This window comes from Flavobacterium palustre, from assembly GCF_014639535.1.
GTDB classification, from domain to species: domain Bacteria; phylum Bacteroidota; class Bacteroidia; order Flavobacteriales; family Flavobacteriaceae; genus Flavobacterium; species Flavobacterium palustre.
In genome coordinates this window covers 1,153,433-1,207,184 of sequence record NZ_BMGA01000001.1, presented here as the reverse complement: position 1 = coordinate 1,207,184, position 53,752 = coordinate 1,153,433, and the positions used below count along the sequence as shown (strand labels likewise).

40 protein-coding genes are annotated in these 53,752 nt (G+C 35.3%); 16 read left to right on the top strand and 24 right to left on the bottom strand.

Annotated elements, in window-relative coordinates; translation table 11 throughout:
* The 7 genes from IEV84_RS04780 to IEV84_RS04750 form a co-directional block, all read right to left on the bottom strand.
* A partial coding sequence (locus IEV84_RS04780) for a rhamnogalacturonan lyase family protein (protein ID WP_188492922.1) occupies positions 1 to 4,108 on the bottom strand: 4,108 nt, incomplete at its 3' end.
* Positions 4,109 to 4,396: 288 nt separating this feature from the next.
* On the bottom strand, positions 4,397 to 5,857 hold the full coding sequence (locus IEV84_RS04775) for a sialate O-acetylesterase (RefSeq protein ID WP_188492920.1): 1,461 nt from the start codon (positions 5,855 to 5,857) through the stop codon (positions 4,397 to 4,399).
* 77 nt (positions 5,858 to 5,934) lie between these two features.
* Positions 5,935 to 6,237, bottom strand: a complete 303-nt coding sequence (locus IEV84_RS04770) for a hypothetical protein (protein ID WP_188492918.1) — start codon at positions 6,235 to 6,237, stop codon at positions 5,935 to 5,937.
* A gap of 192 nt (positions 6,238 to 6,429) precedes the next feature.
* Positions 6,430 to 9,321, bottom strand: a complete 2,892-nt coding sequence (locus IEV84_RS04765) for a glycosyl hydrolase 115 family protein (protein ID WP_188492916.1) — start codon at positions 9,319 to 9,321, stop codon at positions 6,430 to 6,432.
* A gap of 2 nt (positions 9,322 to 9,323) precedes the next feature.
* On the bottom strand, positions 9,324 to 11,816 hold the full coding sequence (locus IEV84_RS04760) for a glycoside hydrolase family 2 TIM barrel-domain containing protein (protein ID WP_188492914.1): 2,493 nt from the start codon (positions 11,814 to 11,816) through the stop codon (positions 9,324 to 9,326).
* Positions 11,817 to 12,104: 288 nt separating this feature from the next.
* Positions 12,105 to 13,313: a mannonate dehydratase gene (gene uxuA, locus IEV84_RS04755; RefSeq protein WP_188492912.1), complete on the bottom strand. Its 1,209-nt coding sequence runs from the start codon at positions 13,311 to 13,313 to the stop codon at positions 12,105 to 12,107.
* A gap of 12 nt (positions 13,314 to 13,325) precedes the next feature.
* The gene (locus IEV84_RS04750) at positions 13,326 to 14,141 is read right to left on the bottom strand and encodes an SDR family oxidoreductase (protein ID WP_188492910.1); all 816 of its coding nucleotides are present in this window, start codon (positions 14,139 to 14,141) and stop codon (positions 13,326 to 13,328) included.
* Between the two features lie 114 nt (positions 14,142 to 14,255).
* Here IEV84_RS04750 and IEV84_RS04745 point away from each other — a divergent pair, with 114 nt between their 5' ends.
* Complete coding sequence (locus IEV84_RS04745) at positions 14,256 to 15,125, top strand: AraC family transcriptional regulator (RefSeq protein ID WP_188492908.1); 870 nt, start codon at positions 14,256 to 14,258, stop codon at positions 15,123 to 15,125.
* Between the two features lie 105 nt (positions 15,126 to 15,230).
* On the opposite strand, the gene IEV84_RS04740 is transcribed toward IEV84_RS04745, so the two are convergent.
* The 9 genes from IEV84_RS04740 to tyrS form a co-directional block, all read right to left on the bottom strand.
* Entirely contained in the window at positions 15,231 to 16,538 is a 1,308-nt protein-coding gene (locus IEV84_RS04740) for a rhamnogalacturonan acetylesterase (protein WP_188492906.1), read from the bottom strand.
* A 229-nt stretch (positions 16,539 to 16,767) separates the two neighbouring features.
* Positions 16,768 to 18,213 carry a sialate O-acetylesterase gene (locus IEV84_RS04735; RefSeq protein ID WP_188492904.1) on the bottom strand — a complete coding sequence of 482 codons (1,446 nt, stop codon included), beginning with the start codon at positions 18,211 to 18,213 and terminating at the stop codon, positions 16,768 to 16,770.
* Between the two features lie 232 nt (positions 18,214 to 18,445).
* Positions 18,446 to 21,430, bottom strand: coding sequence for a glycoside hydrolase family 2 protein (locus tag IEV84_RS04730; RefSeq protein ID WP_188492902.1), 2,985 nt, complete (start codon positions 21,428 to 21,430; stop codon positions 18,446 to 18,448).
* Between the two features lie 279 nt (positions 21,431 to 21,709).
* Positions 21,710 to 22,009 (bottom strand): helix-turn-helix domain-containing protein, encoded by a 300-nt coding sequence (locus tag IEV84_RS04725; RefSeq protein ID WP_188492900.1) that lies wholly within the window; start codon positions 22,007 to 22,009, stop codon positions 21,710 to 21,712.
* 66 nt (positions 22,010 to 22,075) lie between these two features.
* Positions 22,076 to 22,423: a HepT-like ribonuclease domain-containing protein gene (locus tag IEV84_RS04720; protein WP_188492898.1), complete on the bottom strand. Its 348-nt coding sequence runs from the start codon at positions 22,421 to 22,423 to the stop codon at positions 22,076 to 22,078.
* On the bottom strand, positions 22,416 to 22,715 hold the full coding sequence (locus tag IEV84_RS04715; RefSeq protein WP_188492896.1) for a nucleotidyltransferase family protein: 300 nt from the start codon (positions 22,713 to 22,715) through the stop codon (positions 22,416 to 22,418). Before IEV84_RS04715 ends, IEV84_RS04720 begins: the two co-directional genes overlap by 8 nt.
* A gap of 191 nt (positions 22,716 to 22,906) precedes the next feature.
* Positions 22,907 to 24,436, bottom strand: a complete 1,530-nt coding sequence (locus tag IEV84_RS04710; protein ID WP_188492894.1) for an LA2681 family HEPN domain-containing protein — start codon at positions 24,434 to 24,436, stop codon at positions 22,907 to 22,909.
* Positions 24,437 to 24,533: 97 nt separating this feature from the next.
* Positions 24,534 to 28,199 (bottom strand): hybrid sensor histidine kinase/response regulator transcription factor, encoded by a 3,666-nt coding sequence (locus tag IEV84_RS04705; RefSeq protein WP_188492892.1) that lies wholly within the window; start codon positions 28,197 to 28,199, stop codon positions 24,534 to 24,536.
* Positions 28,200 to 28,341: 142 nt separating this feature from the next.
* Entirely contained in the window at positions 28,342 to 29,634 is a 1,293-nt protein-coding gene (gene tyrS / locus IEV84_RS04700; protein ID WP_188492890.1) for a tyrosine--tRNA ligase, read from the bottom strand.
* A gap of 180 nt (positions 29,635 to 29,814) precedes the next feature.
* Between tyrS and IEV84_RS04695 the strand changes: the two genes are divergently transcribed.
* Positions 29,815 to 30,807, top strand: coding sequence for an NAD-dependent epimerase/dehydratase family protein (locus tag IEV84_RS04695; RefSeq protein WP_188492889.1), 993 nt, complete (start codon positions 29,815 to 29,817; stop codon positions 30,805 to 30,807).
* Here IEV84_RS04695 and IEV84_RS04690 read toward each other — a convergent pair.
* From IEV84_RS04690 to IEV84_RS04680, 3 genes are read right to left on the bottom strand one after another with little or no spacing between them, the layout of a single operon-like run.
* Positions 30,804 to 31,319: a DUF4296 domain-containing protein gene (locus tag IEV84_RS04690; protein WP_229732601.1), complete on the bottom strand. Its 516-nt coding sequence runs from the start codon at positions 31,317 to 31,319 to the stop codon at positions 30,804 to 30,806. The two genes, IEV84_RS04695 and IEV84_RS04690, sit on opposite strands and share 4 nt — an antisense overlap.
* A gap of 37 nt (positions 31,320 to 31,356) precedes the next feature.
* Positions 31,357 to 32,697 carry a dihydroorotase gene (locus IEV84_RS04685; RefSeq protein ID WP_188492885.1) on the bottom strand — a complete coding sequence of 447 codons (1,341 nt, stop codon included), beginning with the start codon at positions 32,695 to 32,697 and terminating at the stop codon, positions 31,357 to 31,359.
* A gap of 10 nt (positions 32,698 to 32,707) precedes the next feature.
* A complete protein-coding gene (locus tag IEV84_RS04680) occupies positions 32,708 to 33,433 on the bottom strand; it encodes a polyprenol monophosphomannose synthase (RefSeq protein ID WP_188492883.1) in 726 nt (241 codons plus the stop codon).
* Positions 33,434 to 33,537: 104 nt separating this feature from the next.
* Between IEV84_RS04680 and IEV84_RS04675 the strand changes: the two genes are divergently transcribed.
* The 3 genes from IEV84_RS04675 to IEV84_RS04665 all read left to right on the top strand — a co-directional run bounded on the left by IEV84_RS04675 (position 33,538) and on the right by IEV84_RS04665 (position 35,469).
* Positions 33,538 to 34,209 carry a DUF4271 domain-containing protein gene (locus IEV84_RS04675; RefSeq protein ID WP_188492881.1) on the top strand — a complete coding sequence of 224 codons (672 nt, stop codon included), beginning with the start codon at positions 33,538 to 33,540 and terminating at the stop codon, positions 34,207 to 34,209.
* 13 nt (positions 34,210 to 34,222) lie between these two features.
* On the top strand, positions 34,223 to 34,972 hold the full coding sequence (locus IEV84_RS04670) for a uroporphyrinogen-III synthase (RefSeq protein ID WP_071184621.1): 750 nt from the start codon (positions 34,223 to 34,225) through the stop codon (positions 34,970 to 34,972).
* Between the two features lie 140 nt (positions 34,973 to 35,112).
* Entirely contained in the window at positions 35,113 to 35,469 is a 357-nt protein-coding gene (locus tag IEV84_RS04665; RefSeq protein WP_188492879.1) for a hypothetical protein, read from the top strand.
* Positions 35,470 to 35,601: 132 nt separating this feature from the next.
* Here IEV84_RS04665 and IEV84_RS04660 read toward each other — a convergent pair whose 3' ends face one another.
* Positions 35,602 to 36,291: a zinc metallopeptidase gene (locus tag IEV84_RS04660; protein WP_188492877.1), complete on the bottom strand. Its 690-nt coding sequence runs from the start codon at positions 36,289 to 36,291 to the stop codon at positions 35,602 to 35,604.
* 247 nt (positions 36,292 to 36,538) lie between these two features.
* Complete coding sequence (gene leuS / locus IEV84_RS04655; protein WP_188492875.1) at positions 36,539 to 39,400, bottom strand: leucine--tRNA ligase; 2,862 nt, start codon at positions 39,398 to 39,400, stop codon at positions 36,539 to 36,541.
* A 239-nt stretch (positions 39,401 to 39,639) separates the two neighbouring features.
* Between leuS and IEV84_RS04650 the strand changes: the two genes are divergently transcribed.
* The 7 genes from IEV84_RS04650 (at position 39,640) to IEV84_RS04620 (ending at position 45,341) form a co-directional block, all read left to right on the top strand.
* A complete protein-coding gene (locus IEV84_RS04650; RefSeq protein WP_188492873.1) occupies positions 39,640 to 41,025 on the top strand; it encodes an alginate export family protein in 1,386 nt (461 codons plus the stop codon).
* A 5-nt stretch (positions 41,026 to 41,030) separates the two neighbouring features.
* The gene (locus IEV84_RS04645; RefSeq protein ID WP_188492871.1) at positions 41,031 to 41,768 is read left to right on the top strand and encodes a sulfite exporter TauE/SafE family protein; all 738 of its coding nucleotides are present in this window, start codon (positions 41,031 to 41,033) and stop codon (positions 41,766 to 41,768) included.
* A 126-nt stretch (positions 41,769 to 41,894) separates the two neighbouring features.
* Positions 41,895 to 42,770 (top strand): cell division protein FtsX, encoded by an 876-nt coding sequence (locus IEV84_RS04640; protein WP_188492869.1) that lies wholly within the window; start codon positions 41,895 to 41,897, stop codon positions 42,768 to 42,770.
* Between the two features lie 106 nt (positions 42,771 to 42,876).
* Entirely contained in the window at positions 42,877 to 43,116 is a 240-nt protein-coding gene (locus IEV84_RS04635) for a DUF3098 domain-containing protein (protein ID WP_188492867.1), read from the top strand.
* 84 nt (positions 43,117 to 43,200) lie between these two features.
* On the top strand, positions 43,201 to 43,986 hold the full coding sequence (locus tag IEV84_RS04630; protein WP_188492865.1) for an undecaprenyl-diphosphate phosphatase: 786 nt from the start codon (positions 43,201 to 43,203) through the stop codon (positions 43,984 to 43,986).
* Entirely contained in the window at positions 43,986 to 44,684 is a 699-nt protein-coding gene (truB, locus tag IEV84_RS04625; protein ID WP_188492863.1) for a tRNA pseudouridine(55) synthase TruB, read from the top strand. Before IEV84_RS04630 ends, truB begins: the two co-directional genes overlap by 1 nt.
* Before the next feature lie 81 nt (positions 44,685 to 44,765).
* Positions 44,766 to 45,341, top strand: a complete 576-nt coding sequence (locus tag IEV84_RS04620) for a hypothetical protein (RefSeq protein WP_188492862.1) — start codon at positions 44,766 to 44,768, stop codon at positions 45,339 to 45,341.
* Between the two features lie 25 nt (positions 45,342 to 45,366).
* On the opposite strand, the gene IEV84_RS16585 is transcribed toward IEV84_RS04620, so the two are convergent.
* A complete protein-coding gene (locus IEV84_RS16585) occupies positions 45,367 to 45,576 on the bottom strand; it encodes a hypothetical protein (protein ID WP_306451671.1) in 210 nt (69 codons plus the stop codon).
* On the bottom strand, positions 45,555 to 46,016 hold the full coding sequence (locus IEV84_RS04615) for a thioredoxin family protein (protein ID WP_306451669.1): 462 nt from the start codon (positions 46,014 to 46,016) through the stop codon (positions 45,555 to 45,557). The genes IEV84_RS16585 and IEV84_RS04615 overlap by 22 nt, the downstream gene beginning before the upstream one ends.
* Positions 46,017 to 46,120: 104 nt before the next feature.
* Between IEV84_RS04615 and IEV84_RS04610 the strand changes: the two genes are divergently transcribed.
* From IEV84_RS04610 to IEV84_RS04595, 4 genes are all read left to right on the top strand, one after another.
* Entirely contained in the window at positions 46,121 to 46,906 is a 786-nt protein-coding gene (locus tag IEV84_RS04610) for a patatin-like phospholipase family protein (protein WP_188492860.1), read from the top strand.
* Positions 46,907 to 46,967: 61 nt separating this feature from the next.
* Positions 46,968 to 47,675 carry a UMP kinase gene (gene pyrH, locus IEV84_RS04605; protein ID WP_071184609.1) on the top strand — a complete coding sequence of 236 codons (708 nt, stop codon included), beginning with the start codon at positions 46,968 to 46,970 and terminating at the stop codon, positions 47,673 to 47,675.
* A gap of 109 nt (positions 47,676 to 47,784) precedes the next feature.
* Entirely contained in the window at positions 47,785 to 48,348 is a 564-nt protein-coding gene (gene frr / locus IEV84_RS04600) for a ribosome recycling factor (RefSeq protein WP_188492858.1), read from the top strand.
* Between the two features lie 116 nt (positions 48,349 to 48,464).
* Positions 48,465 to 50,960, top strand: a complete 2,496-nt coding sequence (locus IEV84_RS04595) for a DUF5686 family protein (protein ID WP_188492856.1) — start codon at positions 48,465 to 48,467, stop codon at positions 50,958 to 50,960.
* Between the two features lie 92 nt (positions 50,961 to 51,052).
* On the opposite strand, the gene IEV84_RS04590 is transcribed toward IEV84_RS04595, so the two are convergent.
* Positions 51,053 to 53,323, bottom strand: a complete 2,271-nt coding sequence (locus IEV84_RS04590; RefSeq protein WP_188492854.1) for a cation:proton antiporter — start codon at positions 53,321 to 53,323, stop codon at positions 51,053 to 51,055.
* Positions 53,324 to 53,752: the final 429 nt, after the last annotated feature.

Sequence of the window (53,752 nt, the reverse complement as noted above, 5' to 3'; positions counted from 1 at the left end):
CTTGAGCTATTGCATTCAAAGAAAGAGATGTTGGTCCATAACCATGATATAGTGTATTAACCAAGTCAATACTTGGGTTCATTGCATATACATCAGGGATATTTAATGCTAAAGGAGCATTGACCGTAACGGTAGTGGTGTTGATGGTTTGGTTATTATGAATATCAGTTGCGATCCATGTTATAGTAGAAACACCAACATTGAAGTTTCCACTGGCATCATTATTATTACCACTTCTGGAAGTTGCACCGGTTATAACATAACTTATAGAATCAATACCACAATTATCTGTTGCAGTTAATGTAGGAATCGAATAAAAATCATTATCCTCATAACATACTGTAATAGTTGGTATTTCAGAAACCAAAGGTTTTTGAGTATCCTGAACGATTACTTTTTGAGTTGTTGTACTACTGTTTCCTACGCCATCTTTTACTGTCCAGCTTACTATTGTAGTTCCTACCGGGAATGTATTTGGGGCATCATTAACAGGAGTTGCTACATTGTTAACATCACTGGTTTCAGGATTGCCTAAAACAACATTTGTTGCTTCACAACTTCCATTGTCAGAGCCAACCGTAATATCGGCCGGAGCAATGATAGTTGGACTGGTGAAATCAAAAGTATAGATTTCGCCAGAAGTAAATCCGCTTTGCAGATTGTTATTAGATTCGTCAAGAATAGAAGTTGCACTATCGTTTACATCCAGACGTAATGTTCCGTCTCCGCTAATATCGCTCACAGTTACTTTATAAGAAGTCGGACTCTCCGAAACAACAGAACTTATTGTTCCTGCTGTATTCCCTGTTGCAGTAAGCGTAAAAACATTACTATCTACTCCTGTTACATTTTTAGAAAATGCTACATCATAAGTAACAGTGGTTGCATTTGTGATTGCGTTAGCTGTTGTTGGTCTGTTTACAGCCAAGACTACAGGAGGCGTATTATCTATAACTCTAATGTCCGGTTTAGGAGAACCATTTGGCAAATAATAACTTAAATTGGCCGGCTGATTGTAGCCTATATTTTGGGTAGCTACCTGCATTCTGTAAGCTGGATCATGCATTAAAGTATATACTTTATGATCTGTAGGAATCCAAGATGAAAAAAGAACAAAGGCACTATTATCAGATTTTACAAAAACTAATTCTTCTCTCCAGTCTCCTAAAATATCAGCTACTAAATTAGCGTCCTGTTTAGTGGAGTGAATTGTACTTGCACCATAATACCAAGCTGTTAAAAGTCTGCCTCCATTATTAACATCATCAATTCCTGTATTGTTTCTTAATTCGCGTTGAATATCACCATCAAAATAAACCGGCTGGTAATAAGAATTATAATTATAAGTTAAAGGATTTCCTTTTACATCAAATACGGAACTTTGATCGTCTTTGCCATTATCAATATAATCACCCACGACAGATATTTCAAAACCCGGATTATCGGCTGTAATGTCTGCTGCCCATGCTCTACCTACATCTGCAGGACTTAAAATTTCCCAAATAATTTCTCCAGTTGCCGCATCACGAAATGATACTCCGTAAGTAGCATTTTCATGAGGTTGAAAATATTCCATACCGGGTCTGCTCGGGTCTAAATCGCCTAGAGCATGTGCATCACCATGACCTCTTCCGGTAGCATACAAACCTTTACCATCATTATCAATTGCGCAAGCACCATACATCAATTCATCCGATCCGTCACCATCAACATCTGCAACAGTAACACCATGATTTCCTTCTCCTCTATATAAAGTTCTCTCAGGTTCAGCTAATTTATCACTATCGAACTCCCATTCTTGTTTTAAATTATTGCCATCCCAAGTATAGGCTCCCATAGCAATTCTGGAATATATTCCGCGACAGAACACCACTAACGGACCTTTATCTTTATCGTATAAAACTGCTGACTTTATAGATTGTGCTCTTTTACCGTAATTATCTTCCCAAGTCGCTTCGTGGTCTTCTCTTGGTCCTATAGGAATAGGATAATTGACTGTTGCCATTTCGGCTCCTGTTTGACCATTAAAAACAGTCACATATGAAGGATCTTCCATTAAATGTCCTGAAATTCTAGGTATAATCATAGCATCATCATCAGTTGCTGCTGGACCTGTACTTAAGTAATTACCTAAACCATCTTTTGTTCCCGGTGCGGTAACACAAGTTACTTCAGATTTTCCATCGCCATCTAAATCATAAACCATAAAAGCAATACCATTATAAGTAGTATTAGAGCCACAACTTATTCTCCATAAACTATTCCCTTTTAAATCAATAGCTTCTAAATAAGCATTCTCAGGATTTCCAGTAGGTTCCCATTCAAAAATCAACTCATACTGACCATCGCCATCTAAATCTCCAACAGACATATCTCCAGCAAAATAATCCGGGCCCGGAGCTGCGGGTATAGGAATTTCTAATCTTGCTAAATTTGGTCTTCCGGGGTCAATAGAAGGTGCATAAGGCCATACCGTAACTTCGGGAGAAGTTTGATTTCCTGATGACGAAATTGCCTCTACTTTATACACATCAGAAGCTAATCCTGCATTATCAACATAATTGGTTGAAGTTGATATTGGTGTGGAATTAAGTTTATTTCCATTTTTGTATAAGTTAAAACTAACATCCGGATTATCGGTACCCAACATTCTCCAGGAAAGAAAAACGCCATTCTTAATTCCCAAAGCCACTAAACCTCTATCCAGAAATTCCATTGGTCGTGGCATTGAACCTCCCGGATAATCATTTACAGCAATAGTTATTTTAGCAGTAGAACTGCCTGCTATATTAGTGGCAGTAATTGTATATTCATTTTCAGCCGAAACACTTCTTGGAGTTCCGCTAATAATTCCTGTTTTAGTATTCAAACTTATACCTGCTGGTAAATTTGGACTAACGCTGTAGGAAGCAACTGCTCCTCCGCTTACTGTCGGATTCAATGCTTTAAATATACCTTTTGTAAAAGTATTAGGCGTAGTGTAACTTAACCCATTTGGAATTGGAATATGAGATATAATAATATTTACATTTACTACATTACTATCAGATGTTTCATCATTGGCTTTGTAAGAAAAAACATCTGTTACTGTATTCGAACCATTATGAGTATAACTAAAAGTTCCATTCGAATTTAAAATTAATGTTCCATTGACTGGGCTACTAACTAAAACAGCATTTAAAATTTCTTTCTCTACATCAGTATCATTAGCTAACACAGATGTTTTTCCTCCGTCTAAAACAGTTGCTGTTCCATTAAGTGCTACTATAAACGAATCAGCAACCGCTACAGGAGCATTGTTTACAAATTGACCTGCAATAACTGTTGTTTTATTAGACTCAAAATCATACTTACTTGAAATAGGTTTTCCTGCTGCTAATGCCGTCCCCGATGCTTTTATCTTATTGGCATCAACAAACGCCTGAACCGCTATAGTTTGATCGCCCGGAATTACTATACTCCCTGCATCAATAGTAATAGAACCGGTACTATTGATAGATAATGATGAAAAAGAAGTATAATTGACATTTAATATTCCTGAATTTACATTTATAGTACCTGAGCTGCTACTACTATATCCCAAACTTAAACTTCCTGCTGTACCTAAAGTCAAGGTACCTCCGTTGATATTAATTGTCCCTGCAGAAGCAAGGCCTAATCTCCATACATTATTTCCAATTAAGTTAGCACCTGCATTAACATTTATAATTCCAGGAGCAGCTGAGCCATTTCCCACATACAATTTTGCACTATTAACTGTAGCATCATTAATATTTAATGTACCATTAACAGAAGTCGTAGCAGCACTCGGAGTTGTGATGTTTTTGCTTGCATTAAAAGTCACTCCTTTTCCTAAAGTAATCTGCCTGCAATTAATAGCAGCTGAATTAGTTACCTGATTGCCATTATTAGCTGTAGCAGTAATAGTAAACACATCAGAAGTAGTAAAAGCTGATGGTACAGGATTCCAATTCTGAAAAGTTGAAAAATCAGAAGAAGTTGCACCCACCCAAGAATAATTCTGAGCTATCGCATCATTAAAAGTCCCTAAAAAGAAGACGATAACAAACCCCCATAGAAGCTTGTTTTTGAGTAATTTTCTATTCATAAATAATTTTGGTTGGTTAATAATGAAACAAACTTAGATATTACAAGGGCTTATCAACATATCAATAATTGCCAATAGTTATCAAAACCTGCCAAAATTATTTTTCATGCCTGTTTTTTAATGTAATCAATTTAAAATCATCAATTGTCCAAATTAAATTGAATTCAAATATCCATTCTAACTAAAAAAGGATTTCAATAATTAAGTTCAATCCTTTTAAAAACAAAAAACACTTGCAAAATCTTTTCACAAGTGTTTTTGTTTTCTACTCAATTTTCTAAATTTTAACTACATATCTTTCATAGCGACTACTTTATATTTTTTATCTTTTATTAACTGTAAAATCTCTTTTAAATTTTCAATCGTAGTCGAATAATCAGGATGAATTAAATCAGGGACACCATGAAAAGTCAAAACAATCGTTTCTCCGGGCAATAAGTCCGTCAATGCTTTTTTGACACGTTCGTAATATTTATCAGAAGATATTACGGTATAACTTGGAATCGCTAATACGGGATCAGTAACTGAATTGTATAATTTACTTCCGCCTGTTCTGGCGTATTTATAACCTCTTTTTTTTAAAATTCCTTGCGAAATAGAATCATACCGATTTCCGGGATAAGCGAAAGAAATAGGCTTTGGAATATTAAATTCGGCACACTTTTCTTCGACATAAGCAACTTCTTTATCAATATCTTCCGGACTTAATTTGGTTACATTTTTATGATGTCCGGTATGATTTCCTATTTCAAAACCTTTTTTATGAAGCTCCTGTATTTGACCCCAGGTCATGTATTCGTTTTTTTGATTGGGATTTTTAAGCGGAAATTCGCAAACAAAAAAAGTAGCATCAAAACCATACTTTTTTAATAAAGGAGCTACATTATTGTAATGCGAAATTTCAGCATCATCAAAAGTTAACACTACAGTAGGTTGATTTGATTTTGCAGAAGATACTTTTTTCGGTTTATCTGTTTTAGACTTATTTTCTCCTGTAATTTTTGCCTGCAACTTTTTCATTGCTTCAGCATATCGTTTTCCCAATTCTCTGGCAGATGGACTATCAAAATGAAGCTGATCTCCTTTATCGACCAAACCCTCCGAAGAAACTACTGCCGTATTCTCTACTTCGTCCGGAAGCGTATTCACTATTTTATTAATATAATCTGCTTTATTAAAACATCCAATTTCCCCAGCTACAAAAGGCAAATCTGGCATATTCAAATCTCTTCTTAAATTAGCTACTAAAGTTTTTAGTTTCGACAAATAAACCGCTGATTTTTTAGAATCATTATCCGATTCTCCCTGATGCCATAAAATCCCTTTCAAGACTCCGCTTTGCATAGCAATCTTAGCTCTTGCAATAGCTTCATCATAAGGAAAATTTTCAAAATACTTCGCTCCCGGTGACCATACTTTTATTGGAGAACCTCCCCAAGCACAAGGTATCAGACCAATTTGGGTATTTTTCTTTCCTTCAAGCATGCTTTTAGCAAAACTGATAGCGGGTCCAACACCTGCTGAAGCCCTGTCAAAATGAACCGGATCTTTGGCTGTTACCCAATTATTATTTTTATCAAGCATCAAAATGGCTTCTGATGTTTCCTGACTTTGTGCATCAACAGCTCCCCTACCCGCCATATTCGACTGACCTATGAGTAAATACAAATCCAATTCCTTCACTGTTTTTTGTGCATAAGCATTAAATCCGATACTTAAAAACAGACAACTTATTAACTTAAAAACCATCTTCACATTTATATTCATTATCATAATAATATAAAATTCCCGCTAGTCAATAACGGGAATTAAACTATCAAATCATTTTATTTATTAGCTTTCAACTCTTTTTGACGGGCTAATTGCTCAGGAGTTAAAATTGCATTAATTTGTTTTACAATCTCTCTGATTTTTGCTCTGTTATCATCCTTCGTATCTGGATTAGCCTTGATATCATCATATATTTTTTTTTGTTCTTCAAATAAAGGCAACATTAATTTTTGTTGCTCGGCGGTTAAAGACAATTCCGTTGTCATTTTCTCTACTTTTTTTGTTGACCAAGCTGATACTTCCTGAGCAAACCCGTTCAATCCTAAAGCCAATATGGCTACAATAAATAATTTTTTCATTTTTTGGTTAATTTATGTTATTCAAAATTATATTGATGTCAAAATTAATTTTACTATAAAATCTTGTATTATCACTTACTGCCAATGCTTATCAAAATAAGACATCGATAAAAAAAACGAAAGAGCCTCCTTATGGAAAGCTCCTTCGTTTTATTTTATACCTAATTATTTATTTTCACCGCGGGTTTATATCTATTCATTTCCTATTCTGGTTTCTGTTCCTAAATGATAAGGCAAAGATCCTTTATTTGTATTTAAAACAAAATAATCCAACAACACTCCGGGATCTAGCATATAGATTTTTAATTTTTGCTTGCCTCGGTTTTTAACGGCAACTTTTATTTTGTTTATTGCTTTATTCGTAAACACATTTTCTTTCCAAGTTTTACTTCTCCCTTCAGTTTTAAAATCCAAAATTTTAACGGGCTCATCATTCCACTGTACACCAATTCTAACCTTTCCATCTACATCCAGAGGATGTGTGGGAATTGCTACCAAATTTAATTCGGCTTCGTTAGTAACTGTCTCAGTAAATAATTCATATTCTAATACAGCCGTCTTTTCATAGTCTGTATTAGGTAAACTATTTAAAGGCAAAGCTTGCATCGTTGCTTTCGAATGTCCCAATCCTTTTAAAGTTTCCCATTTTAAATCCCCATTGGCTTTAATATTTACATAACTATTAGCATAAAATACCGCCATACCGTTTTTTTCTACTATTGCATTTTTAGGAACATTAGTATAACTATCGGAAACATTTACTAAAATCTTTTTCTCAAAACCGTCGCTCTGAATTACTAAATAATCCGAAGTAGGTTTTCCTTCTTTTTCCCATTTGCTCCAATCAACTGAAAGTGATATTCTTTCTTCCAACAGCACAGAATCATCAGGAAAAAAATGACCTGACGTGGAGCTTACTTGAATCCAATTGGGCAATGTCTTAAACTTCCACTTCAACGAGGCATTTTGAGTTTCCGGAAAGTAAACATCTATAAAATGTGATTCTGAATCATTAACATAAAACGTTGGTAATTTATCAATTCCATTAACTTTTAAAGTATCTTCCACCGAAATTCCAAGTGTCTCTTTAGAAGAAACCACAGTTAAATTGATTTCAGGATTGTCAAATACAGGAAGTTTTCGAGGCTTCATATTCATAAAACCTTTCCATTTTCCATTAGATAACTGATTATAATTTTCTGTCAGACTTACGATATTATTATAGGCCTCATTAGCCATTTCTTTATATTTAAAAGCACTTTTTCTCCCTTGAGCTGCATAAACCAACGCTTTGTCTCTGTAAAGAAACTTTTTATTCATATTTGCCGAAGCCTTAACCGGATAACTTATCAATTGGGTATAAGCACTTTTTAAATTTTCCGGCAATTGTGTTTCTATGGCTTCTACTTGTTTTACCATACTTTCATACGCATCAAGTCGTTTCTTAATCTCATCTCCCTGTCCCAAAGCATTATAGGCTGTATTAAAAATTCCCGTTGTAGGTTCGGTCTGACTCCAACCCATGAATTCAGGTTTACGCTCAAATGCTAATTGGTAATAATCTGTCTGAATATTGGCAATGCTTTCTGCGTATTGGTTACCAAAAATTTCCCCATAAAATTGCTGTTGGTGAGCTATTATCGATTCTGATTGCTGAAATAGAGTGGCATCATAAGCCATATCTAAAAATAATTGTGTATTATATTCGGCCGGTTTAATATCACCTACATTCAAAATCCAAATTCTATTATTTTTTAAATTGTACGCTTTCATCATTTCTTCTCTAAGTAAAAAAGGATTGGTCGTATCCAGCCATAAATAATCATGCGGTCTTCCCCAATAAGAAACATGATAATACACTCCTGAACCTCCGAAACGTTTTTGCTCTTCGGCATTGCTCAAAGATCTGATGTATCCGTAATTATCATCAGTCCAAACCAACGTAATATCTTCCGGCACTACCAATCCGTTTTTGTACAAATCCAATACTTCTTTGTAAACGGTAAATACCTGCGGAATTTTCGTCACATCAGGATTTATATTAGTTTGCAGCAAATTTCTTTGGTCTTTAATGACTTTGTTTAACAATTCAACTGCTTCGTCGTTGTTCTTTACGCCTTCCATTCCGCTATCATGCACGCCACGCATCCCAATAGTATAAATTCCGTCTATTTTTTTGGCTTCTTTTACACGATTTTCCCAATATTTGAAAACCTTATCACTATTTGTTTTGTAATTGAATCTGCCGAATTCTTTCTCATTCCATTCGTCAACGTTATTGCGCAACATCGGTTCAGCATGCGAAGTGCCTAAAACAATATTGTACAAAGTTGCCATCTTGGCATTGCCTGGATAATGAAAAAAAGCTTTGGTACTTTCATGCATCGCCGGCCAAATGGTATTGGCTTTTAAGCGCAATAACAATTCGAAAATTTTAGCATAGGTTTTAGGACCAATATCCTTTGTTTCCGGTTCAAATGTTTTAGCCGCCCAAGGCTGTAATCCCCAATCTTCGTCGTTTAAAAAGATTCCTCGATACTTAACCGAAGGTTCTTTAGACTGGAAATCATTTTGCTTCAGTACCAACTCATTTTGCTCTTTAACAGCTACATCGGCCCACCAATACCAGGGAGACACCCCAATTTTTTTGGATAATTCAAAAACCCCATAAGCTGTTCCTCGCGGATTTGTACCAGCAATAACAAAGGCTTTATTAATCTTTTTGTTAGGATTAAGAATCGTTTTATAAAGGTAACTTTCCCATTGATTTGAAAAATTTCCTTTTATCAACTTTTTATCAATAAATGGATTCATCAGCTTAGAAATGATACTTCCTATAACAATAACATTCCCTTCAGCATTCTTACTATTGGTAATCACTTTAGGTTTATAATGGGTTACTTTGTAAATATCCTCTGCTAATAAATGGGCAGTAATAGAATCAAGTGGAGAGCCATCTTTATCATATAAAATTACAGCTTGATGTTTCTTGGAATATATTTCAAAAGTTGGAAGTGATTCCGTTTTTGAAAAAACAGTTTGACTAAAAAATAACAAACCTAAAATTGAAACTAAATATTTCATAATCATTTTGAATTTATTGTGATTGAAGCCGATTGCATTCCGTCTGACAAAACGGTTAATTCTGTTTTACCAGACACTTTTCCAGCTCTGACAATCACCATCGCCCTACCTTTGAAAAGAGACGGTTCAAGCGAACCAAAACTGGCCATATCGGTTGGCGCCCCATTTCCTGAACCAATAACTTTTCCCGAACCTTCACAACTGATTTTTATTTTCTGATTTGAATCAAGAACTACATTTCCGTTTTTATCAATCAGTTCAATCAAAACATAGGAAAGATCCTGACCGTCGGCTTTTAGAGTTTTGTAATCAGCTGTTAATTTTATTGCTACAGGATTACCAATTGTTTGCAAAATGGCACTGGCTCCTTCTTTATTTTTATCAACTTCTACAGCCTTAAGAATACCTGCTTTATATGGCACTTTAAAACTGGATTTATATTGGCTATTCGTTTCCTTTTCTGCAATCAATTGATTGTTTAGATACAACCTTACTTTTTCGGCGCGAGAATAAACGTTAACATTCAACTCTTTGTTTTCCATATTTGGAAAAGTCCAGGACAAGGATTCTTCAGGCCAACCCCAAAAACTTACCTTTTTTATCTTACCTTCTGCAACCGGCAATTCTACTGCCATACTAATGTTTTTTTCTCTCCAAAGTATATCCCTGTAATACGATTGTGGTTTCTTTACTCCAATTAAATCAATATCGCCACACCAGCCATTGTACCAAGGCCATCCCATAAACTGATGCACATTTTCCTGCGGATCCACTTCAAATGAATTTCCCAAACCTGATTCTCCCAAATAATCCATAGCAGTCCAAACAAAATCGCCAATTACATAAGGCAATTTTTCTACTTTATCCCAATTTTCAGAAGCTTCGGTAGCGACACTTTCGCTGCTGTACATCACTCTTCCAGGATTTTTAACGTGTTCTTCTTCGAAAAAACGCCACATATAATTATAACCCGACACATCTAAGTGCTTCAATGCATTCTCTAACGAAAGCATATTTTTTCGTTCCTTATCCCAATATTTATTGACCCCTGCCGTGATAGGACGTGTGGTATCGTATTTCAGAATTTCATTTTTCAAATACAATGCGGTTTCACTTCCTTTATCCGTAATTCTTTCTGGAATCTCATTTCCAAGACTCCACATAATAACAGAAGGATGATTTCTGTCTCTGATTATAAAATTGCGAATATCTTTGGCACTCCATTCTTTAAAATAAAGGTGATAATCATCTGGGTTTTTCTTTCCGTTCCACTGATCAAATGCCTCATTGATGACCAACATCCCTAATCGGTCGCAGGCATTTAAAAAACTTTCAGACATTGGATTGTGGGAGGTTCTTATCGCATTAAATCCATTCTTTTTCAACAATTCCACTTTGCGTTCTTCTGCTCTGTCAAAAGACGCCGAACCTAAAAGTCCGTTATCATGATGCACGCAGCCTCCTTTTAATAAAGTTTTCACACCGTTAAGTTTAAATCCTTCCGTAACAGAAAAATCCAACGTTCGGATTCCAAATGGCACCTTCAATTCATCCACTTTTGTTTTTCCTTTCCAAAGGGAAATTTGAACATTATATAAATTAGGATTATTGGTTGACCACAAAGAAGGGTTCTTCACATTTATAGTAAAAGGAACTACTTTATTTTCAGTACCATTTATACTGACTTTTTGAGATGCTTTTACAACACTTTTCCCCTTGGGAGAAATCCACTCAGTTACTAGGGTCAAATCTTCATTTTTTCCATTTCCTACTACTACTGTAGCTGACAAATCAATTTCAGCTTGCCCATTTTCAACCTTTTTCGTGGTTATAAAAGTTCCCCAATCATCCAGATAGTTTTTTGCAGTATGTAACATCCAGACGTGACGATAAATTCCGGAACCCGAATACCAACGGGAATTTTTACCTTCGTTAAGAACTTTGACCGCAATTACATTTTCCTGCCCCACGGGATTACAATATTGACTAATATCAAATCGGAAAGAAGAATACCCATAGACATTGTAATAGGCTTTACGGCCATTTACCCAAACCTCAGCCTGATTGTACACGCCTTCAAAATACAATTCGTGTCGCTCTGCTTTGTTTTCAGCTGAAATGGTGAATGTTTTACGGTACCATCCTTCGCCTCCAACGGTTTGTCCTGTGGCAAATCCGCCCACACTTGCCCTGCTGAAAGGACCTACAACCGAGTCTTTCTTTTGATTTGGCAAAGGTTCAATACTCCAGTCATGCGGTAAATCCAAAACTCTCCATGCGCTGTCATCATACAATGGATCTTGTGCATTTTTTACACTTCCTTTATAAAAATGCCAGTCGTTATCAAACAATACTTTTCTTGAATTATCCTCCAACTTTTTTTGAGAATAACTACTACTTGAATACAGTAATAATACAATACTCAAAATAGTAAACACTGTGTATTTTAACTGCACATTCTTCCAAAGCGGATTAGTTGTGATTTTTAATTTCATTTTTAATTAGAAAAAGTTCAATAAATTAGATTTTGATTTTAAAAAAATAAACGAAAGAAGTAGTCCCAAGTCTATATTTTTTTCAAAATTAACTTAAGCCTTAATTTGGGTATTATCATATATTGCCAATGCTTATCAAAATAAGACAGTATATAAAATACATTTATAATCAATGTTTTGCACCTTAAAATTTTGATGCAAAACATGGTTAAGTAGCGTAAATTTTTATTTTTAGTTGATTCAATAAAGACACTTAGAACAACTGCTCTCGTTGTTATTTTTCATTCTTTAATTCTGAATTGAATAACGAATTCCCATTTCAAGTCCTGCCAATTCAGCCAAACCTTTTAATCTTCCAATTAATGGATAACCTGGATTTCCTGCTCTGTTAAAATCGTCTAACATTTTATGTCCGTGATCCGGACGGATAGGTAAATTATAATCGGTTCTTCCTTCAGACTTTCTTCTAATTTGCTCTTTGACAATAGCTTTCATTACTCCCGGTAAATCCACCGTTGGATCTAAATGCTCTGTTTCATAAAAATCGCCATTGTCTAATATTTTAGTACTTCTTAAATGCAGAAAATGCACACGCTCAGCATATTTTTTGAAAATTTCATACAGATTATTGTCTTTTCTCGCTCCTAATGAACCGGTACAAAAAGTAATTCCGTTATGTAAGGACGGACAAACAGTTGACAACCATTCGAAATCATCGGCTGTACTCATAATACGTGGTAATCCTAATAGAGGAAAAGGAGGATCGTCAGGATGTACGGCTAAACTAACCCCGGATTCTTCAGCAACAGGAATGACTTCGTTTAAGAAAAAAGCAAAATTTTCTCTTAATTTATCTTTATCAATTCCATCATATTCAGCCAATAATTTTAAAAATATTTTGATAGGCTCTTTTTCATCTTCCCCCACTGCTCCGTCAATAAAAGACTGGGTAGCAACAATAATATTATAAGCAAGAGCTCTGGCATCTTCTTTGGTTAAAGTCTGATATAGAGCTTCCGCTTTTTTGATTTGGTCTTCGGTATAATCGTTAGAAGCATTAGGTCTTTCTAAAATGAACATATCAAATGCAGCAAACAAATCGGCTCCAAAATACATCGCCACCGTACCGTTTTCAAGGGTATAATTCAAATTGGTCCTTGCCCAATCCAATACCGGCATGAAATTATAGCAGATGGTTGTAACTCCACATTTCCCTAAGTTTTTGACGCTTTCTTTATAATTAGCAATAATCCTTTCGCGGCTGGCTTTTCCTTTTTTAATATCTTCATGAACCGGCAAACTCTCTACCACATCCCATGTCAAACCATAAGATTCGATATTATTTTTGGTCTTTAAAATCTCTTCTACTGACCAAATTTCGCCATTAGGAATATGATGTAAAGCCGTAACAATACCCGTTGCTCCCGTTTGTTTAATTTGTTCCAGACTAATTGGATCCTTTGCTCCAAACCATCTTAATGTCTTTTTTAATTCCATTTTATTATTTTTTTAAACTCCGCTAAAAGAACTAAAACCTCCATCAATAGGGATAATAGTTCCTGTTATAAAACTTGCTGCATCCGAACATAAAAACTGAACAATTCCGTTCAATTCATTAATATCACCAAAACGTTTCATTGGCGTTCTTGCCAATACTTTTTTACTTCTTTCGGTATAAGAACCATCTTCATTAATCAAGACTTTTCTGTTTTGATCTCCAACAAAAAATCCCGGAGAAATTGCATTTACTCTTACTTTTTCTCCAAATTTAGTTCCCAATTCCATTGCCAGCCATTTTGTAAAAATATCAATTCCGCTTTTAGCTACCGAATAACCAGGAACTCTTGTTATAGCTGACAAAGTTGCCATCGAAGATACATTAATTATACTCCCGCTCCCCTGATTTGCCATAACTTCACCGAAAACAATACAAGGATACACACTTCCGTTCAAATTCAAATCGGTTACTTTTTCAAAGTCACTAATTTTCATATCAAAAACAGTTTGTTCCTCAGTTAATGTTGCACCGGGCATATTTCCTCCCGCTGCATTAATCAGGATATCAATTGTTCCCCAGTTAGCCACTATTTTTGCTCTGGTTTCTTTCATTTCTTCAACATCCAAAACATTCGAAACAAAACCAATAGCTTCTCCTCCTAATTCTTTTAATTCGGCTACACGATCATTTACATTTTCTTCTCTGATATCCAGTACAACAACTTTACATCCTGCACTAATTAAGTGTTTTGCAATACTTCCTCCAAGTACTCCGCCACCGCCTGTAACAATTGCCACTTTTCCTTTAATACTAAATGTATCATTCATATCTTATTTATTTTTAGATTAATAGAGATACAAATTTAAAGAGAAGCAAAGCCAATTTTATTTCCTAAATTTGCATACAATGATGCTATTTTTGCAAATTAAAGAATGTCGCCTATGAAAACTATTATGAACGAACGGCTTCCTATTTCAGAGTCTTCTCCTTTAAAAGCACGTTTTTTTGATTATGCCCATTTTTCTTATCCCTTACATTTTCATTCCGAATACGAGATAATTTACATACAGCAAGGTACAGGAACCCGGTTTCTGGGTAACAACATTGCTCAATTTGATGCCGGCGATATATTACTTATTGGCTCTAATTTACCTCATTTTATGAAAAGTGATGATGCTTACCATTCCGGAAATACCAATTTAAGAGTGAAGGGTACCATCATTCAATTTGAAAAAGATTTTATGTATTATGCAATCAATCATTATCCGCATTTTATCAAAATCAAAAAATTATTGCAGGATTCTGTCAGAGGGATTTACTTTTCTTCAGCCCAGTCGCCAAAATTGCAGGATTTATTAGCAAAACTGCCTTTGGAAAACGGTTTGAACCAACTGCTGCTTTTTTTGGAATTGCTGAAAGAAATGTCGGAAACCGACAACAGGCAAATTATTTCCACTTCGGATTTTATCAATGAAACCATTTACGATACGGCAAGAATTGATAAAATAATATCTTATTTGAATAAAAACTACACCCGTCATATCAGTCTTGAAGAAATCGCCTCTTTTGCAGCGATGAATGCAGCTGCTTTTTGTCGCTATTTTAAAAGCAAAACAGGCAAGTCTTTTAAAAACTATATATTGGATATGCGAATTGGTTATGCCTGCAAACTATTGATTATGGAAGACATCAGCATTTCCGATATTAGTAGTCAGTGTGGCTTTGAGTCCATTTCTCATTTCAATAAAACATTCAAAAAAAGCCTGGGATATGTTCCGTCTCAATACCGAAAAACGATGTTAAAGAGTTGATTATCTCAGATACTTTAACCTTAAATAAAACAATTCTAAAAACAAAAAGAGCCCTCCCAAGGAAAGCTCTTTCTTTTAATATTGGAAAAAAATTATATCCCAATTTTAATTCCCATCCGGCTTAGTTGTTTCAATTCTTACACTAGCCGGCACAGTCCATTCACTTGGCTGAGATGGTTTCTTAGGATCGTAATTTGCTACCGTAATTTTTATATTTTTAGCAATATCAAAATTCAAATCCCTGATTCCCTGCACCACACATTTCGCTACTTCATTAGCACCAAAACTACAAAAATGGGTATTATCAGCTAAGGCTTTTTCCTGATTCGGAAACGTATTGGCTGGATAAAATACGAAAGCTTTTTTCGAAAGTTCGTCACCCCAACTTTCATACATGGCTGTTGTCATATTAGTAACATCTATCAAAGGTACTTTCATTTCGGCAGCGACTTTACGCATTGCATCAGGAAATTCACCATGAGTAGGTTCTAAAGTTCCGTCAGCATTAAAGCGGCGTCTTTGCGTAGGGGTTATCAATACCGGAATCCCTCCTTTTTCTCTTGTTCTGCTTACAAATTCTTTTAACAAAGCAGTATATTGTCCCCAAGCACCTTTTCCTTCGCCTTTGGCTTTTTCGTCATTATGACCAAATTCAATAAAAAGATAATCGCCCGGTTGCATTAAATGTAAAATTTTATCCAAACGTTTTCCGGATTTAAAAGAACTCAAAGCCAAACCGGAACAGGCATAATTAGCAACTGACACATCAGTAGTTAAATAATTTGGAAAAAACTGCCCCCATGATCCCCAAGGCTCCGAACCCTGATCGGTAACAGTTGAATCTCCTGCTATAAAAAGTGTTTTAATTTTTGAAACCGGAGTAATTTTAATACTTTGAACATTAGGTGTTCCTAAAAACTCCAGAGTCAATTTATTATCCCAGTTCAAACCGCTGATTTCGGTAGGTTTTAAACCTATTTTTTTGTTTCCATCAAATTCTCCCGTTCTCACATTTACAATAAAACGCTCTGTTTTTGATTCTTTTTCGACTGTTTTTATTTCACGCAGCATCAATCGTCTGGATTCTGCATTTACTGTAGTTACTGCCTTGGAATCACCTCCTAAAACAACTTCAACACTGTAATTTCCTTCAGGCAATTTTACCGAAAAATAAAATGGACTCTGAGCCGAAATAGATTTCTTATCAAATGTTAGATTTTTATCTGATTGAAAATCGAATCCATAACCTAAAGCATCGCTGTATTCAACTGCTTTATTGATTGCTGTTCCTGAATTGCTTTTAACTTTCTCTCCGAAATTAAATTCTAATGCTGTTTGCTTTTTTTGAGCATTGGCATTGAAAAATAAGCTGATAGCCAGCAATGATAAAAAACTTTTTTTTAAATGTTTCATGGTAAAATTTATAATTATATTTTTTGATTAACCCGTTGGGTGAAATTAGTTTTTGATGATAATTTTTCGTCAGTTCGAGTGATCCCGTTTTCAACGGGATTGTATCGAGAACAAGAAAAATTTCATTAAAAACGGTTCTCGATACATTTTTTGTTCCGTTTCACTACACAAAAAACACTCGAACTGACGTTTTTAATAATTTCACCCAACAGTTTTGATTATAGATTCTTTATTTTTTGGTTCTAAAAGGCAAAGCAGGCAAACCTTCGTTATTAAAAAGATTAGGCATCGCAGCTTCATCCCAGGCAAATCGTACTTCGACCGGTTTTTTTATTTTTTTACTTGTAACTATTACCTTGTTATCGACAATCACTGCTTTGGCATTTTCAAAAGAACCATCTCCTGAACCTATTTGAAACCAGGTCAACAAACCGTCATTAGCAGTTGTTTTCAATCCCGAACCAACAGAATCAAACTCCAAAATAGCTTTATCTCCATCAATACGCATCTTTTTAAAAACAGGACCGCTGTACACTACATTTTTCTTGCCATATTGCTTAGCCAATGCCCAAAGTGCCAATCGTTCTCCGACAATCCATTTATAAGAAGGATGAATATCGGCGAGATTATCCACTAAGTCGGTCGTCACTACCATAGCTGTATTGGCAACACGTTCCATGACCTGAGTTTGTGCTTCCCAAAATTCCGGCAAAGTTTCCGAAGTATGTTTTATCGGGTCTTTTTCTCGGTGAGAATAATTATATGGAGCCAACTGCACAAAGTAAAACGGTAGTTTGTTATCCTGCCAGGCTGCTCTCCAACTGTCTATCAATGCTTTTTGTTTATCAGTATAAACAGCTATATCTCCATTAATAAGATTAGTTTCACCCTGATACCAAAGAAAACCGCCTAGTGTATAAGGAGCCATCGGACGAATCATCGCTTCAAAACGCATCCCTATTTGCTGATTATCTAGTTTCCCGTTACTAATTTTATTGGCAAATAATGAATTAGAAGCATAAGCCTGCATTGGAGTCCAATTTTCGATAGGAGTCCCTCCCCAGGCCGAAGTGATAATTCCCACAGGAACATTCAATTCCTTCATTAATCTTTTAGCAAAAAAATAAGCCGCTGCCGATGTTGGAACCAATCCGGTGCTGTCAGCAATATGCCAGCCATCCGAAGGCAGGGTTTTGGATTTCAAATCTTTATTAACATACAATAATCTCAAACGCGGATCCTGTTTAGCGCGAAATGCGTCCTTCAAATAGTTTGGGTTTCCTTTTTGAGGTTTGGCATATTTGGGATGATTGTTCATCGAATACTCCATATTGGACTGACCCGATGCCAGCCAAACTTCTCCTACCAATATATTTTGAAGCGTAATTTTATCTTTAGCTCCCATAATTTCCATAACAGCCGGAGTCGAAGACGCTTCCATAGAATCCAAAGAAAGCGACCATTTGCCTTCGGCATTAGCCTTTGTTTTTTTATTTTGTTTTTTAAAACTTACTGAAATGCTTTCATTAGGCTCGGCGTTACCCCAGATAACAACTTTCTTACCGCGTTGCAATACCATATTGTCACTAATCACTTTCGGCAGTTCAATCGCGTGTAAATTGCAAATACTTCCTAATAACAATAAGCTAAAGATGAATTTAAGTTTGGTTTTCATTTTATATTTATTTGGTTGTTGTTAATTTTATTTTTTTTAATTATGTGATTTATATTTTTTTAACAAATGTTAAATTTTACATTTTTAAACTGAACACGGAGGACTTCAATATCGACATTTAAAAAAGCCTATCTCCATTTAAAAAAAATTTCGATAGACTTTTCAAAAAATTGACTAAACCATTTATAAAAAAATATAAACTTCTCTTTTGTTCGTTTAAAGTGAAAACAAATTAACGAATAGGCTCGTAAAATTCCACTTCAACAATAGGCAATTGTGACGTTTTCGAATTAGATTGTTTTAAACCGGCATCATCCACTTTTCCGGTAATTTCAACCAGATTGATATCTTTACTGTTTTTTGAAGTTCCCATCAATTCTATTTGAACATTCCTTCCTTTAACCGGAGTAACATCAAGGGTTACATAACCCAAACTGGTAGGAGTAACTCCTTCGAAAACTTTTTTCCCATCTACAAAAATTCGAATAGGATATTTTTTACTTCTCCATCCGGCTAATTTTAGTACTACCTGATTAATAGTAGCTTCACGCTCTAAAACATATTCAATTTTCGGGCTTCCATCATCATTTGTCCATTGGCTCAATTCGTTATCGTCGAAACTTTTTGCTGCATCAGCAGGATTAGCATCGGTTTTTGCTTCTGAAATCTTAACACTATTTCTAGTTTTTTTGAATGAAGGCGTACTTGGTGTAGGTCCTTTTTCAACATACGATGGCAGCTTATCCGCTGGCATAGCCAATGATAACTTTTGAAGATCTGTTTTATTCGTTTTGATACTTAATTCAGCCGTTTTCAGTGACTCAGAAGTTGCTTTTACCTTAATTATCCCGGCTAAATCACTAGCTTTTACAAAAATTCTATTCACTCCACATTCTACCGGAAGATTTTTAGAACCAATATAATTATCAGGTCCTTGCGCAATTCCTCCTATGAAAGTCCCCTGTCCCTGAACATCAAAATTAATCATGTTCATCGCAGTAGGACAACGATTCCCTTTGTTATCCACAACTTCAACCTCTACAATTGCCAAATCATTAGCATTGGCTAACATTCCGCCCGGTCTTTGAATTGCATTTAATTTTAGCGCAAAAGGCTTTCCAGCTGTTTTAATTTCGTCCACGCAAACTTCTTTTCCAGATTGATTATAACCAACAGCTTTAATAGCTCCCGACTGATATTGCACGTTTTTAAATGTAAACACAAACTTTTTATCCTGTTTTCCTTTTCCAAGACTTTTTCCATTAACAAATAATTCTACTGCATCGGCAGTTGAAATTACAGTAATATCCTTAGTTACTCCTTTTTCGTAATTCCAATGACCAATAATATGAGCTGCCGGTTTATCAGTATCAACCCAGCCGTCCCAAATTACCTGATGCGTATAGAATCCGTCTTTAGGAATACGCATTGGGTCAACTTCACCACTTCGGCGGTAATTTTCCTGTCCGCGATAATGGGTATTCGAATCGCTAAAAATGATGTTTACTCCTCCTGAACTCACACGGTCTCCTGTTCCCGGACGCGCTTCCCAATAGTCATACCAACGTACCGCATTTTCTATAGCATGCGCATCCTGATTGTGATTGTAAGCACTGGCATCAACTACTTTTGTTCCGTTTACATTTTCATGTGTAGTTCCTCCGGTTCCTTCTTTATGATAAGGCGGTGTAAATTCGTCCCAATATTTACGCAAACCTTCGTCACGGCTGTACTCAGTAGCCCAAAAAGGATGTTTTGCACTCTTATTAATGTATAGCATTTCTCCTCCATATTCAGCTACCTTACTATCAAGCATTTCTCTACTTCCAATCGCTCTTCCTCCAAAAGGATCATATTGATCTCTTATAGCTTTCATTTCCTGCATATGTTCTTCTGAAATACTTTCGTTTCCTGATTCGTAGAACAAAATACTAGGATTATTACGGTTGTAAATTATCGCATCACGCATCAATTCGGTGCGTTGTTCCCATCTGCGTCCTGTAACATCTTTCTCCGAATCTCCAGCCGGCATCGCTTGAATTAAACCCACACGGTCACAGGATTCTACATCCTGTTTCCAAGGCGTAATGTGCATCCATCGTACCAGATTACCATTACTTTTTACCATCAGACTATTCGAATAATCACTCAACCATGCCGGAACCGACATTCCTACCGAAGGCCATTCGTTACTGGTGCGCTGTGCATATCCGTGCATCATTAGCACACGATCGTTCAGGTAAACCATTCCCTTTTCAAACTTTGTTTTACGAAAACCTGTTCGAACAGCTACCGCATCAACCGGTTTATTATCAATAAGTAATTCACTGGTAACAGTATATAAATATCCATAACCCCAGCTCCAGAAATTGAGATTATTTAACGCTTTGGATGCTTTAAGATCTTTCATTTCGTTTGCTCCTATCGAAAAAGAATCCCCTAAAAATGAAGCCACTTCTTTTCCATCCATATCCACTACACTCACTTTTAACTGAGCGTTTACTGCTGATGGAGTCTCATTCTTAACCTGTGATGAAACATTAACAACCGCTTTTTTATTGGCAATATCAAAATCGGAAGCATACACATAAGTTCCGGTTGTTTTTAAAGTAGAATACAACGGCAAGGTTTGGTACACTTTTGATTTGATATGCAAAAAAACATTCTTAGGAATCCCTCCGTAGTTAGCATTAAAATTTTTGTCATTCCATTGAAAAGTAGAACCTGTTGCTTTTTCATGGTAGCGCCAATCATTATCCGTTTTTACGGCAATCACATTTTCCTGAGGATACGGTTTCAAATACGAAGTCACATCCAAACCAAAAGCCATAGCTCCGTTTTCGTGCAAGCCTACCAAAGTACCATTCACATACACTTCGCCCATTTGTCGCACTCCTTCGAACTCAATAAAAACTTTCTTGTCGGCAGCTTCTTTAGGCAATTGAAACGTTTTGCGGTACCAGGCAATTCCGGTGGATAAATGCGAGATATCCACTTTAAACGCTTCGGCCTGATTCCAGGCATAAGGAAGATTAACATTAGTCCATTTGTTATCATCAAAATTGAGCTGCTTAGCTTCTTCTGCCTCGCCCACATTTAACTTCCAACCGTAATTGAAATTATACTTAACTTTTTCCGATTCCTTTATTTGAGCAAAAATGCCGTTTGTCGATAAGGATAACAAACACACTCCTGCTACTAATCCTTTTAAGTTCATATTACTTTTTTATTAATTATTCATTCGAAATTATAACACTTATACTTCGCCATAAGCTTTTACAAATGTAGATTTCCCTCTATATTTTGAATTATCAATAGTTGCCATTTTCTGTCATATCCTGACATTTGACCGTATTTGACAAGAAATGGCACAATCTGACAACTGAAAATGGATATAACCTAAATTAAAAAAAATCTGCCGAATCTGCGTGAGATTATTTTCACGCAGATTCGGCAGATTACTAAAGTAATTATACTTATTAACTAACGCTTCTGTTTACAGAAAAGTCAAACCGATTCTTCTGTTTAAGCCAATTTCAAAAATTCGAATCAGCGTTGAAAGCTGAATATTACCTTTTGCATTCTCAATCTTTGAAATATAACTTTTCTTTGTCCCTGCTTTTTCTGCTAATTGTTCCTGAGTAAGATTAGCTTCTTTTCGGGCTTCTTTTAGCATTTCGCTAATAATAAATAGCTGTGAGTTTTCCTCATACTTATTTCTGGTCTCTGTACCTATTTTTCCGTGCTCCAGATCAATTAGCTCATCAAAAGTTTTGATATTATTGTATTTACTCATAATTATTTTTTTGTAGAAAAATATTCCAAGGTTGTGCAATAAACCGCTGCTTAAAAGTAACTTTTTTTAGTTCTCCTGAATTAATCTGTCCACTTCAAATTTTAATTTTGGAAGATGATTGATAAGGATTGACCAAATGTTCTCGTCAGAAATGTTATCATAAGCATGAATAACTTGATTTCTCAATCCAATGATTGCTTTTGCATTGCTAATTTTTTCAGTAAATGAATTATCGCGAGTTATAATTCTGTTTACCGCTTCACCAATGATCTCAAGATTTCTTTCAACTGCTCTTTTAAGCATCAGGTTATTTCTGTATTTGAAAAAATCTTTTTCTTCTTCTTTGAAAAAGCTGTCAATTTCATCAATACATATTTTAATATCGAAAAGCCATTTAAGAATTCTTTCATCCATAAATAAGCTCTTTAGATTTATTGATTGAATTGATTAAGATTGGGTTTCTTAGAGTTTGCTCCTCAACTAAGTCAACTTCACGTTCAAATAATTCCTCTAATTTTTCTTTAAAATCCATATAATTATCAAAATACTTTGACAACTCGATAGATTTGAATTTTACTAGAAAGTCAATATCGCTTTCCTTATTAAAGTTAGCATTCAAAGCCGAACCAAATAGATACATTTTTTCCACATTGTACATTGTACAAAGTTTTATCAAATCTTCTCTATTTTTATCAACTATTCCCATAAGTACAAATTTAAACAAAAAAATGTTCTTTGACAGGAGTGACTTAATAATTACTGTTAACGTCCTACTAAAGAAATCTTTGGATTAAATTAAGCCTTATTTCGAATTTGACTAAACTTCCCAAATACAAGACTATTTTCAAATTAAGCTAAATACCCAAATCTCTTGTAGCAAGTGTTACCACCAGGCTATTAACGTTTGAATTCATCTCTCAATTCAATAAAATCAATTGGTAAAGCTGGCTGGAATATTATTTTCTTTTTCTCTTCCAGATTAATTCCAAGTGATAGATAAATCACACTTGCTCTAATTAAAGTAACTAATTTCAAAGTTTTTTTCTCAAATTCTTCTCGTGTAATTACATATGTTAATTCATTGTCGGATAAACCTGTTTCTCCAAATTCTACAATTTTAAAAGATTTATGCTCAATAAAATTCCTAATTTGTGCTAACTTTTTTGCTTCAGGTTCAATTGAAAGCGAAAACTCTTCGTTTTTTTCGTAGAGATCTTTACTTAACCAATATAAACCTCTAAAAGCCCAATTTTGGGTTTCTATTATTTTATTATTTATTTTTGTTTTTTTTGTTTTCTTATCTGACAAAGTCCAAATACTTCTAAATGAAACTTCGTGAGGCTTATAATCTAAGTTTAGATAATCGTTAATTAAATATCCAATCTTGTCTAGAATAGAATAACATATTCTAAAAGTAGTTTTGATTTTTTCACTACTGTGAGAGTAAACAGCATAATCCAATGTGTCTAGTTGGATATTGTCTTTATCGGAATAATGTGTTGTTTTATGAGTAAGACCTTCAAATAAGAGATGTCTAGCAAAAACAAACTCTTGCTTAATTTGATTAAATATTGTTTGATAAATTGGTGGTTTGTCAAATTTTAAAGTAATAGTAGGAAGAAATAAACAATCGTGTCCAGCAATATTGTCTATTATAATGTCATTAAGAGGATTTAAAAAAAGCTTTTTTTTCAAACACCAAGTTCTGTATTCTTGTTCTTCTTGAGTATTTCCAATAGAAAAATTTTCTAAATTTTGAATATCTTTTAGTTCTTCTATTTTAACAATTGATTCTAAAAATGTACTTGTATTTTTAAAGGCTATTTTTGCTTCTTCATAAATATCAGAGTCAATAGCTTTATTTAAATATTTATATGCAAATTTTAAAAATAAGAGCTGATGTCCATTATCATACAATATTTTGGAATAGTGGACTAAATTATATCCGATATTTCCAATTGCCATTGAAAAAGATGAGTCAATTTTAATTGCTTGTTGCCAGTAAGATTGAGCTTCTGAAAATCTACCTAAATGGTTAAAAATAATTCCTAAATTGGTTAAAATTTCACATTTTTTGTAATTGTTTACGCTTTTTCCTGAAAATGAAAGTGCTAATCTTAAATGGATCACTTGCTTTTCAGATTCTTCTAAGTTAAAATCCCAAAATTCATCAGATCTAATATTTTCATTTAATTGTTGTAAATATGACCAACCATTTGCAACATTAAAATGAAAAATCATTTTATTCTCATCAGAGAAATTTTCCAAGTTTTGTTTTTCCGAAAGATTTAGACCAAAAATGATATCCTTTTTACTCTTATTTTCTCGTCCGGTTTCGAAAATTATTGCTAATAAATTAGTAACATCATCAGCTTTAAAATCATTAAGGTTTTTGAGGTTTAATATTTCTTTATAGCTTATGCTCACGTTTTTTTTAGCTTGGTGGTAACTTGTATATTATGTCTGACAAACTCAAACTTATTTATCCCTCAAATATATTTAAATATTCTTACAAACAGAAAAACTATTTCCCATACTGTGAAGGACTACAGCCAAAATGCTTAGAGAAAGTTCTGGAGAAGTTAGACGGTTCCGAAAAACCTAACTTATAGGCAATCTGAGAAATGTTCAAATTAGAATTAAGGAGTAATTCTTCGGCCTGATTCATCTTTACTTTCGTAATAAATTCATGCACAGTATTACCGGATATTCCCTTTAATTTTCGATACAATTGTCTTGAACTGATATGGAGCAGTTTAGCCAATTCTTCCGAATTGAATTCGACATCTTCCATATTCAGCTGAATCAAATGAATTACTTTTTCCAAAAACTCATTATCCTGATCAGGCATTTCTTCCTGCAACTGCTCAATGGTTGCAATGCCTGCCAATTTTTTCTGCAGGATGATTCTGTTTTCTAAAACACTTTTAATTTGGGCCCTTAACACATCCACATTAAAAGGTTTCATCACATAAGCTTCGGCGCCTAAATTATAGGCTTCAATTTTGCTTTCGTCGGCTCCTTTAGCCGTTAATAAAATAACCGGTATATGACAGGTATTTTCATCACTTTTTAATGCTTTACAAAGTTCGGTTCCCTCCATTTCGGGCATCATAATATCCGAAACGATGATATCCGGAATTTGTTTAACAGCTGTTTCTAATCCTTTTTTACCATCATACTCCTGAAACACTATATAATCTTTACTCAATTCTTTATTCAAATAGGTTTGAATATCAGGATTGTCTTCCACTATCAAAAGGGTTGGCTTATTGCCTTCAAAAGGCTGCTCATCCATCGGCTGAACCGGATAGTTATCTTCAAAAGACGTTTTTTCATGAGCTGTCTCCACTACATCCTCTGATGCAGCAGCAACAAATGGTAAGCTGATGAATACTTTTGTACCTTTTTTCAAAACACTTTCAATGCTTATTGTTCCATTTAAAAAGTGCACCAGATTTCTGGTTAGCGACAAACCAATACCGGATGAATAACCATAATACGGACTTGGTCCCACATTATTAAAAGGTTCGAAAATTTTCTCTAATTCCGATTCCTCGATTCCAATACCATTGTCTTCAATTACAATATCAATAGACGATGTGGCAGTATTATGCGTTACCGAAATACTCACTTTCCCACCATCAGGCGTGTATTTAAAAGCATTGGAGACAATATTGGTAATAATTTGTTCTGTTTTTTCAAAATCCAGATAACAAGGCAATGTTTTTTCGGAAGTATGCAATTGCAGGCCAATATTTCGTTTTATCGAAATAAATTTAAACGTATTGTAACAGCTTTCTATAAACACATTAAAATCCTGAACTGTAGGATTGCTTTTTAATTTTCCGGTTTCTGATTTTCTGAAATCCAAAATCTGAGCTATCAGCTTACTCAAATAACTAATATTCCTATTGACAATTGAAAAATAGACTTCCTTATCTTCGGGAACCAATGTTTCGTCCTGAAGGCGTTTTAAAGGATCTACAATTAACGTTAAAGGTGTCTTTAAATCATGGGAAATCTTGGTAAAAAACTCAATTTTTTCTTTGTTTAACTCTTCTTGTTTTTCAGCATTTAGACGCTCTAATTTGATTTCGTTTTGCAAACGATCCCGATACAGTATCGATTTGAAAACCCAATAAACAATCCCCGCTAATAAAGTTAAAAACAAAATCCTAGCCAGCCAGGTTCCATACCAGGGCGCATCAACATGTACTTCTAAAGCGGTTATTGGTGATTTTGTATTATTAAGCGACACAATACGGGCTTTAAAAACGTAGCTTCCCGGAGGCACTTTATTATAGGTTATTTTACTTCCCGTTGTCTTAATCCATTTGTCCTCATAACCTTCCAGCATGTACTCATAAACTTCCTTATTGGTTTTATTATAATTTAAAGAAGCTAATTCTATCGCAAAATTTCGATTATCATAATCCAGTTGAATCGATTGGGTTTGCGACAAATCCTTAGTCAAAACGTCCCTTCCTTTTACAGTATCCATCGGAATCACTTTCTCATTCGATAAATACAGGCTTTTAAAAATCAGTTTATTATTGGTCACTACTGTTTTTATCTCAGCCGGATTAAAAACCAAATAACCATTTTTATCCCCAAAATATATTTTCTGACTCAGCGGGTCTTTATAAAAAGCCCTGTCCGAAAAAGTCCAGGAACCAAACTGATCTTCTTTTCGATAATTGGAAATCTTATTAGTAACAATATTAATCATCGAGATTCCCTGTTTGTGGGCAATCCAGAGATTTCCTTTAGCATCATCCGTTATCGATGAAATATAAATATTAGGTGTTTCCGATAATAATTGGACTTTCTCAATTTTCATCGGATTCGTATGGAGATTAATTTTATTCAGACCTTCACTGGTTCCTACCCAAATATTTCCGCGTTTGTCTTTATGCAAAGCATAAATAATATTTCCTGAAATTTTATTCGCTGAATCAGCCCCGAAAGTATTCAACAATAATTCGTCATAAATAACTCCTTTATTGTTTATTTTTAATCGAATAACCCCATTTCCTTCTGTTGCCAACCAAAGTTCATGATCATTTACCGATAAAATATCCATAACGCTTCGGTCTTTAACCTTATCTGCTAAATTAAAAAAGCGAATGCTGTCGTTGCTTAAATCGATACGTGCCATACCATTATAAAGTCCTACCCATAAATAATTATTCCCTGATGCTTCCATTGCATAAACAGACCAGGTTTCTAATTTGGGACATAAAACCCTACTGATTATCGATTTACATTGATTTGTTTTAGGATTGTAACATTCCAGGCCGCTAATGCCCCCAATCCAAATTCTGCCTTTACTATCCCTGAAAAAACTACGCACATATTTAATCTGACTATTCGATCGATAAAAAGGATTATTGTAATCCAAACCATCTTTGTTGTAAATAAGTGTGCCTTCATCGGTAGCCAGCCAAATTTTATCCGCTACTTTTAATATCCCTTTGACTGTAGCCAATTTGGTATTCTCACTGCCTTTTCTAAAACTGTAATGCAGTTCAAAAGGATTCCGGTTTGGATTTGCCTTATAAACATCCCCTCCACGGGTTCCCAGCCAGATTATATTTTGATCATCTATAAAAAAATCGGTGATATAATCATCCAATAATTGTCCCGGATGATTAATATTGGCCGTATAACTATATTCCTCTCCTGATTTTATATCCTGAGAGGTAAACAGATGATCCTTTAAAAGATACCTTTTCCCGTTTACAATACGGTTTTTATTTAACAAATTGGAATTACTGCTTAGTTTTTCAACTATACTTTTTGGAACTTCAGCATTGGCAACAATTTTAAAGGAATTTAGCTGATAATTAAAGCGAACATATTTTTTATCAAAGGTTAAAAACCAAAGTCCCAATTTCTTATCCGAAATGATATTACGGATTCGGTTATTGGGCAACGATGTTTTATCATTAGGATTATGATAATAGAAGTCAAATGTTTTTCCGTCATATCGGTAAGCGCCATTCCAGCTCCCAATCCAGATATAACCCACAGAATCCTTAGCAATCCCATGTATTTGAGTAACGGGATTTACTTCCCGGCCGCTAATTTTTTCAAAAAAGAGATTCTGAGCCTTTAATCCTGTCAAACAACAGAAATAAACAGCGAATAAAGGAACTACATAAGACCAAATTTGTTTATTTTTCATACAATCCCTAATAAATAACTTCACTGTTGTTACTAATCTAAAGCTCAAAAATAGAGAACATCTATTAAAACACAAAAGCCTGATAACATTATGTCATCAGGCTTTTGAATTTAAGTATAATTTTAGCTAATCTGTTTACTGATTAAACTACTCTTACCACAAAATAGTTTTTCTTACCACTTTGTAATAATACAAATTGATCATTGATTAAATCTTTTGTCGAAAGTGCAAAATCTTCTTTCACTTTTTCTCTGTTTACCGAAATAGAATTAGCAGTCAAAGCGCGTCTGGCTTCACCATTCGATTTTAAAAATCCTGTTTTTTCGTTAAGAACGTCAACAATATTGATTCCGTTTTCTATATCATTTTTTGCAATTTCTGCCTGCGGAACACCATCAAAAACTTCTAAGAAAGTAGCCGAGTCCAATTTTTTTAAATCATCAGCATTCGAATTTCCAAAAAGAATTCCTGATGCTTTGATTGCATTTTCTAAATCGGCTGCTGAATGCACCATAATGGTAATTTCTTCGGCTAATTTTTTCTGCAACAAACGCAAATGTGGTGCTTCTCTGTGTTTCTCTGTTAAATCTTCGATTTCTTCTTTCGATAAAAACGTAAAAATTTTAATGTATTTTTCGGCATCAATATCAGATGTATTCAACCAATATTGGTAAAATTTATAAGGCGAAGTTCTTGCTGCATCCAACCAGATATTTCCTCCTTCGGATTTTCCAAATTTAGTTCCGTCAGCTTTAGTAATCAACGGACAAGTCAAAGCATAGGCTTTTCCGCTGGCAATTCGGCGTACTAATTCGGTTCCGGTAGTGATATTTCCCCATTGATCACTTCCTCCCATTTGTAGCGTACAGCTTTTATCTCTGTACAAATGCAGGAAATCATAACCCTGAACTAATTGATAAGTAAACTCGGTGAAAGACATTCCCTCGGCAGATTCTGACGATAAACGTTTCTTAACCGAATCTTTTGCCATCATGTAGTTTACAGTAATATGTTTCCCCACATCACGGATGAAATCCAAGAATGAAAAATTCTTCATCCAATCGTAATTATTTACTAACTCAGCAGCATTAGCAGCATCGGAAGTAAAATCTAAGAAACGGGACAATTGCCCTTTTATCGCTTCCTGATTGTGACGCAAAGTAGCTTCGTCCAGTAAATTTCTTTCGTTCGATTTTCCTGATGGATCACCAATCATTCCTGTTGCTCCACCTACCAACGCCAACGGTTTATGACCGGCTAACTGAAAATGTTTCAACAACATTACTCCAACCAAATGTCCTATATGTAATGAATCTGCAGTTGGGTCAATCCCCACATACGCCACACGCATTTGTTCCATCAAATGTTCTTCAGTGCCCGGCATAACATCGTGGAGCATTCCTCTCCAAGTTACTTCTTCAATAAAATTCTTCATGTTTTTTAATCAATTTCGGCAAAGATAACAATTTCAAAAATCAATATCAATGGCAATAACAATAACAATAAATCAAAAAATAAATTCCAAATTCCAAAAACACATAGCCATTGGAATTTGGATTTTTTAAATTGGAATTTCTTTTTTGCCATTGAAGTTGAAGTTGATTACATTTACAAAATGATTTTAGTTACGGGAGGAACCGGTTTAGTAGGCGCACATTTATTACTTCATTTAATCGAAAATGGAGAAAAAGTTCGTGCCATTTATCGTCAGGAAAAAGGGATTCAAAAAACGAAATCCTTATTTCAGCATTACGACAAACTGCCTTTATTTGACGCCATCGAATGGGTTCAGGCCGACATTCTTGACATTCCCTCTTTAGAACACGCTTTTGTCACTATTACCAAAGTATATCATTGTGCTGCTTTTATTTCGTTCAACCCCGCAGAAGAAGAAATACTAAGAAAAATCAATATCGAAGGCACAGCCAATATCGTCAATTTTTGCATTGCCAAAGGCGTACAAAAACTTTGTCATGTAAGTTCTACAGCAGCTCTTGGCGATTTAGCCTCCCACGAAAACATCATTACCGAAGAAACCGAATGGAATCCCGAAAAATACCATAGCGACTATGCCATATCAAAATATGGTGCCGAAATGGAAGTTTGGCGCGGTCAGCAGGAAGGTCTGGAAGTTATTATTGTCAATCCGGGAGTCATTATTGGTCCGGGTTTTGAAGACCAGGGCAGCGGACAATTGATTAAAAAAGTTGCTGATGGTTTACTGTTTTACACCTATGGAAAAACCGCTTTTGTAGCTGTGGACGATGTGGTAAGAATCATGATTGAATTAATGGAAAGTTCCATTTGTAACGAACGCTTTATTGTAATTGGTCAAAACATTATTTTCAGAGACCTCTTCAACACTATTGCCGACACGCTAAAAGTAAAAAGGCCCAGCATTGAAGCCAGACCTTTTCTTTTAAAACTTACGTGGATATTGTATTGGTTTCTTAATCTCTTTTCCCAAAAATCAAATAATATTTCAAAAGACACCTTGCAATCCCTTCTAAACAACAAGGAATTTTCCAACCAGAAAATCAAAACAGCAATCAACGTTTCTTTTTTAGATATCCATCAATACATTAGAGACCATTTCAGTCGTAATTAATTGATTCGAACACCGTTTTTAATCACCTTTGATTTTATTGTTGGTGTAACCGTTTTTGGTTTTTTCTTCAACAAAAGCAAACTGTCTTTTTTCTTTATCTTTTGTAAAGAATCCTTCTTCTTAGCCAAAATTACTTTTTTAGCTTTTTTAATCGAATCCAATTCTTTCTTTTTAGCAATCAGCGAATCTCTTTTGGCTTCTTTTTTAAGAACTGTATCAATAATGGCTTTTTTGCGGTCTATTCTTTTAACAACACTATCATACATCGCTTTGTATTCTTCATAATCGGAAGCATAATAAATGTTGTTTTGTGCAAACTGTGCACTGTCTATTTTGTATTTTTTATAAATAAACTCTTTTGGGTTGACCCTGTAATTTTCGGTTGTAGCAGGTTCATTGTATTTGATCGCATCCAAAAGTGCCAAATCATAGATAATATCCTGCATCACTTCCTTATCTATAAGGCGATCCGGTTCTTTTACCGTTTCTTCTTTACAGCTTATAAATGACATTATCATTATTATAAAAAATACCGCTTTTTTCATGGTCTTATCGATCAAATAACAATCTTTTCCCGGCACGAATGTTTTTTACTTTAAAAGCATTATATACCAATTGTCCGTTTACAAAAGTATGCGTAATTCTGGATTTAAACGTAAATCCTTCAAATGGAGACCATCCACATTTAGCAAAAATATTCTCTTTTTTCACTCCCCATGGCAAACCGGCATTTACAATTACCAAATCGGCATAATAACCTTCTTTGATAAAACCACGTTTTTCAATCTTGAAAATTTTAGCCGGATTGTGACACATTTTCTCCACAATTTTCTCCACGCTGATTTTTCCCTGATGAAAAGCTTCAAACATAGCCACTACTGCATGCTGCACTAATGGTCCTCCTGACGGTGCTTTTAAATAGGATTGTTTTTTCTCTTCTAATGTATGTGGCGCATGATCCGTAGCAATAACATCTATTCTGTCATCTAATAAAGCTTTCCACAAGGCATCTCTGTCATTTGCCGTTTTTACCGCCGGATTCCATTTGATAAAATTACCTTTAGTTGCATAATCATCATTGGTAAACCATAAATGATGCACACAAACCTCAGCCGTAATTTTCTTTTCCTCCAATGGAATTTTATTGGTAAACAAATCCATTTCTTTAGCTGTAGAAAGATGGAAAATATGCAAACGGGCTCCTGTTTTCTTAGCCAGTTCAATTGCTTTTGATGAAGACAAATAACAAGCCTCTTCACTTCTGATTAAGTGATGCACCGTTACCGGAACATCGTCACCGTATTCTTCTTTGTATTTCTCCGAATTGGCTTTAATAGTTGCTTCGTCTTCACAGTGTACAGCAATTAACATTGGTGTGCTTGAGAATATTTTTTCCAAAGTTGCCTGATCATCCACTAACATATTCCCGGTTGAAGAACCTAAGAATATCTTAATCCCTGCAACATTTTTGGGATTGGTTTTTAGAACTTCTTCTAAATTATCATTAGTTGCCCCCATCATAAACGAATAATTCGCATAGGATTTCTCGGCAGCTAACTGGTATTTTTCTTCTAAAATTTCCTGAGTCACGGCATTAGGAACCGTATTAGGCTGTTCGATATAAGAAGTGATTCCGCCTGCAACCGCAGCTCTGGATTCTGACTCAATATCGCCTTTATGGGTTAAACCCGGTTCTCTAAAATGCACCTGATCGTCGATGGCACCCGGAATTAAATAATTCCCTTCGGCATCAATAATTTTACAATCGGATGATTTTGCACTAATGCTTTCTGAAATTTCAACAATTAAGTCATTCTCAATTAAAACATCGCCTTCAAAAATTACTCCTTCATTTACTATTTTGGCATTCTTAATTAAAACCCTGTTCATTGTCCTTTTTTTATAATCTGTTTATTAATTTTTTTAATCGAAGTGAAATTACCCCAAATACAGCTTCCACTATTATCGAATTACTCATTTTGGATTGCCCCTTAGTCCTGTCGGTAAAAATAATCGGGACTTCGGTAATTTTAAAATTATTACAAAAAGTGCGGTATTTCATTTCTATTTGAAAAGCGTAACCCACAAATTTTATTTTATCGAGGTTTATCTTTTCTAAAACTTCCCTTTTATAACAAACAAAACCGGCTGTGGCATCGTGAATTTGCATTCCGGTAATCATCCTGACATAAACCGATGCAAAATAAGAAAGTAACACTCGGTTTAACGGCCAGTTCACTACATTTACCCCGGTAACATAACGCGAACCGATAGCCAAATCAGCATCACCAAAATGACAGGCATTGTATAATTTTTCCAAATCATTAGGATTGTGCGAAAAATCGGCATCCATTTCAAAAATAAAATCATAACCCTGAGCCAATGCCCACTTAAATCCGTGTACATAAGCCGTTCCCAGGCCTGATTTTTCTTTTCTGTTTTCTAAAAATAAACGCCCTTCAAATTCCGTTTGCAACAATCGAACCTTATCAGCAGTATGATCTGGAGAATTATCGTCCACTATAAGTACATGAAAATGTTTGTGTTGGGAGAGCACCGCTCTTATGATACTTTCTACATTTTCAATTTCGTTATAGGTAGGAATTATAACAATGCAATTACTCATATTTCTAAAATTTCATCGCAAAAATAACCTTTTTATGCCATTTGATTCATAATAATAGTATAATAAAAATATTGATATAAAATTTTACTAATTTTGCTATCGCTATGACAGAATATCTCTTACATCCGAGAATCACCGAAAACAAAGACTGGGCAACTTTTCTATTTGTTCTTGCCTTTGGTATTATTGCCGTTACTAAATCTGTTTACGGAAATCGTTTCAGCGATTTTATCAATCTCTTTTTTTCAGATAAATATTCTAAAGTCTATCGCGACAGCAGCCAGCTTAAGAGTAGTTTTACCATCTCTTTATTTTTTGTTCAGGTCATTTCATTTGCTTTTTTTATCCAGATTTCCTTAAGTATTTTTGGCTATGCTTCAAAAACCGATTGGATTTTATACATCCAGATTATCACATTTCTGAGCTTTTTTATTTTATCGAAATATTTAGTCGAAAAAATTATTGCCACTACCTTCAATATTGAGGAATTCATGGAGCAATTTAACCTGCAAAAGATCACTTACAGGACTTATATTGGGATTATTATCCTTCCGGTAAACATTATTTTATTTTACTATAATACTGTTTCTCAAAACATTCCAATTGCAATAATTAGCATAATCCTCTTACTTAGCATACTGACTTATTCCCTTTCAATAAAAAAATATCAAAGTGTAATATTCAGTAAGTTGTTTTATTTTATTTTATATCTTTGCACTCTCGAAATAGCTCCCTATTTTTTCATGTATTATTTGTTTACAAGAGGGAGCGCTTAGAAAATGTTAAAATATGAAAGTCAAAACAATTTTGGTATCGCAACCAGAGCCTAAGGTAGAGAATTCGCCTTACTTTGAACTCCAACAAAAACACAAAATCAAAATTGATTTCCGTCCTTTTATTCATATAGAAGGTGTTAGCGCTAAGGAAATTAGACTTCAAAAAATTGACCTCAACAATTTTTCTGCTATCATTTTAACCAGTAGAAATGCTGTTGACCACTTTTTTAGAGTGGCTGAAGAAATGCGTTTTAAAGTTCCTGAAGGTTTAAAATATTTCTGCCAGTCGGAAGCCGTGGCTTTCTATTTGCAAAAATATGTGGTTTACAGAAAGCGTAAGATTTATGTTGGCGCAAAAGACTTTGCCGATTTATCTCCTTTAATTAAAAAATACAAGGACGAAAAATTCCTTTTACCCGCTTCGGATCAATTAAACGCAGAAGCTCCTATAGTATTAGACAATTTAAAAGTAGATTGGAAACAGGCTACTTTTTACAAAACGGTAATGAGTGACTTATCAGACTTAGCCGATGTTTATTACGATGTTCTGGCATTTTTTAGTCCAACAGGAATCAAATCCCTGTTTAAAAACTTCCCGGACTTTCAACAAAACAACACCAGAATTGCCGTATTTGGAAGCACTACTCAAAAAGAAGCGCTTGACCACGGATTAAGAGTTGACATCATGGCTCCTGCACCAGGAACACCATCGATGACTATGGCATTAGAAAAATACGTTATCGAAGCCAACAAAGGAAAATAACAAGCTTCCTTTTACATATATTTAAGCCGCGAATTCGCGGCTTTTTTTATTTCAGTTATCGAAATTAATTTTAGAATCAAATTAAACCCAAATCCTTTTTTAAGGTCTTAAAAACAAAACCAACTTTAATATTATATTTTATGAAGAAATTCAAGATTACAGCATTGATACTTCCTTTAGCAGTTGTACTTAGCAACTGTAGTTCATCTAAAAAAGGAAAATCAGACTATGTTGAAGCTAAAAAAATAAGCTACACTGCCGACGTTAAACCTATTATCACCAACAGCTGTACGCCTTGCCACATGCCTCCTCAAGGTAAAAAAGAACCTTTTGAAAACTACACACAGGTAAAAGAACATATTGCAGCTATCATTGCCCGTGTTAAACTGCCACAGGACGATCGTAAATTCATGCCTCCTGTAAATAAAAAACCGGCTTTAACCGATGAGCAAGTTGCGGTTTTAGTACAATGGCAACAACAAAATATGCCGGAATAAAAGCAATTGCAAAAGGCAATTGCAATATTCAATAAAAAAATTCCAAATTCCAATAACACTTCGACAAGCTCAGTGTGACAATTGGAATTTGGAATTTTTATCCCGATAACTATCGGGATTGGAATTTTATTTTTAGTTCCTTCTGTTTCCTCCTAAATAAATAGACAAATAATACAACAAAGTAGCAATAGAACCCAAAGCCGCTACAACATACGTTCTTGCAGCCCATTTTAACGAATCTTCCGCTCCGGCATATTCGGCAGGATTCAGCATATTTTTGTTTTTTAACCAGGCCAAAGCACGATTACTCGCATCATATTCTACCGGCAAAGTAACAATCGAAAACAAAGTGGTTGCCGCAAATAAGATAATACCAAACAACAACAAGCCCGGAAAAGTTTTCAGCATTAGAATTCCCGCCAGCAAAATCCATTGCATATACGAAGAAGCCACATTTACAAATGGCACTAATTTAGAACGCATCGTCAGCCACTCATAACCCACTGCATGTTGCACCGCATGACCGCATTCGTGTGCCGCTACAGCTGCTGCTGCCGCATTGCGCTGATTGTACACCGATTCGCTCAGATTCACCGTTTTATCCACCGGATTGTAATGATCCGTCAATTGTCCCGGAGTCGAAATCACTTTCACATCATAAATTCCATTGTCGTGAAGCATTTTTGTAGCAATTTCGGCACCACTCATATTATTTTGCAAATGCAATTGCGAATAATGCTCAAACTTACTCTTCAGTCTTGAACTTACTAACCAGCTGAACAACATAATTGCTCCAGCCAGAATTAAATAACCACTTCCCATATCTTTTTATTTTTTGTTTCAAATTTTAAATACAAACCGCAAATTCTAAACCAATTTACAAAAATGCCAATTTGACAGCTGTTAAAAAAAATACAATTTCAATGTCAATGGCAATAAGAAATATCAAAAACAAAAATTCCAAATCCCAATTAACACATTGTTATTGGAATTTGGAATTTATCCCGATAGCTATCGGGATTGGAATTTTATCTATTCAATCATTGACGATTGAAATTGATTATTGAAATTACCCTACAAGGTTGATGATTTTCCCCGGAACAATAATCACCTTATTTGGTGTTCTGCCGTCTAATTGTTTTTGGGTTCTTTCGTCTTTCATCACGATTTCTTCAATCTGTTCCTTGGTTAAATCCAAAGGCAATTTGATAGTAAAACGCATTTTTCCGTTAAACGAAACCGGATATTCTTTATCCGATTCTACCAAATGAGCTGGTTCGAATTTTGGAAAAGCCACAGTCGCAATCGAATCGCTATGTCCTAACAAACTCCATAATTCTTCTGCAATATGCGGTGCATAAGGCGAAATTACAATTGCCAAAGGTTCTAAAATAGCACGGGAATGACAGTTTTGAGTTGACAATTCGTTGACACAAATCATAAACTGAGAAACCGAAGTATTGAAAGAGAAACCTTCAATATCTTCCGAAACTTTTTTGATGGTTTTATGTAAGCTTTTCAGGTTGTCTTTTGTTGGCTCATCGTTAGTAACAATCAAACCATTATCATCAAAATACAAACGCCATAATTTTTTAAGGAATCCAAAAACTCCCGAAATACCAGCTGTATTCCAAGGTTTTGCCTGTTCCAATGGTCCTAAGAACATTTCATACAAACGCAAAGTATCCGCACCATATTCCGCACAAATAGCATCCGGCGTTACTACATTGTATTTCGATTTCGACATTTTTTCAACCTCACGGCCTACAATGTATTTTCCGTTTTCGTCTAAAATAAATTCAGCATCAGCATAATCTTCTCTCCAGGCTTTGAATTTTTCGACATCCAATTCATCCGAAGCATTTACAATTGAAACATCAGCATGAATTGGCTGTACTTTATGATCTCCTATTTTATTCTTAGAAACAAAACTATTCGTTCCTTCGATTCTATAAACAAAAGCAGAAGTTCCCAAAATCATCCCCTGATTGATCAGTTTTTTGAATGGTTCTTCTGTTGGCGCAAAACCTTTGTCTTTTAAAAATTTGTTCCAAAAACGCGAATACAATAAGTGACCGGTTGCATGCTCGCTTCCGCCAATATATAAATCCACAAATTCCCAATATTTCAATGCTGCTGCCGATGCAAATTCATTCTCATTAGCCGCATCCATATAACGCATCCAGTACCATGAACTTCCCGCCCAACCTGGCATCGTGTTCAATTCCAACGGGAATACTGTTTTGTTGTCTGCCAACTGCGTACTGACCACTGCATTCTGAATTGTGTCCCAAGCCCAAACCGCTGCGTTTCCTAATGGAGGCAAACCATCTTCTGTTGGCAAATATTTCTCTACTTCAGGTAAAATAATCGGCAAATGCTGTACATCAATCATTTTCGGAAGACCATTTACATAATACACCGGAAATGGCTCACCCCAATAACGCTGGCGGGAGAAAACCGCATCGCGCAAACGGTAATTGATTTTACCGTAACCTTGGTTGATTTTTTCCAATTCGGCAATTACTTTTTGAGTTCCGTCTTTGTAACCCATGCCGTTTAAGAAATCGGAATTCACTAATTGAAAACCTTCTTTCCCGCCAAAAGCAGCTTCCGAAATATCTTTGTCAACAATATTTTTAATCTCAGGCATTCCGTTTTGTCCTTTAAAGAAATTAGCAAAAGCATAATCCCTTTCGTCTCCGCAAGGAACCGCCATTACAGCACCTGTTCCGTAACCCGCCAACACATAATCACCAATCCAAACCGGAATCGCTTCTTTAGTAAACGGATGCTCGGCATAAGCTCCTGTAAATACTCCTGAAATGGTTTTTACATCCGCCATACGCTCACGCTCCGAACGTTTTGAAGTTTTTTCGATATAAGCTTCAACAGCTGCTTTTTGATCTGGAGTTGTAATTTGAGCTACCAATTCGTGCTCCGGTGCCAATGTCATAAAAGTAACTCCGAAAATGGTATCAGGTCTTGTTGTAAATACATCAATCGTGTTTTCGTTATCTTTTAAATTAAAAGAAACCATCGCACCAACTGATTTTCCAATCCAGTTTCGTTGTGATTCTTTGATCGATTCGCTCCAGTCAATAGTATCCAAACCTTGCAACAAACGCTCTGCATAAGCAGAAATTCGCATACTCCATTGGGTCATTTTTTTACGAACAACCGGAAAACCTCCACGCTCCGAAACTCCATTTACAATTTCGTCATTTGCCAAAACCGTTCCTAATCCCGGACACCAGTTTACTTCGGTTTCAGCTAAATAAGTCAATCTATATTGTAACAAGATTTTTTCTTGCTCGTCTTTTGCGAAAGCATTCCATTCAGCAGCCGAAAATGCAGCAATGTTATCGTCACAAACTGCATTTACATTTGAATTTCCATCTTTTTCAAAAATTGAAATCAAGGTCGAAATATCCTCAGCCTTATCTGAATCTTTATTATACCAGGAATTGAATAACTGGATAAAAATCCACTGCGTATGTTTGTAATAATCAGGATTAGAAGTTCTTACTTCACGATCCCAATCAAATGAAAATCCTATTTTATCCAATTGCGTTCTGTAACCTGCAATTTGATTTCCTTCTTTATCAACACCACCGTCAATGTTTACGCGGGTTGTATCTTCAGGACGCTGCCCTGTTTGAATAGCATATTGCTCGGCCGGCAATCCAAAACTGTCGTAACCCATTGGGTGCAACACATTAAAACCCTGATGTCTTTTAAAACGGGAATACACATCTGAAGCAATATATCCCAGCGGATGCCCTACGTGCAAGCCCGCTCCTGATGGATAAGGAAACATATCCAAAACATAATATTTTGGCTTGTCTGAATTATTTTCGGCTGCAAAAGTTTTGTTTTCTGCCCATTTTTTTTGCCATTTGGCTTCTATTTCGTTCGGATTGTATTTCATTACTCTGTTAATGGTTTATTGTTTGCAGTTTATAGTTTTGATTTTAAGCTTATAACAATAAACCAAAAACCATAAACAACAAACTAAAAATGAACGGCAAATTTACGTTTATTGCACATTGCACCAAAGTTATTTCTTGAAAAGAAGAAAGAAATAAATCAACAACTAAACAAATGCTAAGTAAGAATACTTATTTTTGCACTTTATTTTAAAAAGCACATTGCTACAAACATTCATTTATGAAAAAAACATTTTGTTTGTCCCTAATACTAATTTCTGCTTTATTCTTTAGTGAAAAGATGTCTGCACAAATTGATCAAAATATCACGAAATTATTGCTCGAAAAAAAGATTATCACGCAACGTGAAGCCGATTCAATAATGGCTCTTCCGATTGTACATCAAAAAGTAAATGCGGAAAACAAAAACTTTTCTATTGGATTAGAATTCAGACCCAGAGCGGAATATCGTGACGGTTACAGACAATTGAGAACTGCCGATACCAAAGCCGCTTATTTTGTCACTCAAAGGAGCCGATTGTATTTTAACTATAGCCAACCCAAATTCAAATTTCACACTTCTGTTCAGGATCTTCGCGTTTGGGGACAATACGGACAAACCTCTACAACAGGTTCTTTTAATGTATTTGAAGCTTATGCAGAAACGGGACTTTCTGATCATTTTTCCCTTCGAATAGGTCGTCAAAAAGTAGAACTGGACAACGGAAGACTTTTCTCGGCAGCTAACTGGAGTCAGGCAGCAAGAGCACATGACGGAATCAACCTGATTTATGAAAACAGTAAGATTCATTCGGAATTCATTACGGCTTTCAATCAAACATCTGAACGTATTTTTGAAACCAATTTTGCTCCAACTACATTTACAAACTACAAAATGCTCAACATTCATTACCTGAAAGCAAAATTAAATGAGCATTTCAGCCTGAGCACTTTAAACTCTGCCGATGGCTATGAAAGCAAGACCAACCCAAGAACTATGTACACCCGTGCTACTTCAGGCGGACGAATAGAATTTGAAAAAGGAAATTTATACCTGACCCTAAGCGGTTATTACCAGTACGGTCATTTACAAGCCGGAAATAAAATTTCGGCTTATTACTTTCAGCCTGAAATCCAATGGAAGAAAAACAAGTTTACTACCCGTTTAGGTATGGAATACATGAGTGGTGACAATGCCGAAAAACCAAGCTCCACTTCTAAATCATTTGTTCCGCTTTACGGAGTTGCCTGGCGTTTTATGGGAAATATGGATTATTTCACCACCTTTCCTTTGGATTTAAAAAACGGCGGACTAATCAATCCGTATCTGCATCTTATTTATGACCTGAACCCAAAACTTAGTTTGCGCTCCGACTTTCATTTGTTTTACCTGCAAAATAAGGTAAAAGACAATCTGGACAACAGCATTCATCCCTATTTAGGATTTGAAAACGACTTATCATTGCATTACAAATACAACAATTTCACCATGATTGATTTTGGTTTCTCCTATATGGCAGCCGAAAAAAGCATGGAAACACTTAAAACAGGAAACAGCAATATTATTCCGGTATGGAGCTACGTCATGATTACTTTCAAACCGGAACTATTTAGTTTCAAAAAATAATTTTCATGGATTTCAACCCAGTTTTAATACTCTTTTTACTAGCAATAGTTGCCTTTTTATATTCGTCTGTAGGTCATGGTGGCGCCAGTGGTTATCTTGCCATTATGGCAATGGCCGGAGTAGCACCAATAATGATGAAACAATCAGCTTTAGTGATGAATTTAGCAGTATCGTTATTTTCCTTTATTGGTTTTTACAAATCAGGGCATTTTAAATTAAAATTATTCATTCCCTTTATAATTGCAAGTATTCCAATGGCTTTTTTGGGCGGCACAATGAGTTTACCCGATGCTGTTTACAAAAAAATATTAGGTGTTTGTATCTTCATTTCTATTATAAGACTGGTATATCAATTTGAAGAAAAAAACGAACCCAATAGAGAAATACCTTTATGGGCAGGGCTTTTTTCGGGCGGAATTATCGGACTCCTTTCCGGACTTTTAGGTATTGGAGGCGGCATCATCCTTAGTCCGCTTATGCTTTTAATGCGTTGGTCAAAACTTAAAGAAACAGCAGCTGTTTCAGCATTATTTATTTTTGTTAACTCACTTTCGGGACTTTATGGACAAATTCAAAAAGGAGGTTTTAACCTTAACCCTGATTTACAAATAGCGGTTGTTGCTACCATCATCGGCGGTTTATTGGGTTCGTATTTTGGAAGTCAAAAATTCAACTCCAAAACATTAAAATACCTCTTGGCACTTGGACTGACAATTGCCGGTTTAAAATTACTCTTGACCTAAGAGGTATTTTTATATTAATTTCATTTAAAAGTGCTCTCCAAATTATAAGAAAATAAAAACTTTGAACGTTATTAACTTCATTTAAAGAAATTGTTTATTATTTTTACCGCATAATAAAAATAAACTATGAGTTCTTCATTTGACAGATTTCAAAAACGCAGGTTAATTTCCTCTTATTTTTCGGTAGTTCTAAGTATTTCCCTGGTATTATTTTTACTGGGAACATTAGGACTTTTTATCATCAATTCTAAAAGATTAGCTGATAATTTTAAAGAAAAAATTGCCATGACAGTATTCTTTAAAAACGAGGCCAATGACACTATTCTGAAAAGTTTTGGCACTGAATTAAAAAGAGCCGCTTACGCAAAAAAGATTGTATATGTAAGCAAAGAAGAAGCTGCAAAACAACACACCGACATTATTGGCGAAGATTTCCTGACTTTCCTTGGCGAAAATCCGCTACAGAATTCTTATGATATTCATATCAAAGCGGCTTATGTAGAAAACGACAGCGTAGCTAAAATAGAACGTCAATTACGTACCAACCCAATGATTTCGGATATTGTTTATGACAAACAATTAGTAAATCTAGTCAACGATAATATCAAAAAAATAAGTATGTGGATTTTAATCATCAGCGGATTTTTGACTTTTATCGCTGTATTATTAATTAACAGTTCACTTCGTCTGTCTATTTATTCTCATCGTTTTATCATTAAAACCATGCAAATGGTGGGTGCTACCAAATCTTTCATCCGAAAACCGTTTGTAATGCGAAGTGTAAAACTGGGAATGCTGGGAGCTATTTTGGCAATTTTAGCCTTAATCGCACTTTTATCTTATGTACAGACTAACTTTCCGGATTTAGGAATTCTAAATGACAAAATTTTAATTTTACTGGTTTTTGCCGCTGTTTTTGGATTTGGCGTTTTAATTACCTGGTTAAGCACTCATTTTGCCACACAACGTTTCTTGAACCTAAGAACAGACGATCTATACTAGTATTCAGTGTTCAGCTGTAAGTGTTCAGAAAATCACGGAAGAGTTTAAAAGAATAAAAACTTTAAAACAATAGGAATGAAATTGCTTCGTTCCTCGCAATAAAAAGATGAAAGACGATAAACAGGAATTCTTATTCGATAAAATCAATTACAAAATTCTATTAATTGGAATTGGAGTAATTGCCCTTGGATTTATACTAATGGCAGGCGGAGGCAGCGATGACCCTAATGTGTACAGCGATGCTATTTTTAACTTCAGAAGAATCCGATTAGCACCTACAACCGTTTTAATTGGTTTCGGAATTACCATTTATTCTATTTTAAAGAATCCTAAGAAAAATAGTTAGCAGTGTTCAGAATGCAGTGTTCAGTTAACTAAACTGAAACTATCCCGATAGCTATCGGGACTACACTCTAAAATCTAAAATTAAATGAATACATTACAAGCTATTGTTCTGGCTATAATCGAAGGTATTACCGAATTTCTTCCGGTTTCTTCAACAGGACACATGATTATTGCTTCGTCTTTTTACGGAATTGCTCAGGATGATTTCACCAAACTTTTTACCATTGTTATTCAGTTAGGAGCCATCCTTTCTGTAATAGTACTTTATTTCAAACGCTTTTTCCAGTCTTTTGATTTCTATTTCAAATTATTGGTAGCCTTTATTCCGGCAGTCGTTTTTGGTTTGCTTTTCAGCAAAAAAATCGATGCTTTACTGGAAAATCCTCTAACGGTTGCCATCTCATTATTAGTGGGCGGAATTATTTTGCTTAAAGTGGACGATTGGTTTGCTAATTCTGACGAAACCGAAATCACTTACCTGAAAGCAATAAAAATTGGATTATTCCAATGCCTTGCCATGATTCCGGGAATTTCCCGAAGTGGCGCTTCTATTGTAGGCGGGATGTCTCAAAACCTATCCCGAACGGCAGCAGCCGAATTCTCTTTTTTCCTGGCTGTCCCAACCATGTTAGGCGCAACAGTAAAAAAATGTTACGATTATTACAAAGACGGCTATGTATTGACCGATGATCAAATTAACATTCTGATTATTGGAAATATTGTAGCTTTTATAGTTGCCCTTTTAGCCATTAAATCGTTCATTACTTTTTTAAGCAACAGAGGTTTCAAACTTTTTGGTTATTACCGCATTGCCGCCGGATTAATCTTATTGATTATCCATTATTTTATTCACCCATTGACGGTTATCTAATGACGCGCGAAGAATATTTAGAAGGACAGGTACTGCTAATTGACAAACCTTTGAAATGGAGTTCGTTTCAGGCAGTGAATAAATTAAAATACCTGCTGATTAACAAAGTAGGATTGCCTAAAAAATTCAAAATTGGTCACGCTGGAACTCTTGACCCATTGGCAACCGGACTATTATTAATCTGCACCGGAAAATTCACCAAGAAAATTGCCGAACTTCAGGGGCAAGCCAAAGAATATACAGGTACTTTCTACATAGGAGCTACCACGCCATCTTATGATTTAGAAACCGAAATTGATGCGACTTTTCCAACCGAGCACATTGACGAAACTTTAATTCACGAAACAGTAACGCAGTTTTTAGGCGAAATCGACCAAAAACCACCTATTTTTTCGGCTATTAAAAAAGACGGGAAACGCCTGTACGAGCACGCCCGTGCCGGTGAAGAAGTGGAAATTGCCAGTAGAAAAACCACCATTCACGAATTTGAAATCACCCGAATTGCATTGCCGGAAATTGATTTTAGAGTAGTTTGCAGCAAAGGAACGTACATTCGTTCGCTGGCTTACGATTTTGGAAAAGCCATGAATTCAGGTTCACATCTAACAGTCTTGAGACGAACAAAAATTGGCGATTACGATGTGAAAAATGCGATTGATATTACGCTGTTTGAAGACAGCTTAAATTCCAATTCCTAACAGCAATTCTCAATAAATTTAGCTAACTTAGTATACTAAGAATAAGGACTTTATTTTATATCGATAATTAAAAATCCATATATGAAAACCCTGACTTGTTTACTAATCACATTTGGCTTTTCTTGCACTTCAATTGCTCAATTTAAACAAGGCTCTTATACTCAATTTGGCTTGTCAGTTCCTCTGAAAGAAAATATAAACAGAGACGATGACGACAGCAATTGGTTTACGCCAAACGGCTTAAGTTTAAAATTTGGAGAAGGCATCCATTTTAACCGCACTATTGCCATTGGTCTAAATTCCGGAATAGATTGGATTGCCTCAAAAAAACTGGTCGTTATTCCTGCCTTTGCCAATCTGAAATTAGGCATAAAAATAGGCAAAGAAGATTTTTTATACCTCCAGCCTGCTTACGGAAAATCAATTATTTTGGGTCGCGGCAATCTACACGGTGATTATAAAAAAATTAGTTTAGGAATAGAGGACATAGAAGGTGTTGCGCTTTTTATAGAACTCACGCAATACGGTTTTAGCTTATATACACCCGAAAAGGTTACCAGCATTAGCTTAGGCTTGTCAAGTACCTGGTTTACAAAAAGAGTAAAAAAGAAAACCAACAGTAACCAGCCACAATCCGGTAAGCATAACAAATTCTAATCGAAGCCTCTATTATTTCAAGTTTTTATCCCAATTTGACTTTTGCAAAATACTTTTTCTCAGAAAGCTCTTGATCTACCGCCAACATCATTTCCATAATTTCTTCTTGAGTTGCATTTCCTTTATCATGCAAATACCATAATTGTAATTCGGTTTTTATGGCTTCATCAATAATACCGTGTTCTTTTTTATAGTTTAGAATTAAATCCGTAGCTACTTTAGGCCTGGGCCCCAATGCGCTAAAACAGTCGAAGTTTCTTTATCAACAACAATCAGCTTAGGAATGGCTCTTGCATTTTGAGTTAGAAAACAATTCATCAAATCTAAATTCTCATCTCTCAACACTATTTTGAGTTCTATTTTCCCCTCAGAAAGCTGACTCATTTTATTAAAAATCGGCAGTAATTGTGCCGCATCTCCACACCATCCCTCAGAAATCACTAACCAAATAAACTCATTTTGCAATGACTTCAATTGAATAACATTTTCTTCTGAAACTTTAATTGTCTTATCTAAACGATTCATTCGGGTATCATTCAAATAGCTGTAATGTGTCAAATCTCCTGACTGTTCTTCGCCGGTAGATTTTCCTTCTTTTAACAAATCAGCAACTAATTTTCTATATTCAGGATAAGTATAATTATACAATAAGGCTTTTGTAATTGATGTTGTCATAATTTCTATTTTTTAGTAAAATTAGAGCAAGCAATCCGGATTAAATATGACAAAAATCACACTCAAATCAGCAAAAATTGTATTTTTATAAAAAATGCCGTAAGATGAACTTAAATTCAAAATCAATTGGACTGGCACTTTCGGGTGGTGGAACAAAAGGTTTAGCCCATGCTGGAGCTATTAAATTTCTGGAAGAACAAAACATACGTCCCAATCAAATTGCAGGAACCAGTGCGGGTTCTATTGTGGGAGCCATGTATGCCTGGGGAAAAACGCCCGAAGAAATTCTGGAATTCTTCAAATCCATCTATTTATTTCATTGGAAACACATTACTTTTACCAAAGCCGGATTAATAGACTCCGAAGCATTTCGCGAATATTTCAAAGTGGTTTTTGAAGACGCCACTCTTGCCGATTTAAAGATTCCAACTCAAATTACCGCCACCGACATGATTAAAGGCCAATTGAAAATTTTTGAACCGGAAACCAAAATTGTTGATGCACTTATCTCTTCGTCTTCCTTTCCCGGCATTATTTCACCTTATGAAATCAATGGCAATCATTATAGTGACGGCGGAATTTTAAACCACTTCCCTACCGATTTACTCCGTGAGGACTGCGCCACCGTTATTGGGGTTTATGTGAGCCCGATTAACATGATAACTCCTAAGGATTTGAATTCTATCAGAGCCGTAACTACCCGAGCTTTTGATATTCTTTCGGAAAACTCGAATATCACAAAATTCAATCATTGCGATTGGATGATTCAGCCTAAAGAACTCAGCATTTACAGCACCTTTGAAACCAATAAAATCAAGATGGATACGATATTCAATTTGGGCTATCAGGCAGCTAAATACAGCTACGAAAACAAAATCTATAAAATTTAAGCTGCCCTATTTCAGAAAAAAAGAATATCCCTATATTTGCACCAATCAACGCAACAAAGACATGAAATACAAAAGAATTCTTCTAAAATTAAGCGGAGAAGCTTTAATGGGAGATCGTCAATATGGAATAGATCCTGTAAGATTAGCTGAATATGCTGAAGAAATCAAAAAAGTACACGCTAAAGGAGTAGAAATTGCCATCGTAATAGGCGGAGGAAACATCTTTAGAGGAGTTGCAGGAGCAAGCAGCGGAATGGACAGAGTGCAGGGCGATTATATGGGAATGCTTGCAACAGTTATTAACGGAATGGCTTTACAAGGCGCTCTGGAAGACAAAGGCATGAAAACCCGTTTGCAAACTGCCTTAAAAATGGAATCTATTGCTGAGCCTTATATCAAAAGAAGAGCTGACCGTCACTTAGAAAAAGGTCGAATTGTAATCTTTGGTGCCGGAACAGGAAATCCTTATTTTACAACCGATACAGCCGCAGTTTTACGTGGTATCGAAATCAACGCCGACGTAATCCTAAAAGGAACCCGCGTAGATGGTGTTTATGATTCTGACCCTGAGAAAAATGCTTCTGCAGTAAAATTTGACTACATTTCATTTGATGATGTTATCAAAAAAGGATTAAATGTAATGGACACAACCGCTTTTACATTAAGTCAGGAAAACAAATTGCCTATTCTTATTTTTGACATGAACCAAAGCGGAAACCTGGAAAAAATCTGCGATGGGGAAAATATTGGAACTGTAGTTAACATATAGTTTATGGTTTTGAGTTTATTGTTTAAAGTTCAGTACTATTTGATAGAATCTGGATTATAACAATAAAGCAACAACAAACTGTAAACAACAAACTATAAACTTTAAAAAAATGACTGAAGAAATTGATTTTATATTAGAAAGTACCGAAGAATCTATGGAAGGTTCTATTGGACACCTTGAAAAAGAATTTCTAAATATCCGTGCCGGAAAAGCATCTCCTGCTATGTTAGGAAGTGTTTTTGTAGATTACTACGGTTCTTCTACGGCATTGAATCAGGTGGCTAAAATTAGTACTCCCGATGCCCGAACGATTACGTTACAGCCTTTTGAAAAAAGCATGTTGCAAACTATCGAAAAAGCCATTATGATTGCTAATCTTGGTTTCAACCCAATGAACAATGGAGATATCATTATCATCAGTGTTCCGCCGTTGACAGAAGATCGTCGTCGCGAACTGGCAAAACAGGCTAAATCCGAGGCTGAAGATGCTAAAATCGGAATTAGAAATGCCCGAAAAGAAGCCAATACCGACATCAAAAAATTAGAGAAAGAAGGAACATCAGAAGATATTTGTAAAAGTGCCGAAGAGGAAGTTCAAAACCTAACCAACACTTATATCAAAAAAATCGACGAACTTCTTGCTGCTAAAGAAGCCGAAATCATGAAAGTATAACTTTCAAAAAAATACAACTAAAAATCCGTCCCGATAAATCATCAGGACGGATTTTTTTATTCTTACTTTTGCCATACCAAATTTCGTTTACCAGCGTTTTGATTCAAACAGCTATTATGAAGCACTTTCTATTGTTTTTCTTTTTCACGCTCACGCTTCAGGCGCAATTTCACATCAACGGAATTGTAAAAGAATCCGCTTCAAACAAAGCACTTCCATTTGCAACAATAAGCACAAATAACGGCATCAACAGCATTACGGATGTGGATGGAAAATTTGACATTCATTCTAAAACAGCTGTTACTTCCTTCACTGTTTCTTATGTAGGCTATAACAGTTTGACCGTTGAAGTCCAAAAAAACAAGCTGTTTTTTAATTTGAAACTGACTCCTAAAACAGCTATTCTTAACGAAATTATCAGCAGCAATGAAAATGCCGCCTTGAGCATCATAAAAAAAACCATTGCACTGAAAAACAATAATGATCCTCAAAAAAGACTTCCCAATTTTGCCTTTAAAAACTACAATAAATTAGTTGTTTCTGCCCATCCGGATTCTATTTCCGGGCAAATAGACTCTGTTTTTGTTAGAAAATACAAACAGGGAGCTTTGTACAAAATCGATTCGACAAATTACAAACTTAAAAGCACCGTTAGCAAACGCCACTTATTCCAAACCGAAAAAGTATCCCAACATCAGTTTAGCAACAACCAATTAAAGGAAACGATTTTAGGAACAAAAATGGCAGGATTACAACAGCCTTTATATGAAATCATTGCTTTCAACCTGCAATCTTTTTCTGTTTACGACACGAAATACGAACTTTTTGAAACCAAATACAACAGCCCGATAGCTGATGACGCAGTCAAAGATTACTATTACAAATTATTGGACAGCGTAAGTATCAAAGGTCGAAATTCCTATATGATTTACTTTAAAAACAAAATGAAAAGTAAAGCCAAAGGACTCGAAGGTGTTTTATATATTGACCAGAACAATTTTGCTGTATCTAAGGCTATTATGCGCATCAGAGGTTTACTCAACATTAGCGGAACACATGAATTTGAATACTTAGCTAAAGAAAACATTTGGTTTCCCGTTCACAAAACTTTCCAGATTATCAAAGGAAAAAACGACGATGATATCCGGATTTTAGGAGGCACAATCCAATTTGACGGCGATATCGAACAGGATTTTAAATCCCGAAAAAAACAACCTTCCGATTACATTTATCTACGCTCGGAAAACCATATTTTTGACATCCGAAAAGACGAAAAATCCGCTGTTAAAAAATCTCATTTTACGGTAGAAATCGACAAAAATGCTTTCGACAAAGACGAATCTTTTTGGGAACCGTATCGAAAAGACAGTACCGACACCCGCTTTAAAAAAACCTACAGTGAACTCGACAGCATTGCAGTGAAAAAAAACATTGCAAACAGGGTGTTTTTTGGTAAAAAAATCATCAACGGCTATTTGCCTATTGGTTTTTTCGACCTGGATTTACGGAAAATTTTCAGCTACAATAACTACGAAGGATTCCGTTTGGGTTTAGGCGGAGTCACTAACGAGCGTTTCTCTAAAAATTTCCGAATTGAAGGTTATTATGCTTATGGTACTAAAGACGGAATTTTTAAAGGCAGCATAGGCGTAGCAACAATAATTGACCCAAAAGCGAATTCCTGGTTGGGTTTTTCATACACCGATGATGTTCGGGAAATTGCAAGTACCTCTTTTTCAATCGAAAAAAAACCTTATAAAATATATGATCCCAGACCCATCAACATTAGCACTTTTTACAATTATGTGAGTTGGAAAAGCTATTTTGAAACCAGACTGATTCCAAAAACAGAAAGTATCTGGGAAATTGCACAGGCTGAAATCCAACCCAAATTCAATTATACCTTTAATACAAACAATCTGTTTTATACCAATTATACCATGACAACCGCCATGGTTTCCCTGCAATGGAGTCCGTTTAGTGATTTTATGCAAACGCCGACAGGACAAATCGAAATAGAAAAACGTTTCCCTAAATTCAGTTTTCAATACACCCAATCCTTAGGAAGATTATTGAATAACGACTTTGATTTCAGCAAATTTGACTTCAAAACCGAATACGAAAAAAGGTACCTCAACGGTCAAAAAACATCCTTGCTTTTGCAGGCAGGATATGCTTTAGGCGCAATTCCGTTAACGCATTTGTACAATACTTCACCAAATAATATTACGAAAGAAACCATAATACAAAGAATTACTTTTGGCGGAAAAAACAGTTTTGAAACCATGTTTTTCAATGAGTTTTTCTCTAACAAATACAGCCTGTTTCAAATTAAACACGCTTTTAACAGAGTAACATTATTCAAAAAAGTTAAGCCTTCCTTAGTTTTAGTCTCCCGAATGGCCTGGGGAGATTTAGACAATCCCGAAAAACATCTGGGAATCAATTTTAAAACTCTGAACCGGGGATTCTTTGAATCAGGAATTGAGCTGAACCAAATTTTTAACGGATTAGGATTAACTGCTTTTTTCCGTTACGGACCAAATCAACTGCCAAAATTTGAAGACAACATTGCCATTAAGCTGAGTTATGTTTTGAATTTAGGATTTTAATAAAATCAAGCAACCGCAAATTCACAAATTAAAAGACATAGATAATTTGCAAATTTGCGGTTGTTTTAAACTTTCGGACAGCCTTTAATTGTTTAAGGTTTCATAATCAAAACTGAGGAAACATCTACCAACCAGTTCGTATCGGCATCAATAATGTGTTTCCAGCTTTCTAAGCTTATAATCATTAAATTTTGATTTTGCAGAAATTCTTTTGTAATGATTCTGTCATTCATAATCATAATATGATTAGGCGCAATTTGCTCAATTGAACGAATAGATTCCTCAATATCTCGTGTCTTTTTAACTTCACCTACAGCATCCAAAACTGTAATCTGAGCACCATTATTGTTAATTAATTTCTTGGCATACTCAATTAAAAAAGCATCTTCTTTACTAAATACCGGCATAAAAACCCGATCTATCTCTTCTAAATCCTTATCTATAAAAATCCCAACAGGCATTTTACTTCTGGCAATAATATGACGGGTTTTTTCATCAAAAGGAGAGTTTTCAAACAAACCTTCTTTTCCGGTAAACTTATCAATCAATCGGTCAGGATTGACAATTTGAGTTGTAAAACCTAAAATTTTACCCAGCAGCGTTTCATCAAAAATAGACTGTCCTAAACCTACTAACAACAAGTCATATTCACCCTGATTAGCAGTATCAATAATATCTGTTACAATATCGTTAGTCACCTTAAAAACACTTACGACTTCCTGATTGAGCAATTGCGATTCTTTAATAACAGGAGCCAGCATATTTCGCTCATGATCTTTTACATCAAACGAATGCACTTCGGTACTCAAAGAACAGTGCATGGCGACAACAATCGAACTATCGGGCTGTTTTTTAACCAGACTATTGGCTATTTTCAACAACTTTTTACCTTTTCCGGGAGTAGAAAAAGAGAATAAAATCTTGTATTTACTTTTATTGGCAATTTCCTCAGGAACTACTGTTACCTTATCCTTAAAAACAAAACCAATAAAGTCTAAGGCCGGTCCAGTCATAAAAGTGGTTACTAATGCCATAATAACCATCATCGTGAAAATTTCGGTTGACAAAACGCCTAAATCATAACCAATATTTAAAACCACTAATTCCATTAATCCACGAGTGTTCATTAAGGCACCAATAGCCAGACTGTCTTTCCAGCTTTGTCCCATAAATTTTGCTGCAAAAGCACTTCCGAAGAATTTTCCAACCACAGCTACAGCTATAATTAAGGCGGTAATTTTCCACAAATAAGGATCATTCAGCAAGCCTATTTGGGTACGTAAACCGGTAAAAACAAAAAACAAAGGCAGCAAAACAATAATCGAAACGTCTTCTACTTTTTCGATAAAAATGTTTCTGAATTTACTGTTCTCAGGCATAATCGCTCCGGCCAAAAAAGCTCCGAACAAAGCGTGAATACCAATTAATTCTGAAGCATAAGAAGAAAACAAAAGCGTTAAAAAGAAAATAGCCACCACCGGTTTATTCAAACTCTCGGGAGTTGCATTCAAATCGCCCACACGTTTTAAAAACGGACGCACTATTTTGAGCATTACAATTACATACAAAATGGCTAAACCTATAACATATAGCGAACTTGTAAGCGAACCCGCTTTAACAATAGCAATTACGACCGCCAGAATGCACCAGGCTGTAATATCATCGGCAGCAGCACAGGTGATGGCAATGGTACCCAATTTGGTTTTTTGCATTTCGCGTTCCTGAACAATTCGTGCCAAAACAGGAAAGGCCGTAATACTCATCGCAATTCCCATAAACAATCCGAAAGAAGAAAATTCAACTCCCATGGGTGCAAAAATAGGATAGATAAAAAAGGCCAGCGTTAATCCCAAAGCAAACGGAATAACAATACTGGCATGACTAATAACCACCGCATCGTGGGCTTTATTTTTAAGTACTTTCAGGTCTAATTCCATTCCGATAACGAACATGAAGAATATCAGCCCAATCTGGCTCAAAAACTGCAAGTTCCCTAAAGAGGCTGTAGGAAATAAAGCAGCGGAGAATTCCGGAAAATACATTCCAACTACTGACGGACCTAAAAAAATTCCGGCAATCATTTCGCCAATTACCGAAGGTTGCCCTATTTTCCTAAAAAGCCAGCCAAACAAACGTGCCACCAGAATAATAGTCACAATTTGAGCTAATAAAATGGCTAATGGATGATGCAAATTATCAACCATCGAATGCAGAAAATCATTCCAATGATTGCTTTGTATTTTTCTGTGTACAATTTGACGTCCTGCTTCAAGCGAAGCTCCCTGTGAAATTACCCAATAAATTAAAGCCGTAAAACCTCCAATAACAGAAACGTAAAACACCGAATTCTTAACACTAGTCATAAATCATTTTTTAAATTTATGAAACAAATATCAGAAGTGATTTTTAAGTACAAAAAGAATTTTAAAGCTAATTTTTAAACTATGTAACAAGAGGGAAAAACTTTGTAATAAGTTAGACCTTGTTTAAGTTTAATTTAAAAGTTTTCTTGTGTCAGTATAAGCCAATCGAAGACCTCGTTCTAAATGAACTCATTTATTTTTTTTTGATAATGCTCCGGAGGAGCATCCTGTTTATAGCAATTTATATATTCACGGATATTAGCTCCGTTAGGAGCGATCTGTTAATTTTACGGTTCGCTCCTAACGGAGCTTTTTTTTGCAAACAATTTGTTTTCTATAAACAGTTCGTCCCTATGGGACGTATTTTTTTTGTGCAAAAGACCTTTAGTAAAAAGTTTAAATCACTTCGATAAAAGATCTTCGACTCCC

Coding starts and splice junctions, on each gene's coding strand:
- IEV84_RS04640 (WP_188492869.1), top strand. CDS start 41,895: ATGAGTTCTTCATTTGACAGATTTCAAAAACGCAGGTTAATTTCCTCT.
- IEV84_RS04680 (WP_188492883.1), bottom strand. CDS start 33,433: ATGAGTAATTGCATTGTTATAATTCCTACCTATAACGAAATTGAAAAT.
- IEV84_RS04705 (WP_188492892.1), bottom strand. CDS start 28,199: ATGAAAAATAAACAAATTTGGTCTTATGTAGTTCCTTTATTCGCTGTT.
- uxuA (WP_188492912.1), bottom strand. CDS start 13,313: ATGGAATTAAAAAAGACATTAAGATGGTTTGGAGCAAAGGATCCAATT.
- IEV84_RS04615 (WP_306451669.1), bottom strand. CDS start 46,016: ATGACAACATCAATTACAAAAGCCTTATTGTATAATTATACTTATCCT.
- truB (WP_188492863.1), top strand. CDS start 43,986: ATGACGCGCGAAGAATATTTAGAAGGACAGGTACTGCTAATTGACAAA.
- IEV84_RS04665 (WP_188492879.1), top strand. CDS start 35,113: ATGAAGAAATTCAAGATTACAGCATTGATACTTCCTTTAGCAGTTGTA.
- IEV84_RS04695 (WP_188492889.1), top strand. CDS start 29,815: ATGATTTTAGTTACGGGAGGAACCGGTTTAGTAGGCGCACATTTATTA.
- IEV84_RS04770 (WP_188492918.1), bottom strand. CDS start 6,237: ATGAAAAAATTATTTATTGTAGCCATATTGGCTTTAGGATTGAACGGG.
- pyrH (WP_071184609.1), top strand. CDS start 46,968: ATGAAATACAAAAGAATTCTTCTAAAATTAAGCGGAGAAGCTTTAATG.
- leuS (WP_188492875.1), bottom strand. CDS start 39,400: ATGAAATACAATCCGAACGAAATAGAAGCCAAATGGCAAAAAAAATGG.
- IEV84_RS04620 (WP_188492862.1), top strand. CDS start 44,766: ATGAAAACCCTGACTTGTTTACTAATCACATTTGGCTTTTCTTGCACT.
- IEV84_RS04715 (WP_188492896.1), bottom strand. CDS start 22,715: ATGGGAATAGTTGATAAAAATAGAGAAGATTTGATAAAACTTTGTACA.
- IEV84_RS04590 (WP_188492854.1), bottom strand. CDS start 53,323: ATGACTAGTGTTAAGAATTCGGTGTTTTACGTTTCTGTTATTGGAGGT.
- IEV84_RS04630 (WP_188492865.1), top strand. CDS start 43,201: ATGAATACATTACAAGCTATTGTTCTGGCTATAATCGAAGGTATTACC.
- IEV84_RS04740 (WP_188492906.1), bottom strand. CDS start 16,538: ATGAAACATTTAAAAAAAAGTTTTTTATCATTGCTGGCTATCAGCTTA.
- IEV84_RS04650 (WP_188492873.1), top strand. CDS start 39,640: ATGAAAAAAACATTTTGTTTGTCCCTAATACTAATTTCTGCTTTATTC.
- IEV84_RS04675 (WP_188492881.1), top strand. CDS start 33,538: ATGACAGAATATCTCTTACATCCGAGAATCACCGAAAACAAAGACTGG.
- frr (WP_188492858.1), top strand. CDS start 47,785: ATGACTGAAGAAATTGATTTTATATTAGAAAGTACCGAAGAATCTATG.
- IEV84_RS04720 (WP_188492898.1), bottom strand. CDS start 22,423: ATGGATGAAAGAATTCTTAAATGGCTTTTCGATATTAAAATATGTATT.
- IEV84_RS04745 (WP_188492908.1), top strand. CDS start 14,256: ATGAAAACTATTATGAACGAACGGCTTCCTATTTCAGAGTCTTCTCCT.
- IEV84_RS04725 (WP_188492900.1), bottom strand. CDS start 22,009: ATGAGTAAATACAATAATATCAAAACTTTTGATGAGCTAATTGATCTG.
- IEV84_RS04635 (WP_188492867.1), top strand. CDS start 42,877: ATGAAAGACGATAAACAGGAATTCTTATTCGATAAAATCAATTACAAA.
- IEV84_RS04735 (WP_188492904.1), bottom strand. CDS start 18,213: ATGAAAACCAAACTTAAATTCATCTTTAGCTTATTGTTATTAGGAAGT.
- IEV84_RS04595 (WP_188492856.1), top strand. CDS start 48,465: ATGAAGCACTTTCTATTGTTTTTCTTTTTCACGCTCACGCTTCAGGCG.
- IEV84_RS04730 (WP_188492902.1), bottom strand. CDS start 21,430: ATGAACTTAAAAGGATTAGTAGCAGGAGTGTGTTTGTTATCCTTATCG.
- IEV84_RS04765 (WP_188492916.1), bottom strand. CDS start 9,321: ATGAAATATTTAGTTTCAATTTTAGGTTTGTTATTTTTTAGTCAAACT.
- IEV84_RS04760 (WP_188492914.1), bottom strand. CDS start 11,816: ATGAAATTAAAAATCACAACTAATCCGCTTTGGAAGAATGTGCAGTTA.
- IEV84_RS04610 (WP_188492860.1), top strand. CDS start 46,121: ATGAACTTAAATTCAAAATCAATTGGACTGGCACTTTCGGGTGGTGGA.
- IEV84_RS04775 (WP_188492920.1), bottom strand. CDS start 5,857: ATGGTTTTTAAGTTAATAAGTTGTCTGTTTTTAAGTATCGGATTTAAT.
- IEV84_RS04690 (WP_229732601.1), bottom strand. CDS start 31,319: ATGTCATTTATAAGCTGTAAAGAAGAAACGGTAAAAGAACCGGATCGC.
- tyrS (WP_188492890.1), bottom strand. CDS start 29,634: ATGAAGAATTTTATTGAAGAAGTAACTTGGAGAGGAATGCTCCACGAT.
- IEV84_RS04670 (WP_071184621.1), top strand. CDS start 34,223: ATGAAAGTCAAAACAATTTTGGTATCGCAACCAGAGCCTAAGGTAGAG.
- IEV84_RS04685 (WP_188492885.1), bottom strand. CDS start 32,697: ATGAACAGGGTTTTAATTAAGAATGCCAAAATAGTAAATGAAGGAGTA.
- IEV84_RS04645 (WP_188492871.1), top strand. CDS start 41,031: ATGGATTTCAACCCAGTTTTAATACTCTTTTTACTAGCAATAGTTGCC.
- IEV84_RS04750 (WP_188492910.1), bottom strand. CDS start 14,141: ATGAATGATACATTTAGTATTAAAGGAAAAGTGGCAATTGTTACAGGC.
- IEV84_RS04660 (WP_188492877.1), bottom strand. CDS start 36,291: ATGGGAAGTGGTTATTTAATTCTGGCTGGAGCAATTATGTTGTTCAGC.